Genomic DNA, 57,671 nt, shown 5'->3' with positions numbered 1-57,671 from the left:
CCGTCAGCCACAGCATGTAGGTGAGAATGCCCGGGAATACGCGGGTCGGCACGCCTTCGCGGTCCAGCATGCCGGCGCGCTGGGCCAGCCATGTCGTCAGCAGGACGGAAATGATGCCGAAAGCGAGCAGTGTGGGATAGGTGAAATAGCCCGATAACAGAAGCCACAAGCCGAACATCGACAAGGCAAGCGCCAGGTGACGACCGGCAATTTTTGTCAGGAAACGCAGCATGGCTGTGATTGTCTGCCCGTTCTGTTATCTGTGGCGCCGTCCCGCAACGGCTGTTGAAGGTACCGGCAGGCATAGCCTTAACCGCACCGGAAGTCTTGGGGGAAATTGGCAAATTTCGCGACGAAATCAATCCCTTCTTGCAAGAAAACGCACAAAAGCCGCAGGGCTTGGCGTTTCCGGCCATGACAGGGAGATTTTCAACAGGAGGGATTTTGAAGGAAGGTCGGCCACCACCAAAATACGCAAGGCAGCGGCCGACGAGAAACACCATGCCACAACAGGCTTAAAACGGGTTTAAGCCGATAGGCACAATTTTCAGTAACTCGATTAAAGTTCGCCGAAATAGGTCTTGTGGACGTCGCTCTGGCCGTTCTGGGCCAGCTGCTCCTCGCCGATCACGAACATGTCGGTCTTCCAGTCCCAGTAGCGCAGGATGGTGCGCGAGAAGTCGCGGGCGATGGAATCGAAAATGCCGACGAGATCGTCGACCTGATCCTCGTTGAGGATGGCGCTGGAGCCTTCATCGGCGAAACGGCTGTCGGAGATCACCTCCCGGAAGGCGCTGCGCGACAGCCCGATGGACTTGCAGATGATCGCAAAGGATACGCCGGTCACATCGAACAGCACCATTTCAGCGGTGTCGGTGGAAACACCGGCCAGCAGGCCGACGGCGTGGGCAAATTCATGGGTCGGCTGGCAGCGGGCCGCGGTCAGTGTCTTCTGGACGATATCCATCGTCACCATCTCGCCATTGCGGCCGCGCGGGCGGTGGCGGCGGTCGATCAGCTTGAGGCTGGATTTGACCACGGTATCCGGATTGTCGCTGGTGAAGGTGACGACGAACAGTTCGTGCATCGCCTCCTGGATGACGGAGCGATCGGTCATGAAGCGCTTGAGCAGGTGCTTGCGCTGGCTGGTGTTCATCCACCAGTACATGACGAACGCCTGGTCTGGGCGCAGCTCCAGCCGCTTGAGCAGGGGCTCGCGCAAATGCTCGTCCGTGCGCGACTTGTGGATGATCGTCGTCATCGCCTGGTCGGATAACAGGACCTCGTCCTTGTCCAGCAGGCGGCGCATGATGTCGCCTTCGCCATGGCGGATCAGGGCATCGGCCACGGCCGGCGTCAGGTCGTCGCGACGCATGATGATCTGGCGGTGCTCGCGGCTGCAGGCGGCCGCCTCCATCAGCATCGTTTCCGGCACATGGGTGCGCGTCTCCAGCATCGGGCGGGCGATCTCGATATCGCTGGTCATGAGATAGCGCTGCAGGTGGCGCGGGATATCGGTGATGCCGGCGAGACGATGGGCAACTTCTACCCGGGCCGGGGTGTCGACATTGAGTAAGGTACGGATCAGGATATCGGCAGCGAAGGAGCGCTCATTGCCGCTGATCTTGCCGAGCGGCAGGACAACGATGTCGGTCAGCTTGCGCACGAGTGCCATGCGGGTCGTCATCTGGCCACTCAGGGTCAGCTGCTCGCCCGGCCCTGCAACCGGCCCGGAAGCGGCATGGTGCTGCTCCATCACTCTTGCTTGTTCAGCCATTCATCGTCCTCTGTTGGCCTTTTCGGGGGCAGTCTAGGCGCAATCCCGTTAATTCTTGCTTTCCAATTCCCCTCAGGACATGCGAGTGTCGGCAGGAAATCGTTAATCGCCGGACCGCGTTCCGGCACTATGTGAGTGGGATGAGCATGAAAACCGGAACTTTGGCCCTAGTCGGCCTCCTGACAGGCCTGACCCTTGCGGCAACCGGGTGTACCAGCATGGAAACGACCCAGCAGGCAATCGACGGGCCGATGTACCCGGCAGGCTATGCCGATGGCTGTGCCAGCGCCCGAGAGGCCGACCGTGCCTTCTCCACCAAGGTGATCCAGGACGAGACCCTGTTCAAGAATGACCGCAGCTATCGCACCGGCTGGCGGCAGGGCTTTTCCTCCTGCAAGACAGAGCAGATCGATTCCCCCGACCGGGCCGGCAACGGTTTCGAGCCGTTCTAAGAAGGCCTCTTTTCTGTCGAAAGCGCCGGTGGCCAAGGCCCTGAGCGCTGATTAAAAAGCAAAGACAAAGCGCCTCAAGGTCATTGCACGACGTCGCAACATGACTGTGACGATATGGGAGATGCGTGTCAGTCGTCCTTGCGCTTTTTCATGCCCTTATGGGCGACAATGATCCATTGCAGACACATTTCAGTAGCGCGCAACAAAAAAGCCCGGCGTCCTGCGCCGGGCTTTTTTCATTCAGTCAGATAGTCGTGGACTATTCGATGTCCTCGACGGCAACGACGGTGGTGCCGTCGGCAAGGACGATCTGGCCATTACGCCATTCCGCAGCGAGGATCGTCCGGCAGCGTTCAGCGTCAGATTCGGAGAAGCCGGAGGAATTGCCAAGACGCTCGAAGATCTCGAGGTTGGTCGTGCAGCGACGACGTTCGTTCTTGTATGCCTCTTCGCGTTGCAGGCGCTCGACGCGGTCCTGGTTCTGCTCGACGCGGCGCACTTCACGGACATAGGAAATCCAGCCATTCGCCGCCTGACGGCTGTTGCTGTAATTCTGGGCCCGGTTCCAGGCATCGATGGCGCGGTCGCGTTGTGCTTCCGAGTTGGTATCGATGTTGTAATACGCGTTGCCGATCAGCAGCCATGCATCGCCGATGTCGCGTGCTTCAAGACCGCCGCGATTGATGGCTTCGGTCAGGGCTTCCGCCGATTCCTGCCATTGCTCGTCGGCAAAGAGGATCTGGCCAAGACGGTAATAGAGCTCACCGGTCGGGGCGATCTGGGCTGCTTCACGCAGCGGCACCAGCGCCTTCTTCTGCTCGCGGGCAAGGTTATAGGCCTGGGCGAGGAGCTGAAGATTATCGAGATCACGCTCCAGATTGCCTGCCGCCATTTCCTGTTCCAGCAGCTGGGCACCGCGATACGGGTTGTCCAGGATGGTGAAGTACTGCACGAGGTTCAGGACCTTGGCAGATTCGGTAATGATCCCGGCGCGATAGGCCAGCTCGAGAACAGCGGCAGCATCAGCGTCGCGTTCTGCCTGGGAATAGGCACCGGCAAGCTGTGACCAGTACTGTTCTTCTTCCGGCCAGATGTTGATCATCTCGACCAGCAGGTCGCCCCGCTTGCTTTCCAGTTTCAGCTCCGAATAAACGTAGTTCATCGTCGCATAATAGGATTGCTGCGGATTGTTTTCCTGGCGGTGCAGGCGCAGGGCTGTTTCCATCGGGCCGAGGGCCTGCTGGAAATTATCCTGTGCGATGTAGGCACCGGCGAGAAGGCGATAGGTGTTGGCGTTGACGGGCTCGCCGACGCTTTCCTGATACTGGATATATTCGGTCAGCAGGCGGATCGCTTCGGGATAACGCTCTTCCTGGAAGTAGATCTGCGCCATGTTGAACCGGATCTGGCGGACACGGTCGGTCGGCAGGCCACCGGAGGCTGCAGCGCGCTCCAGGTCCTCGAGGATCGATGTGTAGTTCGGGTTCGGCAGGTTGGCCTTGAAGCTGGCGCGCAGCTCATAGGTCGTGCCGAGCTCATAGGGCGTCATGCCGCCGCTGCGGTTGGCCAGAAGCCGGTCCAGAACCGTGATGGCTTCGGCAAATTTCTCTTCTTCAGAGGCGAGTATGTAGGCTTTCTGCACTTCAGTCGCGACGGCTGTCGACAGCGACTGGTTCGTGTTCTCTTCCTCGTCATCCTGCGCCCAGGCAGACGGTACGCTGACCGCCGTCACGACGGTGCCGGCTGCAAGGATAAAAGCGCCTGCAGACAGCGCCATGAAGGACTTGTGGAACAATTTGCTCATTATACTGCTCTTGGGTGCCTGTACTGTTGGGTACGGCCAGCGCCGGTGTGGTGCTGGCCGCGCGATAGCTTATTCCTGGATCTGGAACCTGAAGGTCGTGCGGACGCCAAAGCGGGGCTCTGCCTGACCGTTGACGATCTTCGGCTGGTATTTCCAGCGCTCGACGGCGCGCAGGACGTTGCGGTCGAAACAGCTGTTCGTACTGCGCAGGACCCGGGCGTTCACCGTCTGGCCTGCCGGATCGACATCGAATTCGACAACGACGGTCTCGATATCACCCGAACGGCCCTGGCAGCGATCCGGATATTGCGGCTCGATACGCACCAGCGGCTGGGCGTCGCGGTCGGGGTTGAAGCCTGTGCCGATATCGACATTGGCGTCGAAGGAAGGCGCGCTGGCGGCAACACCGGCCACTTCAGGACGGAAGTTGGCGTCGTTGATCGCCGGCGGCGGGGGCGGCGGCTGGTCGAGCTGCGGACGCTCGAACTGCTTTTGGGTCGCCTGGTCAGGCGTGTCCTCGATCTGGCGGCCGATTTCGATACGAACCGTTTCGGCATCCTCATCGAGAGCGAGATCGCCACTGCTGATCAGGAAATACATGATCAGGAACAATGCTGCGGTAACGATTACCGCCAGCGGTGTGCCGACGAAAAATCTGACGATTGATCCCATCTTATTCCTCCGTAGCGATCTGAATCTGCTCTTCACCCGCCTGCTTCATCTGCTCGATGACATCGAGCATGGTCTCGGAGCTGGCATCGGCATCGACCCGCAGAACGGCACGACCCTTTGGTGTTTCACGACGCAACTCCTGAACCTTCGCCTTGACCTCATCGATGGAGTAGACCTCGTTGTCGATCCAGACCTCGTCATCGGCACTGATGCCGACGAGAAGAGCGATCAGGCGAACCTTTTCGGAAATCTGGGCTTCCGGACGATCGGTCTCGACCCCCGGCTCCTTGATGAAGGTCGACGTCACGATGAAGAAGATCAGCATGATAAAGACGATGTCGAGCAAAGGCGTGACGTTTACGTCTTCGTCGTCGCCACCCCCTGCAGATCTGATTGGCCGTCTTGCCATAATATTAGTTCCGTATCGCTGTTAACTGAACTGGCAGGAACGGGGCGCGAGCGCCCTATTCGCTGGATTTCGTAATCGTGACGCTGGTCGTACCGACGGAACGGCCGGCCTGCATCGCTTCGTCATAGACCGTCACGGCAACCCCGACCTTGGACTGGGGAGCGGCACTGACGATGACGACGCCATTCGGGTTGGACGCGAAGAATTCCGAGACCACCGGCTGGGTCGAACCCGGATCGATGATGCGGGCATCATCGACCGCGACAAACCCGTCAGCCTGCACGTAAAGAAGAAGGCTGGGCGGCGGTACCGTGTTCTCATCCGGCGGTGTGTCTTCCGGCGTCTGAGGGTTGAAGCCATCTTCATACACGAACGTTGCCGTCACAATGAAGAAGATCAGCATGATGAAGACGATATCGAGCAACGGTGTGACGTTGACTTCGGTCTCGTCGTTCTGGGATCCAAATCGTCTACGCATGGTTTGGTCCTATCAGTCTCTGACCTTGTCGAACGCATCTGCCGTATCGGAAACGGACTTGGCAGCGGCGCGCTCAAGGATGTTTGTCATCAGGATGCCTGACAGGGAAGCAACGAGACCAGCCATCGTCGGGATGGTTGCCTTGGAGATACCCCCGGCCATCAGGCGGGCGTTGGACGATCCGGTCACGGCCATGACTTCGAACACTTCGACCATGCCGGTGACGGTGCCAAGCAGACCTAGCAGCGGTGCGATCGCAACCAGGCCCTTGATAACCGTCAGGTTCGAATTCGCGGCCAGCTTGACTTCGGAAAGCAGCTTTTCGCGGACGGCCAGAGCATACCAGGAGGTATGCTCGGACCGGGCTTGCCAGGCGCGGACCGCCCGGGACTTAACGCCGCCCTGGGCCGTGGTGAAATAGATCACCCGTTCCAGGATCAGAGCCCACATGATGAACGTCGCGACCATGATGACAACAAGGACGTTGCCGCCGGCGATCAGGAAGTTATTCAGGGACTCAATCGCGTTGAGTGGATTCAAGGCTTCGGGCATTTAACGAACTCCTATGTTACAGGCGTTGCCCTTAAGACCGAGACTCCGCGTGCTCGGCGATCATCCCGGCAGACTGCTCTTCCAGAACCTGCGAGACGCTGCGTGCAGCACCACTGGCAAAGGCGTGGATGAGAAGCAGCGGGATAGCCGCGACCAGGCCGAGAACGGTGGTGACGAGTGCTTCGGAGATACCGGATGCCATCAGCTGCGGGTCACCCGTACCGTACAGGGTGATCGCCTGGAAGGTCCGGATCATACCGATAACCGTACCGAGCAGGCCGAGCAGCGGTGCTACAGCGGCAAGAACCTTGATCAGGTTGAGGCCACCTTCGAGCTTCGGCACTTCTTTCAGGACCGCGTCGTCCAGTTTCAGCGCAACCGTTTCAACATCGGCATTACGGTTGGAGTCGTAAGCCATCATGATACGGCCAAGCGGGTTGGACTTGGACGGTGTTTTCTTGCGCATCTGGCTGCGAACGGCGCCATTGACGGCCCAGAGCGTTGCCAGCTTGTACAGGCCAAGCAGCAGGCCAATGGCCAGGATGGCGAGGATCACGTAACCGACGGTCCGGCCCTGCTGAATCGTTTCCATGATGGACGGCTGGGTAACGACCAACTCGAGCAGCGTGCCGAGCGACGGGTCGATGACACCGCGAACGAAGCCTTCGCCGCTATAGCCTTCTACCGTACGGGCAGCGGACTGGGCATCGGCAACGGCCGGCTGGCGGGCCAGCAGCTCAAGCTCACCGTTTTCATAGGTCATGTAGTTACCGTTGTTGAAGACCGAGAACGGTCCGATGCGGGTAACTTCACGCTCTTCTGCTGTACCATCGGCACGGACGACTTCAGCGCCGTAGGTGGCGACTTCGGACTGGGCAACCATTTCCTGCAGGAGCGTGAAATAGAGGTTTTCCAGCTCGGTCACGGTCGGCAGCGTTTCGCTTTCGGCCGTTTCGCGCAGGGATTCGGAACGACCCGGATATTGCGAGGAGATGATCGAGTCATCCAGACGCGACGCAAGGTCGGAAGCAGCCGAACGGGCGGCACCGAACAGTTCGGCGAATTCGCCCTGACGGCTGTCGAGTTCTGCCTGCAGCTCCTCGATGCGGGTACGGTTTGCCGCGAAGGCAGCGTCCAGCTGGTTCGAGCGAGCCGTTTCAGCGTTCACCTGGCTGCGGATTTCAGACAGTTTCTGCTGTTGCGTGTTGCGCTCTGCGAGGAAGCGTTGCTCACGCTCCTGGTTGGTCTGCTGCACAGCCTGACGCTCGGCGCGGGCTGCGTTGAGGACATCCTGAAGCGAGGTCTGAGCCATTGCGCCCGTCCCGAAAGCGGACAGCGCGGCGGCACCGGCGACTAGAGAAATGCCAAGATTACGAATGAGTTTCATGTCGAGAATTCCTTCCAATTCGCCTTACTTACTGAGCCTGGACCGGGGCCGGAACCGGCACACCGAGCAGGGCTGGCGCTGTTTGTTCCTTGGCCATGCGAATGCCAAGCTTAACGTCGGACATATATTTGTTGTCGAGATCGACGTAGGCGTTCGCGTCGCGATCATAGATCCGCAGAACCGAATCATCGGCCGTCTTGTAGATCAGCGCGATACGGCCAATCCGCAGGAACTCGACAGACAGTTCGCCGCCTTCGGCTGCGACCGTACCGTCATAGGCCTCGATCGTGCGGCCATATTCGTTCTCGATCTGGAAAGCCTCGACGATGAGACGGTAGCGCTGGGCTTCCGAAACATTCGAGTCGGTCATGACATTGCGCAGACGCGCGATCCGGTCGGCGCGCTCGCGCTCGAGGAACGGCATGTCGGCTGCGATGAACTCTTCCAGCGTGGCGAGCATCTCTTCCATCAGCGGCAGCATGGCGCGCTGGATGTTCTCGATGTTGTCGACGTCGAGCTGAAGGTTCTCGATCTGGGTGGACTGCCGCTCCACCTCGACAGCACGGGACTGGTTGAAGCGCGACAGAAGCTCATACTGCTTCAGGTTCGCGCGATAATCGACGAGGAGACGGCTGGTCTCTTCATCAAGGCTGTCGATCCGCTGCTGGGAGGCCTTTGCCTCGGCGACGGTCTGCTTGCTGACGTCAATGGCAGCACTGAACTGGGCCGCAGCCGGCGCAGTTGCTGACGCCACCATAGCGATGGCCGTTCCCAAAAAAGCGACTTGTTTAATCATCCTGTTCACCTACCGCATTGCTTCGGTCAAAGGCGACCGGGATGGCCGCCAGAATTGTTAACACATGAACACCCCGTAAGGTGCCATAGAAAGACGCCCGCGGCGCCCATAAAAAAGGGTGGAAAAGTTTGTCCCCAATCACACCCCGTACCAAGATTGGGAAAAAACGCTGCAAAAGGCAACGCCTTTATTTCTCAATCCCTGAAAACGGGTGTGCGGGTCGTTTCCCACGCCTCTTGGCCAGTGTCTGGCTCTGTTATTTTGTTACACTTTAGCGGTACCAGACAGCCCTTGTAAACTATTTATTTACAGGACGGCATCGCCAGAGTGTGAGCGATTTAGCATTTACCGGATAACAAATCCAGCGGTCGCGCAGGAAATTCCCGCCGCACCCCCGCCCTTTGGCAGAGAACTGCGCACCGATGGAATGTTAAATTTATCGTCCGCACACAGCATATCGTCATCACGGCCTGTATACTGTGATGCAGCTTGTTCCGGCATGGGTTCAAGGCAGACAGCCAGTCTCCCCTAGCGCCGTATCGAGCGAAGCATCCGGAGCAGCGAGAGGAACATCCACACGAAGGTGGTCAGCACGGCAAGGACCGCATGCCACTCGGCGATCGTCCCCTTGCCGCTTCCGTCGAGCGCCTCGATTCGCTGGAAATCGACCAGCAGGTTGAGCGCCGCCAGCCCGGCGGTCAGCCCGAACCAGAGCGCGGCCCCCGCCCCTGACCCGTGGATAAACTCTATCCTGTATCCGAAGATCAGGCTGGCGAACGAGACGAGATAGATCAGGGCGACAGCAGATATTGCCGTAGCCAGCACCATCTTGAACCGCTCGCTGAGCCGGATCAGGCGGGTCAGGTAGAGAATCAGCATCGTGGTGAAGACGAGCCCGGCGACACAGACGGTCTGAAAGGCGATACCCGGATAGCGCGCCTCCGCGGCGAGCGCGAGACCACCCATGAACAGCCCTCCCGTCACCGCGAAAACGGGCGCCATTACCATGCATAATGTTGGCCTGAAGCGGCCGACCAGCGCGCTGATCAGGGCGATTACCCCTGCGCCGAAGCCGAAATCGCGGGCCATCTGCCCTTCCTCGACGCTGATTGCACCGGCAGGATCGACGATGAAGTACATCGCGGTCACAGCACCGGCCATGACGATGAAATGGAGGATGAGAAGGCGAATCGCCGACGTGGTTCCGGCTGTGCGCTGTCCGGGCTCGGCACGAGGCAGGCGCGCTATCGCGCCGCGGCTGTTCAGCGGGCTGCCAAAAGGAATAGCGATCATCGTGTCACATGCTCCTCGCTTCGGTCCAATTGGCAGGATGGAGAGCGGCGGCCCGGCCTTAACGATCGGGCCGCCATCGTTCTATTTTACCATTTGGAGATACAGGGGATCTTGTTCAGGTCGCACCGCTGGGCATAGTTGCGGGCGATCTCCGTGACTTCCTGCATCAGCCCTTCATCCAGGGTGATCGGCTCCAGCCCCATGCCGATGAACCGGTCATTGGCGACATGCAGGTCGTTTTCGTCTGCTTCCTTGCGCGGGTTCTGGACGAAGGCAACTTCGGCCCCGGTCTTGTCGGCGATCATCTGGGCGAGATCGCGGACGCGGTGGGTTTCCGTCATCTGGTTGAGGATGTTGACGCGCTCGCCTTTCTGCGGCGGGTTCGTCAAGGCCAGCTCGATACAGCGGCAGGTATCCTGGATATGGATGAAGGCGCGGGTCTGGCCGCCCGTGCCATGCACGGTCAGCGGATAATCGACGGCCGCCTGCATTAGGAAGCGGTTCAGCACCGTGCCATAGTCGCCATCATAGTCGAAGCGGTTGATCAGGCGCTCGTCCAGACGGGTCTCTTCGGTCTGGGTGCCCCAGACGATGCCCTGATGCAGGTCGGTGATCTTGACCTTGTCGTTCTTGTTATAGAAGTGGAAGAACAGCTGATCCTGGGTCTTCGTCATGTGATAGATCGAACCCGGATTGGCCGGATAGAGGATTTCCTGGTCCGTCAGGCCTTCCTCGGTTTCAACTTTGACTGTCAGATACCCTTCAGGGATCTTCATGCCGGCCGTGCCATAGCCATAGACGCCCATGGTGCCGAGGTGGATCAGGTGGATGTCCTGCTTAGACTCCACGATCGCGGCGAGCACGTCATTGGTGGCGTTAAGGTTATTGGAAACCGTGTAGCGCTTGTGCCAGGACGATTTCATCGAATAAGGCGCGGCGCGCTGTTCGGCAAAGTGGATGATCGCGTCCGGCTTTTCCTCTTTGATGAGGGTCAGCAGGCGATGATAGTTCTCGCCGATGGTGAAGTTCTCGAACCGGATCTTGTTGCCGGTCAGCTCTTCCCATGTGTCGAGACGTTCGCCCAGCGGACGGATCGGGGTGAGCGAATCGACTTCCAGTTCTACGTCGATCTTACGGCGGGAGAGGTTGTCGACGATGATTACATCATGACCCCGCTTGGACAAATGCAAGCTGGTCGGCCAACCGCAGAAGCCGTCTCCCCCAAGAACAATGACTTTAGCCATCAGGATTTCCTTACCTATACAGTGAACGCCCCGGATCGGGGCGCTAACGCGTCTGTGAACTTAGTGTGATGGTTGTTTAGGAGATTTGCGACCGAAAAAACAAGCGTGCTGTTTATTTCATCTCACATCGCCATAAAAGCGGCGCAATTACCCCACCCCCAGCCTTTAACGATGATCCAGCCTCCCCGGATTTTCAGCCGCTGGCAATCGCCTTGTGACGCCGGTCAAAACTGTTGTCACGCGCGCCATCTTCTGCCAAAGGAAAAACTCTTTGTCGCAGAAAATGTTACCCCCAGTGTCACAGCTCCATTATATCCTCAATGTATCCTGCCCGGACCAGATTGGCGTCGTTTCTGCCGTAACGGGCCACCTGACCGAAAACGCCTGTTTCGTAGAGGAGTCCTCCGATTACGGCGATCCCCAGACCCGGCAGTTTTTCATGCGCATCAGGTTCCGTCCGACAAGGCCAGGTTTCGATCCCAAAGCGTTCATGGATGGCTTTGCTGCGATTAAAGATCGACTGGATCTGAAGCTCGATCTTTACGAGCGCGCTACGCGCCGAAAGGTCGTGCTCATGGTGTCCAAACTCGATCACTGCCTCAACGATCTCCTGTTTCGCTATCGCACCGGCGACATCCGCATGGATATCCCCGCGATCATCTCCAACCATCCGGATCTGCAGCAACTCGCTGACTGGCACGATATTCCGTACCACTACATACCGGTGACGGCAGATACGAAAGCCGAGGCGGAAAAACGGATCGAAGAAGTGCTGGAGGAAACGCAGGCAGATACGATCGTTCTTGCCCGATACATGCAGATACTGTCAGCCAGCATGGCGGAAAAATATCACGGACGGATCATCAATATCCATCACTCGTTCCTGCCCGGCTTCAAGGGGGCCCGCCCCTATCACCGCGCCCATGAACGGGGCGTGAAGCTGATCGGCGCCACTGCACACTATGTCACGGCGGATCTCGACGAAGGCCCGATCATCGAGCAACAGGTCGAGCGGGTGGAGCATTTCAATTCCGTATCCGACATGATTGCCGCGGGGCGCGACGTCGAATGCCTCACCCTCGCCCGCGCCCTGCGCTATCATCTGGAGCACAGGGTTTTCCTGAATGGCAACAAGACCGTCGTGTTCCGCCGCTAGAACAGTTCTTTTGCGTAATCGGCCAGACCGGCAGCAAACTCTTCGCGGTCTTTTGCAAAGGCCATGTTTGCTTTCAGCCAGCCCAGCTTGTCGCCGCAATCATGGCTCTCGCCCTTGAAGCGATAGGCAAAGAATTGCTGCTGCTTCATCAACTCGGCCATGGCGTCCGTCAGCTGGATTTCATTCCCGGCACCGCGTTCGGTCTTGGCCAGCAGGCCGAAGATTTCAGGCTGCAGGATATAGCGGCCTGTGATCGACAGGTTTGAAGGCGCAGTTTCAACCGGCGGCTTTTCGACCATGCCGGTCATCTCCATCAGGTCGCCTGAGGCACCTTCCTTCGGTGCGATGATTCCGTATTTGTTGACCTGGTCTTCGGGCACTTCCTCCACGGCGATCATGTTGCCGCCAACCTTGGCGTACTCGTCGACCATCTGTTTGAGCGCGCCCGGCTTGCCGCGGATGATCACATCCGGCAGGGAAATGGCGAAAGGCTCGTTTCCGACGATATCGCGCGCGCACCAGATGGCGTGCCCGAGACCGGCCGGAACCTGCTGGCGGGTGAAGGAGACCGCCCCCGGCGCCAGGATCGGCTTGACCACAGTCTCGAGGATTGCGTCTTTCTTTTTCGCCTTCAGCGCGTCTTCCAGCTCGTAGGCGTGGTCGAAATAATCCTCGATCGCGCCCTTGCCACGCCCGGTGATCATGACGATGTGCTCGATCCCCGCCTCCAGTGCTTCGTCCACGACATATTCCAGCAATGGCTTGTCGACGACCGGCAACAGCTCCTTTGGCGTGGCCTTGGTGGCCGGCAGGACGCGCGACCCGAAACCGGCTACTGGAATGACGACTTTCTTGACTGTTGCTGACATTTATTTTCCCCGGAAAGCTTGAGGTTCAGAATTAAAGGCTTTGACTTGCCCCGGCAAGGCTGAATGCCTGACGCGACAGGTCACCTGATTGCAGACACCCATTCGACCTAGGCCGTTTCATTGCCATATCCATGCGGATTGGCCGATTGCCAGCGCCAGTGATCAGCGCACATGTCTTTCAGGCTGCGCTGTGTCTGCCAGCCCAGCAGGTCCCGTGCGAGGCTCGCATCGGCGAAAATCTCGGCAATATCGCCGCTGCGCCGGGGCACGATTTCATAGGGCAGGTCCCTGCCGACGGCGTGCGACCACGCCTTGAGCACCTCAAGCACTGAATGCCCCTGCCCCGAGCCCAGATTAATGTTGCGCACGAAGCCCGCATCGCTTTTCAGCGCGTGGGAAAGTGCCGCCTCATGGCCCTCGGCAAGATCCATGACGTGGATATAGTCGCGGATGCCGGTGCCATCGCGCGTGTCGTAGTCATCGCCGAAGACATTCAGCTTGTCGCGGCGCCCCACTGCGACCTGTGCAATGAAGGGAAAGAGATTGTTCGGTATGCCCAGCGGGTCCTCGCCGATCAGGCCAGACGGGTGGGCGCCGACCGGATTGAAGTAACGAAGGTTGATCACCTTCCACCTGTTGTCAGCATGATGCTGGTCGGCAAGGATCTGCTCATTGAACAGCTTGGTCATGCCATAGGGGTTGGTCGGCCCGGTCAGGCCGCTCTCGTCGACCGGGCTCTTGTTGCGGTCGCCATAGACCGTGGCAGAGGAAGAGAAAACGACCGTCCGCGCATCGCAGGCATTCAGGATCTCGACAAGATTGAGCGTCGAATTGAGATTTTTCTCGTAGTAGAAGCCTGGCTTCTCGACCGACTCGCCCACGGCCTTCAGGCCGGCGAGGTGAACGGTACCGGCAAGGGATTTGCCCTTCAGCTCATCGATGATCCTGTCAATGTTCGCCTTGTCTGCAAGGTCAGCCTCGATCAGCGACACCTCCCTATTCGTCAGCTTACGGACTCTCGACACGGCCTCTGGCGAGGAATTATAGAAATTGTCGATGATGGTGATGTCATATCCGGCCTGCAGCAGGATCAGCGCGACATGGCTGCCGATATAGCCGGCCCCGCCGGTCAGAAGGATGTGGTTGCTCATCAATGTGTCTCCTGCTTGTCGGCAGTTGTGAAAAGATTGCGCGTCGACTGTGGCAGGCGCGACAGAAAGGCCGACGGGGAATGGTTTTCCCTCCACCACGCGGACGCTGACTTGCCGAGGCTTTCCAGTTCCTGCCTGTCCATCTGCCTGACCTGGCGCAGGAAGGCCGCCGCCTCATCGATCGATGGCTCCGCCCATGCCCCGTAACGGCTGTCGTAGTGCCCCTCGCTGAAGGGCTGTTTCGTGGACGTATGGGCTATGAGAAACGCGCCCGGGCAATCGGCAAAATCCGTTACCGACGACCACCCGGTCATGATTGCCGGAACACCAAGGCACAACGCCTGGACCGGCAAGAGACCATACCCCTCCGCCCGATGAAGATTGATGATACAGTCTGCCGATCCGATCAGCGCAAGCATCTCATCGGTCGAGAGATATCCTTCCTGTACAATGATGCGCGGGTCGCCACCGGTCAGTTCCGCTTTTAGCGACGGCTCGATATGGCCGGTGGCTTTCAGCACCAGCCGTGCGTCATCGTCATCGAGAAAGGCCTGTTTGAAGGCCTCCACCGCTCCTTGCGGGTTCTTGCGGAAAATGTTCGACCGCGGATCAAATGCGCTGAGTGCCAGAAAACTATCGGCGGCAAGACCCAGGCGGCCACGCCAGTCCACCTCTTCGATATCCTTTTCCGTGTAAAGACCGGCAGGGTAACCGACGCTGTAGACCGGTATACTCACCTGTCCCTGCACCGCCTGACGCACAAACTCGCTGGGCACCCAGATCTCGTCCAGCCAGCGCGTAGCGGCGACCCAGCTTTCAGGCATCCGGGACTGCTCCCATGCCCAATAACCGATCAGGCGTCGCCCGCGCAGCCTGTCGGGTCCGATCGCCGCAAGACAGGCAACCAGTTCCGGCGGATTGACGTGGATGATGACCGGTCCCTTGCCGTCATCGTCATGGGGCATCGAAAAATCCAGCAGGGAGCGATCAGGTTGCAGCTGGGGGGCAATATCGATCAGCGACGGTGCCATGCCGGCCTGTGCCAGCCCCCGCGCGACCAGCCTGGCACCGACGCCCAGTCCGAATGGCGAGGACAGAAACCCGGCAACGGCCGTCCGTCCGCTTGCAAAACTTTCAGGTCGTGCCGCCAGCGCCCGCAGGCGCCAGGAAAAATACTGACCTTTGAGAAACCGGGCGAGAGGCCTCGGAAAGCCGGATGACATGATGCCTCTTCTCGTGTTTGCGATGCCTCGTTGGTAACGCATATATGGCTATTGCCATTTCAGCACAACGGCCCGGCACTGGTGCCGGTGGCCGGTCAGCCCCACTATAGGGCCAACCGCCCTAACGAGAGTTTGCGGGACGGAACAATTCTTCCTACACTTCAAAAAAATATTTGAGGCACCATGCTTACCCGTTCTGCAGTCGTATCCCCCATTACAACACCGCGCGACGATCAACCGAAAAATGTCGAGATCGCCGTCCTGGTTCCCTGCTTCAACGAAGCAGCCACCATCGCAAACGTGGTCCGCGATTTTCGTGCTGCACTGCCCGAGGCAACGATCTATGTCTTCGACAATAATTCAACGGATGACACGGTAGAGGAAGCGCGTCGCGCCGGGGCTGTCGTGCGCACCGAAAACCGTCAGGGCAAGGGCCATGTGGTGCGCCGGATGTTCACGAATATCGAGGCGGACATTTATATCCTAGTCGATGGCGATGACACATATGAGGCCGATGCCGCGCCTCGGATGGTCAATGCGATGATAGATGAGGGCCTCGACATGGTAACCGGCGTTCGTCGCCACAAAAACAGCGCCGCCTATCGCGCCGGCCATCAGTTCGGCAACAAGCTTCTAACGGGCCTTGTCGAATATACCTTCAATGCCCGCTTTCAGGACATGCTTTCCGGCTACCGCGCTTTCTCGCGTCGCTTCGTGAAAAGCTTCCCGATGATGGCCCGCGGCTTCGAGGTCGAGACCGAATTCACCATTCATGCATTGGAGCTCAACATGCCGATCGGGGAGATCGACACCCATTATGGCGAGCGCCCGCCGGGGTCGGTTTCGAAGCTGAACACCATCGGTGACGGCATCCGCATTCTCAGCACCATCGCCCTGATCATGAAGCAGGAACGGCCAATGATGGTCTTCGGCCTGGTCGCCCTCGCCCTGTTCCTCCTGTGCGTCGTCTTGCTGGCACCAGTCGCGACCACCTATTTCATGACCGGGTTGGTACCGCGTATGCCGACGGTGGTTATTGCCTCGGCCCTGTTGATTATCGCGATGCTCAGCACCGCATGCGGCCTGATCCTGGATACCGTCACCCGTGGCAGGCAGGAAGCCAAGCGCATCGCCTATCTGGCCATTCCCGGCGTTCTGCATATCAACCCTCCAGCACACCGCACACCGGCGGCTGACGAAACCCATGTCAGGACTACAGGGAAATGACGCACCGGTTCATCCGCTTTGCCCTTGTCGGCACGGCGGGCTTCCTCGTCGATGCGAGCGTCCTGTCTGCGGTAACATGGCTCGGCGCCGGGCCGTACGTTGGCAGGCTGATCTCCTTTGCCGTCGCAGTAACCGTGACCTGGTATCTCAACCGCGTTTTTACTTTCGGCGATCATGACCCGCTCTGGCTGCGCCAGTGGGCGCGGTTCGTGTCGGTCAATGCTGTTGGCGGGCTGATCAATTACGGCGTCTATGCCCTGCTGGTGGCGTTCATACCCTTCTTCGCCACGCATCTTGTCGCCGCCGTCGCCATGGGCTCTATAGCCGGACTTGCGTGGAACTTCATCGGGTCGAGCAAGGTGGTTTTTCGGGGGCAGCCGCGATAATCCGCAAGCGCTATGACGTCAGGGCAAAAGACCTGATCTCCAGCCGCTGATCACTTGCCTTGTCGAGAGTGATTTGCGTGATACCGGCACGCGGATCAACGCAGTCATTCCCGGATATCTCTACGATGATATGCTTGCGCGTTTGGTCAAATCTGGCAGGCAGAACGCCATCGCCACAGCTTGCGGTGACTGCAATTTCCTCTGCAGCAGGAGCATTCAGTGTTAGCTGCAGCGTTTCAGTGGATGCCGGATCGGCGAGCGCCCCTGTCGGGGCGCTGACAACCAGCACACGCCGGTTCCACCGCGGGGACAATAACCCGCCCTCACGCCCGTCCGGCCTGTCCGTTTCCGCCAGGAATGTAAGCATGTTTTCACCGGAGATACTGACGGATGACCCGCCATTGCCGCCGGCAATGCCAAGCCCATAGAGAAGCGCATTATCGCGTATAAAGGCAGCCGGATCAGCCACGACCAGCCAGAACTGCCGGCGCCGGTCAAATATCGTCGGCACAGCCATGTAAATGTCCTCGCCCAATTCCGTGATCGGGGAGACGATCCCCGCGGCGAGGTCGCCCGACGCCACACGGGAAGCAATCTGGCTGCCGTCTGCCGGTACGATATCGACACCCTTCAGGTCACGGAGGAAGTAATATTGATAGGTATGTTTCCGCGTCCAGATGCCGACTTTCTGGCCGGAAAAATTATCGGCAAAGAGATCGATATTTTCGACCTGCTTGCCGCCATAGAGGTAGTAGAGCGCGCCCTTGAATGGCTTGGCGTATTTGGCATCGCCGTGCATACGCGCAGCCTCGCCACCACTCCATGTCGTATAGACTAGTGGCGCCAGGGAAAGGATACAGAGCGCAAGCAAGAGCCGGCGGGAGACCAGCATTGCAAGGCCGAGCAAGGCACCCGCCGCAATCAACGGGAAGCCGGCCTGGAAATACCGGATCTCGCCGGTCACGTTCCACGGCACGATCCCTGAGACGACAAGCAGATAGGCCCAACCCGCCCCGATCGCCAGGACAGCAGGAAGTGCTCTCCTGCGATACTTCTTGAGGACCAGAAGGATGATGGCAAGTACGGGACTGACAAGCATCAACAGGAAACCGATGATGCCATAGCCACTGCCATTCCAGTCTGCATTGCGCGTCGCCCGGTCGAAATAGCCCAGCACGCCGCGCTTCATCGTGTCGTCGGCACCGACCGCATCCAGGCCCTTTTCGATCAGTACCCGCTCGCCATCTCGCAAGGGTTTCAGCGGACCAACCGCAAAGCCATGCAGGTCGGGCGATTGCAACATGGTCACGGCAATATTCTGTAGCGGGTCACGACGGTCATTGCGGAATATCTCGCCATGCTCTGCCTGGGCAGTCGGCGAATATACCGGATGGCCGAATTCGATGATGTTGCGCACATAGCCATAGGTACCAAGAGACACTGCCCCGACCGCCGCCAGTGCAGCAAACATGGCGACACGCTTGATGGCCATACGCCGTACGATAATGAAAGCCAGCAGCGCACAGGCGACGCCAAAGATCAACGGAATTGCCGTCACCTTGCCCCCCACCGCCAGGCCCGCCGCAATGCTGGCCATCAGCGCCTCATTGCGCCATCCGCCACGGGATCTCGCAATGGCCCGCAAGCCAAAGACAAGGCTGGAAAATCCAAGTCCGCCCGTCAGCAGGTCGTTGGAGCCGTTGGTCGCAGCCAGTACAAGCTGCGGGGCGCAGATGACCGTACCTGCTGCCAGCAACCCGCCCAGCACCGGCATCCGGCACTGTCGCCCCAGCTCAAGCGTGCACAGGACGATCATTGCCAGCCCCGCTGCCTGATGCAGATGGGTAAGCGCGTGATTGTCGCCAAAGGCAATAACCCAGTATTGCAGCAAATTGCCGTTCAGTGGCGATTCCACCTGGCGGGCATCGGCTGTGGGGAAGTGATCGAGAGAGCCAAGCCGGTCCCAGAAATAGGCCCGCGCGAGATGATAGGCCTCGGCATCGCCGAACAGTGGCCCGACGAACACCGCCCAGACAATGTTCACCACACTGATCAGGATGACTGCTGCGATAACGCTTGTGCTGACAGGACGTTGCACAAACCACTGGCGCATCAGGGTCGGAAGCTCGCGGATACCGAAAGCCCGTGACGGGACTTTGCGTCGATAAACCAGAAACACCAGACCAGCGGCGATGACCATATTGAACAGCAACAAGAGCCAGTCGTGCAGGATATCGAAAGTGCCCAGGACAAGGCTGGTCAGTACGCACTGTGCCATGACCAGCAGCAGGGCCTGTAGCCAGCGCATGCGCCGACCAGCGACAGGAAACAGCCGCACAAGCGCCACTGCGCTGATGGCGACCGGTATCAGGGACAGACAAAGAAAGACCAGACCTGCCAGGCTATCCATCATTTCCCTCCTTCACCATCGGCAGTACCTGACTTGACCGGCCGCGAACCGGCTGGCCAGTGTCAGCGGCCAGTATCAGCGGCCAGTATCAGCGGCAAGTGTGGAATTCGACGGAAACGATCGCAGAGTTCGGCTCGCGTGCCAGCAAAGTGACAACACGTGTCTCGCCTGCCGGTACGACAGGCTCCCCAAAGGAAGACTGCTCGACTTCGCTCGCGTTGACGCGCAAGGCGAACTCGGTCGCTTCCTGATCGCCTTCGGCCATCAAGAAGATTGAATTGGCCGCACCGTCAGGTGAGAAATTTTCGACACTGACACACATGTCCTGCTCACCAGCTTCGACAATGTAGAGAGCGTGGAAATTCTTCCAGCGGCCTTCGGCCTGCTCATGAATTGTGCCAGTGGCAACATTGTCCGTCGTTGGCACGATGATGCGCGGTTGCGTGACGATCGTGCCCTGAACCTGTGTCAGTTCACCATCCGGGCCGGTCAGTCCGGAGACCATGACCCGGTCCCCTTCCTGCACGCTGCTGCAGGCAACCTCAGCCCCTGACAGGCGGTAGTCATTGCGCGCAACCGGATCCGCATATGTACAGATATCCAGCGCCTCGAGATCGATCTCGGCGGTATCATCATTGGCGGAATTGCCGCAAGCAGCAAGCAAGGCGCAGGCACCGGCGGCAAGGAAAAGACGGAACATCATTATACCTCTTGTACTTTTTTCAGCTCAGTATCGCGACGCGCCGCCTTTCTGAAAAGGCTACTCGTCTAGCGACCGATGGAGTGATACTGCCAGCCTTTTTCGGCCATGTCATCCGGACGGTAGATGTTACGCAGGTCGACGATGACCGGCGCGCTGAGCGCTTCCTTGACGCGGGCAAGATCGAGGGCGCGGAACTCGTCCCATTCGGTGACGATGACCAGAACATCGGCGCCTTCCAGCGTCTCATACGGACCATCGCAATAGGTGATGGTATCGCCGAAATGCTTGCGCGCCTCGTTCATGGATTCAGGGTCATGCGCCTGAACGCTCGCCCCTTCGCCGATCAGCGCGGGAATGATGTCGAGCGACGGTGAGTCGCGCATGTCGTCCGTGTTCGGCTTGAAAGCGAGACCAAGAACGGCAACCGTCTTGCCCTCGAGATCGCCACCCACTGCAGCCTTGACCCTGCCGGCCATGGATTTCTTGCGGGTGTCATTTGCCTCGACGACGGATTCGACGATCCTGACCGGCGCGCCGTGCTGTTGTGCCGTGCGCACCAGGGCCAGCGTATCCTTGGGGAAGCAGGAGCCGCCATAACCGGGACCTGCATTGAGGAATTTCGAGCCGATACGCTTGTCGAGCCCGATGCCCCGGGCGACGGCCTGTACGTCGGCACCGACCTTCTCGCACAGATCAGCCATCTCGTTGATGAAGGTGATCTTCGTCGCGAGAAACGCGTTGGCGGCGTATTTGATCAGCTCTGACGTCACGCGCTGGGTGAACAGGATCGGTGTCTCGTTCAGGAACAGCGGACGGTAAAGCTCGGTCAGGACTTCCTTCGCGCGATCATCCTCGACACCGCAGACCACACGGTCAGGACGCTTGAAGTCGTCGATGGCTGCGCCCTCGCGCAGGAATTCCGGGTTCGATGCGACCGAGAAATGCTCGCCCGGCGTGAAGCCATCGCGCACCTTCTGGATGATCGCCTCGACCTCGGCACCGGTACCGACTGGCACAGTGGATTTCGTGACGACGACTGTATACTTGTCGATCAGCGCGGCGATTTCTTCGGTCGCGGCATAGACATAGGAAAGATCGGCATGGCCATCGCCGCGGCGGGACGGGGTGCCGACGGCGATGAAGACCGCATCGGCGTCCTTCATGCCTTCTGCCAGATCGGTGGTGAAGGACAGGCGACCGGCTTTCACATTGTCAGCAACCAGCGCATCGAGACCGGGCTCAAAGATCGGAATCTCGCCATCGAGCAGGCGCGAAATCTTGCTTTCATCCTTGTCGACACAGACTACCCGGTGCCCGAAATCGGCAAAACATGCACCAGAGACCAGGCCGACATATCCGGTACCGATCATTGCGACTTTCATGAGAAATCCCCCGTCATCCTTCAGCTACTCCATACAACAGCAACGAGGAACGGCAAGCTCCGGAAGCATGCTGCATAGCACAAAAAACCAGGGTTATCTCATTGCACACCCTATCGGGGGTGTCATCCGTTTTCTGACCCGGCCAGGGCAAAAATCAGGGGCGACAATCGTGATCGATAGCGAGCTCAGGATGCGACTTCAGGCGTGGTCACCCACATGCTTGCGGGCCTGAAATCGTCTTTTGAAAGAAAGAGATGGCTGGGGCGGCTGGATTCGAACCAACGAATGGCGATACCAAAAACCGCTGCCTTACCACTTGGCGACGCCCCAGCGAGAAGCGTGTTCTTAGACGCATCATTTGCGGATTTCAACGCCTTTCTTCGCAAAAAATCACCGCCCGGAAAAAGGGCAGGTTTTGCCGCCAGCAATTGCCGTGAGCCAGCAAATCCGGGGGCGTCAAAGGCCGATAGCATCTTTGGTCAATTTAAGGCTTGAGACTTTTCGCACTTGCAGCGAAAATGCCCCGGTAACTTGTTCTTGTATCGGGGGATTCATGGCGACCATCTATCCAGTCATTATGGCGGGAGGCTCAGGCACACGGCTCTGGCCCCTCTCGCGCCGAAAGACGCCCAAGCAGTATCACGGCATTGTCACGGACAGCAGCATGCTGGTTAACACGCTGGCGCGCGTCTCGGGCAATGGCACCGGCATCTCGGTTGCCGACCCGATCATCATCTGTGGCGCGGAGCACCGCGACCTCGTGCTCGACCAGTGCAAGCAGGCGGACATTTCCCTGAACGCCCTGATCATCGAGCCTGTCGGGCGCAACACCGCCCCCGCCGCTGCGCTGGCCGCCATGGTCGTGCGCGAGATCGACCCGGACGGCCTGATTCTGCTGCTGCCCGCCGATCACCATGTGAGCGATCCGGAAGGCTTCTGGCGCTGGGTGGAAACCGCCCAGCCGATCGCCGCGGACGGCTTCATCACGACCTTTGGCATCAAGCCGACCCATCCGGAAACCGGTTATGGCTATATCAAGACCGGCGAGACCATCGGCGACATGGCCTATCGCATCGACCGGTTTGCCGAAAAACCGGACTTGGCGACGGCGCAGGCCTATCTGGATGATGGCAGCTATTACTGGAACGCCGGCATCTTCCTGTTTTCCGCCACTGCAATCCTGGAAGAGTTCGACACGATCGCAGCCGACATTTCGAATAGCTGCCACTCGGCGCTGAAAGGCGGCGGGCGCGACGGCAAGGTCTATACTCTGTGCCCGGACACTTTCGCCAATTGCCGGTCTGAATCCGTCGACTATGCCATCATGGAAGAGACCCGCCGCGGCGCCATCGTCGGGCCGGTCGAGATCGGCTGGAACGATATCGGCGCCTGGTCTGCCGTACGGGAAATCCTCGCCGAGGCCGGCAGCGACGCTACGGTAACCGTCGGCAATGTCATCGAGATAGACACCAGAAGCAGCTATGTCCGCTCTGACGGTCCCCTCGTCTCCGTGATCGGTCTGGAGAATGTCGTCGTCGTTGCGACTGACGATGCCGTACTCGTCGCACGGGCTGACCGGGCACAGGACGTAAAGCGGGTCGTCGAGGCGCTGAAGGCAGGCAAGAAAACGGACCTTCTCTAGAAGCACAGTGTAATGACAGGTTTTTCAAGCACCGCCGACAGGTTCGTGGCATGGGTTCGCGATGATGCCCTGCCCTTCTGGGCAGACCACGCCGTTGACGCGGCTGGCGGCTTTTATGAGAAGCTGGACCTTGAAGGCCGCCCGGTGACCGATTGCCTGCGCCGTGTCAGGGTGCAGGCCCGCCAGACCTATTCCTATGCCTATGCTGCCAGCCTCGGCTGGTATGGTGATGCACGGAGAGTGAGCGATCATGGCTGGGCTTTCGTTACGTCCAGGGGCATGCAGCGAGACGGCACGCCCCTGCCCGGTGCCAGCATTGCCCACCTCCTGAACAATGACGGCTCCCTTCATGACGGCCACCGCGACACCTATGCACAGGCATTCCTGTTGCTGGCTGCCGCGTGGCGCCTGCGCAGCTTCGGTGATGACAGTGCTGCGCAAGTGATCAGGGACAGTTTTGCGTATCTCGATACGATCCGTACACCACATGGCGGCTATCAGGAAGCAGACACACCGGCCCTGCCCCGGCGCCAGAACCCTCACATGCACCTGTTCGAAGCCTTCATGGCGTGCTTCGAGGCGACCAACGATCCTGCCTGCCTTGAGCGCGCAGGAGAGATCCATGCGCTGTTCACGGACAAATTTTACGATGATCGCCACGGCGTGCTGCTGGAATTCTTCAACGAGGATTGGTCACCCCACGCCGAAACCGGCGACCTGATCGAGCCGGGTCACCTGATGGAATGGGTCTGGCTGCTGCGCTGGTATGAGCGGCTGACGGGCACGAATGTCAGCGCCCCTGCAGATGCGATGTACCAGAATGCGATCAAGCTGGGCCTGAACGAAAAGACCGGCCTGCTTTACGACGAGCTGCGCCTTGATGGCACGGTAACCAAGCCCACAGCCCGTTCCTGGAGCACGACGGAATATATCAAGGCAAGTCTTGCCCAGGCCGAAGCGGGCCAGCATGGGATGTTTGAAGTAGCGGCCGAAAAAACAGCCTTGTTACTGGATACCTACCTTTCTCCACCGCTGGCAGGCGGTTGGTATGACCAGTACGATGCGAACGGAAATGTGGTCGGTTCCTACATGGAAACCAGCACTTTCTATCACCTTGTATGCGCGGCGGGAGAAACAGATCGCGTCAAGGCAGTACTGGCATAGTAAATGCACGTGAACTACACGCGTTTATGACCAAAAACTCATGGATACCGATCTTGATTTGGGGTCATCGCGCGTTTAAGACTTTGATTGGTAAAGACATTTCTAGAGAGAGTGAAAGTCTATGAAAAACACGATTGTTTTCGGGGCGCTCAGCCTTGCGCTTGTAGCCTGCGGCGGCGGTGACGATACGCAGACCACTTCCACGACAACTCCGGACACCACGACCCCGGCGGCAAGTACACCGGTCATGGCCCCCATGGCTGGCACTGTGCTCGCCAACTTCCCGGCCGATGCCGATATGCTGACTGGCCGAGAATGGGTAACTGTCTCACGGGCTGACAAGGGCGTCAGCCTTTCCGGCACGTCGGCAACAGCTTCCGCCGGTGCAGAGACCGGCGGCGCAAGCATCGAAGTCAGCGAAGACGTCGCGGCAGCGGTATCCGGCAAGCCGGTGACAATCACCGTGCGTGCAGCAGGCGATGCCGGCTCCACTATGCGCGTTGCCTATTCCACCAACCGGGTCGGCAATAGCGGCTGGCAGGAATTCGAACTGTCCGAAGACATGCAGGATTACAGCTTCACCTATCCGGTTCCAGCTGACGATCAGACGGCTACGGACTATATCGGCATCCTGCCGGGTGCCTATGGCGACGTCGTTGTTGCAGGTATCAGCTACGAAATCGGCGAATAAAACATTATTGCGGCTCAGGCGATGACCCACATGCCTGAGCCGCCTGTTACCTCGCGGCGGCGGATCAGACCTGCATCATCACGGGTCAATTCACACTTGATGACATCAGGCACGATACCCGCCAGCACGATCTCGTCTCCCTCGGTGTAGATCGTCGAATCCCCCATCGAATTCAGCACCACATACGCAGGCACGTCGCAATCGACATAGCCGCCAGGACCGAAGCTCATGCCTGAGCCCAGATGGGTCGCGGGATTGAACAGCGCACTTGCCGGAAAAAGCTGATCGGATGCCGTCGCCGCGGGCGAAGTGTTGCGCGTGATCGCCATCTCGTGAACCAGTGTCCCGTCCGATGCATGTATGCGCGCCGTGCCCTCATAGGGACTGGCGACTGCAATGCAGGATTCAGCCGTATTGCTGCTGGTTCCCGTGGCAAGTGGCACTGCGAAGCGCTGGCCGAGTGACGAGACGGACTGATAGGCCGTCGCATCGAAGCCCGCACCGTCAGCACCCGACAACGCACTGATCGGCCCGTCCGCCCGAAGGATGATCGCACCGGCCTGCTCATACCCCGTATTGTCCCCTGCGCCTGATATCTCGAACAGGTTGACCGGACTGCCGGGCGACACGACGAAACTGCCGCTTTCACCGCTACGCCTGTACCAGTCGACCGTCGTGCCTGCATAAAGGGCGGACACCCTTGCATTCCTGTTCCAGCCGATAAGCTCCGTATCAGGAGCATGAAGCAGGCGATAATCCCTGACATCGTCGAAGGATGAAATCGCCGCAAAAACTGGCTGGTCCGATACGAGCCGGAATTCCGCATTGGCATTTACCGTCAGCTGGGCTCGCTCGAAGGCGCCAAGCTCCACCGGACCATCGATAATGGTGCTGCCCGTGCCGTCATACAGTGTCACGATGGCAGGCACGGAACCTGCCGCGACATGAACACGCCCGACATACCCGCTGTCCGAACCTCGAAAGGCAAACAGCAGGAACAGTGTGCCGGCCAGCGCCTCGTGCCCCAGCGGCATCGGGCCGCCGGTCATCGCGCTGACGCCCGTATGGCCATGACCCGTCTCGATACGCGTACCGGCCGGATAGGCACCGTGGAACATTTCCCCCAACGATAGGGTCTTTACGTAGGAGCCGTCGATGAAAAGCATGTTCGCGTCGGCGGCGGAGGCCAGCACCAGCGTGCTGCCGCTCGCCGCATTGCTGGCAAGGCTGACGGAGCGTGTCTTTGCGATATTGCCTTCGCGGAAATGGCGCTTGGACTCGTAAAGCCGGGCAAAAGCCTCGCTTATTTCCGCGATGCTGCTGCCGCGGAAACGTGCGACGCCATCAGCCGGATCGATCCGTATCGCATCCTGCCAGGCGCTGCCATCGGCGGAAACGCGCACGCTGAAATCGCTGTCGCCGACCAGCCCCAGTTCTGCTCGCCCGCTATATCCACTCTGCAGCACAAGGCTCGCCGTATCGGTGTCCCCCTGCCGGTTCAGCGTGTGCCGGATGCTGCCGGTGCCGGGGGTGACATCGTCATGGCTGAACAGGACGGCGTCCGATTTGATTGCCAGCCTGTTGGGCAGGCTCGCGCTGGTGTTGATCCCGACAAGATCGACAGGGTTTGGAAGGGGCGCCACGCGCTGCCAGCCCTCCTCAGCCCTAACCAGTAATGCAGCTTCATCCTCCACGAAAATCCGAAAGCCCGTAGCAGCCGCAAGATATGCCCAGGCGCCATCCTGCCAGACGGCGATCATGCCCCCCTTGCCAGTCCAGTCTCCCGAGACAGCCTCAGGCAGCAGATAACCATCGCCGGCAGAGGGGCTGGCGGGCGGCTCATCAACCTGGCGCGACTTCACGCTTGCCTGCACCAGGGCATCGAGCCTGCGCAGCGCTTCATTATGGGTCACATGCTTTTGCGCCTGGCCGGACGCCATATATGGCAGGGACAGTCTTTCACTCTCGGACATTCTTACCTCGGACTTGCTGGATCGGGCGTCGATCATACGCCTCGCGCAAGCGGCGGGGATAAGTCCACGCACCGACTTCACCGGGTCATTGACCATATGAAGAAAACCGTTTGCAATGATTGTTGCCGGACGCTATATCGACGCTTCGTCGGAGTGTAGCTCAGCCTGGTAGAGCACTGTCTTCGGGAGGCAGGGGTCGTGAGTTCGAATCTCGCCACTCCGACCATCTCCTCAAAAAGGAGTTTAGGATTATGGGGATTCCTCAAAAACTGGTCGATGGATACCGCACGTTCCGTCAGGAACAGTATGCTCCGCTAGCAGAAAAATACTTGCGTTTTGCCGAGGGCCAGAACCCCGACACGCTGATCATCGCCTGCGCCGACAGCCGCGTTGACCCTTCCGTCATCTTCGCTGCCGGACCCGGTGAGCTGTTCGTATTGCGCAATGTCGCAGCCCTGGTGCCGCCCTATATGCCCGACCAGGGCCTGCACGGCGTATCCGCCGGGCTGGAATTTGCCGTTACCGCCCTGAATGTTTCCCATATCATTGTCATGGGACACGGTCTTTGCGGCGGGGTGAATGCGTGCCTGCATGCGCCGAGCGGAAATGTGACCGGCGACTTCATTCCGTCCTGGGTCGAGCTTGCAGCCCCTGCCCGCGAAGCGGTTGAGCGCGAACTGCCCAACGGGTCTGATGAAGCGCGCCAGCGCCTCGGCGAATACCGGACAATCGAAGTGTCGCTGAAGAACCTGATGACATTCCCGATCGTGCGTGATCGCGTGGAAGCCTCGAAACTGTCCCTGCACGGACTATGGTACTCGGTCTATGAGGGCAGCCTGAAGCTGCGCGATCCGGAAACCGGGAAGTTCGAACAGATCAGCGACTGAACGGAGTAAATCATGTCCGACAAGTTCATCCGTATCACCGACGATTTCTATGCCGCGCCGCAGCTTGATGCTGACGACGTGAAACGGGCCGCAGAACAGGGATTTGACCTGATCATCAACAACCGCCCCGACGGTGAGGAAGCGGGTCAGCCTGCCGCAGCCGAAATCGCCGCCGCCGCCAGCGAGGCCGGAATCGACTATCGGGAAATCCCCATCGGGCGGGCAGGTATTTCCCATGCCGACCTGAATGCCTTCGATGACGCCACGGACGGCCATCAGAAGGTCCTCGGCTTCTGCCGGACAGGCACGCGCTCGACCACGCTGCGCGCCTTCGCCCTTGCCCATCGCGGTGGCAATGCCGACGAGATCATCGCCGACGCGGCGAAGGGCGGCTATGACCTTTCCGGTCACAGGCAGACGCTGGAACAGCTATCGACCCACCGTCATTGATAATGGCCTGAAGGTGGTACCAAAAAAAAGCCGCACGATTGTGCGGCTTTTTTTGTATGGGGTAGATTGAAAAGCGAAAGCCACAACCCGATCCTAGCGACTTTCCAGCTGGTCGAGGCTGACCAATGTCTCGCCGTCAGAACCAACGATACGGAAATCAGAAACACTTCCCCGCCAGAAACGGCTCTGGAAACCTTTCCCGAGAACCACAAGACCGTCGAGGTCGATAGGCTCTGCCAACTGAAGGCTTCGCACAACAGAACCGTTACGATAAACTGTAATGCCTGTTCCGGCGGCGACGTCGATCTGGATGTCCTGACTGGTGGTAGCGCCGTCTACATAAATGCGCTCCTCGCTCATGCCAAACCGCAACGAGTAACTGTCATCGAGCTGGTAAACGGCGATATCACCGATGACTGCTGGCATTTGCGGTGTCGTAGTGGAGAAATCAGTCGTCCCGCGGGACGCGCTGGCCAGGGTCATGAAAACGGAGAAGTCGTTTGGCATGTCAGCCATTTCGTAGCGCATCAAGGATTGGCCATCAAAGCTGACACCTGCCACATCCTCGTTGACACCTGCCATGTCGTCGCCCTGAACAATCTCAGTCTCCGGCTCTGCACTGACTGGCTCAGAAGGAGCATCGTTGCCGCCATTTCCACAAGCCGCCAGAGCCAGAGATGCGGACACGATAATTCCCATATGCAGGGTCGATTTAATCATACTGTCTTTCCACTCAGATCCGAATTCATGTCTGGCAAGCAGCCTTACCCGCCTGCGAGAGGTCCCATACCAAAACAGGTCGTCAGATAGGGCATTTTCCATGGGCGATCAATGGCAATAGGCTTGCCTTTCCAAAAGGTTAGCCTGCCCGGCACTGTTTGCGCCTTGCCAGCGGCTAGCCTTCAGAAGAGGATTACCCCTCACCGATGGCTGGTAACTGGTATGCATTGACCCGGCTGCAATAGACGACCTTCTGGTGCAGGTAATCGCGCACAAACGTGATAATCTGCGCATACGCCTTGCCCTGATCGAGATCGGATGCGTCCAGACTGACCAGATGCTCGGCGCTTTCCCGCCTGAAATAGGTACAGAAAGGCGTGAACCCGGAAACCTCGACCAGACCCAGTTTTCTGTTGAGCGAAGGATCGACGACGTTTCTCTGGCGATCGGACAGGGCGATACAGATGTCCCGCTCGCGGCTGGCGAATGGCTGATGGGTCAACGCGTTCGGGTCATTTCCCTTCACCGTGAACCGGCTGATGAAGATGCCACCATCTGCTGCCTCGGCCATCGCTTCGTTGTAAGCTTCAAGCCAGCCCTGGGTGAGGAAGACTGTCTCATTGACAAGCACAATGTCTGCCTCGGCCCGACGGCGGGAAAATGCATCGCTGATATAGGCACCGGCTTGAACCGGCTTGCCCGAGCCATCTTCTTCCAGAACGACAAACTCCACCTTGTCGCTCGTCATGTCCTGCAGCTCTTCGCTTACGGCGGGATCGGCATGAACCAGCACACGCAGATCTGTTTCGTCGCGGACGCTGGCAAGCAGTTCTGTGATACGCTGCCGCAAGGCGTCGCCATCTTTGAAGTCCGGACAGATGAGCGCCATGTCGACCGGTCGCAGTTCTTTCACCGCAGCCACATCCTGTGAAGCCGCATCGCGGTCCGCCGATTGTTTCAGCAATTCGAAGCTGTCGACATAATTCTCCAGCTTCGTGATCTGATTGTCGGCGCGGTCGAAATAGTAGTTACTGAGAAGCACCGGCACATAAAGAGGCGGCGACACGCGCGCATAACGCAGGATCATTTCCCAGTCGACCAGACGGCGCATGGTCTCATTGAAGCCCCCATGCTTCTCGAACATGGACCTGCGGTGTACGTAGCAGTTCAGGTCGATGAAATTGCGGTTCTCCATCAGCGGCAGGTGGAATTCACCAGTCCTGATCGCGATCAGCTCCTCGTGCTTTTCGTCTTCGAAACCATAGACCTGGACGATACGCTGCCCGCAATAGGCAGCCGGCGCCTTGTCGACGCTGTTCAGCAGCTCACCGGCCATGACGCTGAGAAATTCCGGATACCAGATATTGTCACTGTCGAGATAGGCGATCATCTCACCTTCGGCCTGTTTCAGCCCGGCATTGCGCGCAGCCGAAACGCCGACATTTCGCGGCATGACGATGAGCTTGATACGCTCGTCACCGGTTTCATCCATTAGCGCCTGTACGGTCTTTACCGTACTGTCGCTGCTGCCGTCATCGACGACCAGCAACTCCCAGTTCTCATAAGTCTGCCCACGGACGGACTCTATCGCCGAGACGATCGTCTCCTCGCGATTGAAGGCCGGCATGATGACGCTGACTTTTGCATCCTGCGCCTGCCCTTCATGCTTGGCGATGAGCCTGTCCTGAACCATTTTCATATAACGGCCGACAGGCAACTCTTCCAGGTCGTGCTTGGCGAGCCAGAAGTGGCGTTTATAGAACAGGCTTTCCAGCGCATCCTTTGGCGGCATGAGTGTGGCACCGCCCTGAATCTCACCGTCAATGACATCACGCTCGAAGAGCATTTCAGTCTCGCCGGCAATACGCATCTGAATGCGATACTTCTGCCCGCTGGAAAATTTCTTCGGCAAGCGGATATTGAAAGCGGCGCAACCATCGCCGATACTGTTTTTCAACAGGTCCTGACGGAAGATATCTGCAATGCCGCGGCCAATGACTTCGCCGTTATGCAGCAGCTCGACCATGACCTTTTCTTCCGGGTCGTTCTTGTTCCATACCCAGCCGGCGCAACAATACTGACGCAACCCGTCAATCCGCCCTTTGTACTCGGGCGCCGGACGCGGCAGCCGCTTCACGATCCGGGCATCCGCTTCCAGGCTGCGGTTGACATAGAAATCATATGTGCGCGGCTTGCCGTCACGGAACGGCAGCGGCAATTTGTGACTGAAGAACTGTTCCGCCTGCTCGTTACCAGCTTTCTTGCACGTGACCTGCGCAATGATCTTCTCGGCACTGACAATAGAGATGACACAGGAATACGGCACTGGACGGGACAGGTGCACGACACCGGAAATCTGGGCCTCATCGTCAATACGCGCGGTACAGGCGACCAGATCGCCATCGCGCATTTCGGGCAAGGCTTCTGTAGACAGCTCAAGGTCGATGAGATCGATGCGTCCTGTCCGATCTTCACGACCGTCCGCGAGAGCCTGTTCGGCTAGCTTGGTGTAAAGGGCAAGCTTGGCAGGCGCGCGCTGTTCGATCTTGCCGAGCCAGGCAGAGATGAACCCGCTCTGAAGGCGTGATGTGGTGATATTTGGATGCTCACCACCGATGCGGCTCGCAAAAACCAGCGAGTTGCGCAGGTAGTAATAGAAATAGTATTTCGCCGGCAGGCCACCTTCTTCAGAGCGCTTGTGATGGGCCAGCAAGACGTTCGGCAGGACCATGCATGGCTCACCCTTGCGGCTTGCCTCGATCAGCCAGTGGGTTTCCTCGAAATACAGGAAATAGTCTTCCGGGATATACCCGATCTTGTCGAGGACAGGCTTGCGCAGGAACACCGATGCCCCTGTCACGAAATCGACGGTATAGGGCTCTTTAGGCAATACGCTGACCTGTTCACCGGCATACATCTGGCCCGTGGACATGCCGTCCTCGAAACTGATATATCCCCCGGCCGAGGCCACCCTTTTCTTGTCATCCCCGCGGCAAATGATGCCGCCGAACAGGGAGATATTCTTATGCTCCTCGGCAGCCTGGACATGCTGTTCCAACGCCTCGGGGGTAACCTCCATATCAGGGTTCAGGATCCAGATGAACTCATAGGGCAGTCCCCGGATCAGGCGCATGGCTGCGTTGTTGCCTGCGGCATAGCCCAGATTTGATGGCAACCGCAGAACATGAACGGAGGGGAAGCTGGCCGCCACATCGAATTCCGACAGGCTGGGCGAATAATTGTCGACGACATAGATATCGAAATCCTGCGTCGTGGAGTCATTCAGTGTGCCGATCAAACGCTGGACATCATCCACATGCTCGTAGTTCAGGATGATGACGGCGGTGCGCGCTGGCTTTTTCGGCGGGAACTTCTGACCCATCAGGATGCAGTCGCGGTCGCCATCGTCAAACGGTATCTTGACCAGCGAGAAGCAATGACTTTGCGCGATTGCTTTCGTCAGTGCTGTGCCCATCTTCTTCCAGGTCAATGGCTCGACCGTGGAGAACGCCTTTTTCTGCATTTCCTCGGCCTTGGCAGGCGTCGTAGCAGCGGCTTTCATCATTGCCTTTGTCAGGCCCTCAGGGTCTTCCGGCTTGAACGAGAAACCGCTTTTCCCCTCCTTGAGCAGGTCAGGGATCATGCCCATGACCGGCGCGATTACAGGGCGCGAGAACGACATAGCGCACAGCAGGGAGCCTGATGTCAGGATCTTCTTGTAGGGCATCACGACGAAATCGCAGGCATTATAATACCATTGCATGGTCTCGTTTGAGACATGGCCCTCGATGACCTGGACGTTCTTGTAGCCCTGATACTTTCTTTTCAGCGTACCTGCCGAATAGGGGAAGACCGGCGAGCCGACGATGAGCAGGTGCGCGTTCGGTTCCTTCTTCTGTACGGCAGCGAAGTCCCGGACAAGCCTTTCAATCCCCTTGTAAGGCCGCAGCTGACCAAGGAACAGGAACACCTTGGCATTCTCATCAAGTCCCAGCCTGCGGCGGGACGCTTCGCGGCTGACATAATTGGGGTAGTGCGACACATAATTCGGATGCGGCTGAATGACGAGCTTGTCTTCGCTCAGGTCATAATATTCAGACAGCTCTTCCAGCAGGGTCGCCGAATGCACATGTATTTTCGAGGCAAGATCGGCAACGTTCTGCCCGAGCTTGCGCTCGGTATCATAGAATTTGGCGTCATGAGAAACTGTATTATGTACCGTCCACAGAACAATACCGCCCAGATGGATAAAATAGGCAAGCTTGTCACAAAAGGCCCGGCGCATAGATTCGGCCTGGGCCGGGGTCTTTGCGCCCGCCAACAATGGATTGAGCCAGTGCAAGTGCATGACGACCCGGTTCGGTGCGTCAGGTCGCTCAAGCTCGCTTATAGCATCATCGATAGTGCCAGGCTGTGACGCAGCAGTTGGCATACTGCGGTACATCAATGTCTGATATGGATTTGTGATCGAATAATCCGGAAAGAAAAAGAGCTTGGTATCCACAACGGGAGCGTCGATTTCCTCCGCAACTTCATCGCCTTCGTCTTCGTCTGTCTGAAGGCGCCGCAGTGCCGCAGGAAGTGCGACTTCGCTGAATCCATACTCCGGTGTGCCAGCCAAGCTGCAAACCAGTGAGGAGTCGGACCCGCCAAGCAGATGGGTCAGCGAGGCCTCGAAACCGCATTTCACGGAAACACCCTCGGCTATGGGCACCGTCTTGTCGACTGGCACCATGACTGACTTTCCGTTGGCGGAAAGTCTCACCATCTCGCCATCGGCTTCGGTCAGCAGCCAGCCCTGGACATCAAGGCCTGATATGCTTGAATGGGATGTAAAGATCGCTGGCGACTGGGTCCGTCCCGCCAGCTTTTTCGGCTTCAGTTCGTGATACTTGAACGGCAGTATACTGACGACCGGCTCTTCTTTCAGCACAGTTGCCAGGGACTGGCTGATATCGGCATCGAACCAGTATGTATCGATGGCCGCAAAGGTTATGACGCTTTCCTCGGGAAGATTGACCATCAGGTCGATGCGCCACCCCTCCTGCTCCACGCCACATAGGAAAACGCCCCACACTTCCTGCCAATTGCCGGATGCGGCGTTGATATTGACTGCGCTCTCGGCAATGCCCGTGCGACGGCCGATACTGGTCTTGGTCCGGGACAGGCTTGACCGTAGCGTGCATTTTTCCGCCGGACCGTCGCCAGTGACACGGACAAGCATCCGCACAGCCAGCAGTGACTGGGTCGAGACACGATCGATATCGCAGCACAGGCGCACCCAGCCATCTGTGACAGGTGTCTTGATTTCCAGACATTCGACGTCGTCGACCTCAGTCATGCGCGCCGTCACGCCTTCGCCACCTGCCGGGACATCGGCATTCTTCCACTCAACAGAAAGAACGTCGTTCAGGCCAAGATGGCATGTTCCTGGCTCGATCTTTACAGGACCTCCTGGAAAACATTTATGCGCGTCCATCGCCGAACTGGTCTTGGCCAAGTTACTGTTTTCTGATTGTGAGACAGCTTCAACAGGATTGGGCGAAGCTATACCCCCTACCGTGTCGTCTGCCGCAGGGGCATCGACGGCGCCATAGGGCTCACCGCTATCATCCAATGGTGAGCGGGCAAAGGTATCTTCGTCTGACCCCTCGTCACTTTCGGTGGATGCTACAGCGTCACTAGAGGAAGCGCCCCGGTCCTCCAAGGTTTCCACCTCGGATTTGTCACCGGTTCTCTCAACAATCCCATCCGGCATAAGCCCTCTCTCCGTACTCAGTTCAGACTACTAAACTACCAGCGCAATAGTGCTGATACGTTTCGTTGCAGAGGGAAGCAGAGCGGCGCTGTCATGACAGACTTCAAATTACAGCCATATGTTAGCAAGCCCCTCCACTAGCGTGGCCTGGCTGCTGCAAGTCTGCCCGTAATGCTCCCCCGGCATAAAATGCTGGTACCCTGAAATAACCTGCCTGACCGGCTGCTGGCAAGAGCAGATGCTGACCTAAGTCATTCTTTCTCTAGGGATATGATAAATTTGCTCAGTTTCCGGGCAATTACCTCGAGCTGCTGACGAGAGAAGCTCATCAGCTGCGGATCGTCCGGGTTGCCGAATTTCTGTATCGCCTCATCGATCGATGGAACGACATATGCCTCTTCGGGTGGCAATAGTGCGTTTACCGGGGCAACAGCCTGCTTCATCCGCTCGATGAAAGGGGCCAGCTCTTCACGGTAAATGGCCGGATATTCCGATTTGATATCCGGCAGCTGGTTGCATAGCGGATCGCTGATCAGGCTCGAGGACCGTTTACCGAGGTGGCGGTTGAACTCAAGCTGCAGCATCAACTCACCATTGGTGACCGACCGGTTGACCGTCTTGCGCTCCGGCTTTTCCAGGAAATTCTGTTCCAGACCCAGCCAATCCTCCAGAACATTCAGGAGGCGCTTCTTGTTATTATTATAATTTGAAATCCTGGTTTCTACACCGAGCTCATTCAGCATCTTGATGAAGCGCAACACTTCGCCCGGGACGCGATAGACCTGCAGGAAGTCGGCCAGCTCCTTGGTATTGCCGGAACGCTTTACCGTCTGTTGATAGAGCGAGACAGCATGGTCGAGAGGATTGCGGGTAAAGCACAGAACCTTCAGCTCATAGCCTTCCTCGATAATCTTCTTCAGCCGTTCCGGGCTTTCGGGACGAAGCATGTAGCCGAAGGTCATTTCATTCGAAAACAGCAGTGGCAGGTCGCCCGGATTGTTTTTGTCTGCCTGCCGTATGAACTCGATCAGCGGACTCTTGTCGACGTGAATATTGCCGGACGTGATCCGGCCCGCCTTTGCCGCCGCAAAACTGTTCGTCAGGTCCGGATACAAGATATGCCCCTGGGCAAGCCTGTCTGCGGAAAGTGCCAGGGCGGATTGCAGGAAACTACTGCCAGTCTTTCCGTGCCCTACATGCAAATAGACCGTTCGGCGATTGTGGGAATTCATCGATAACCTACTTCAACTTGGAACGTAGCGGGCAAGATGGACAAACAGGCGTCCCGTTCCGGATCACGGTCAGGGTACGGTGCGAATTCGATGCCATGGCGACGGTCTCTGCGTTCCCCGCCGGCACTCTTCATGATCATTTATCTGCCTTGCTTTTCCTCGTGCGGATCTGCCTGGCCATATCTGCCAGCCTGGCCGCATCCTCGGCGCTCAGTTCTCTTTTCCTTTCAATGGCGTCCGCAACTTTTATCAACGTATCGGCGTCCTTGTCAGCAAATATCGCGTATTTGCTGAATTCAACCAGAAACGACTCCCAGAACTGCAGGAATTCACTGAATTCCAGCGTCCGGATTTCGTCACCCTCCCGCACAGACCTGCCGGGTTTCGGAAACGGGTTCTCCGTCATCCCGAGGAAATACGCGGCGAAGCGACGGTTGGATGCATCAAAGGCGTCATGGATTGCCGTGGCGGCGTCGAAATCCAGCGAGCCACGCTGGGCCAGTTCAGTGGAGAAGGCCGCATTCATGATCCGCAGGCGCATATTGTTATTGCTGATACCCTGCAGTTTGCGCGGATTTACCATGTTGTTGATCCGGCCGATCTCCAGCCCGGCCTGCCCGAGACTGGTGTTCTGCTCCCCCACCGCGGCATCGAAATCAGCCACCTTCAGCGCCGGATCGATAATGGCAAGGAAGTCGGCGCAGATATCGCCATCCACGAAATGCTCCCGGCCATAGATCTTCGGACGCAGGGCGTCCTTGCCGAACGCCTCGGCCCAGAGCGAGAAGGATGTCTCGTAATTGTAGCGATGCTCTTCCGGCGTACATTGCCTGGTGAAGTCGGCAAAGGTCTTGACGTGGCCGGACTTGATCGAGGTCGAATAAAGGCTTTTGACGACGGCGGACTGTTCGCGAAAATAACACACGATCTCGATCTGCGAGAACAGGGGCGCGAGAATTTCCCTGACCTTTTCGACGCTTTCCGGACGCTCAAGACGCGAATGCAGGTGCTCGCTGCTGATCACCATGGTGTTGGCGCCCTGCTGGAGCTTGCGCACTTCCCTTGCAAAGTCTTCCTCGAATGTGGCAAAAAGCGCCCTCTTCTGCTCGGGCGTCCTGATGTTGCGCACCCGGAAGAAGTCGTCATAGGCGTTTTCGGGCATGCAATAGGCCGGAAGCCGCCGGTTGTTCGGGCTGCCGAGAACCGAACTCAGCGCTATGCCCTTGTCGGCCAGGGCCTTTCTGTTGGCATAGAGAAAATGCTGAATGGTGGTCGTTGCGGTCTTTTCCGTACCGATATGCAAAATCAACCGCATGATGTGACCTTTCATCGAGCAGGCGACAAGCCTTTATGCCTGCTATGCCTCGTCGTCCTCGACCAGGCCGGTCAGATACTCGCCATACTTGTTCTTGGCGAATTTCTCGGCACGGACTTCCATCTGTTTGCGGTCGATCCAGCCGAGATTGTAGGCAATCTCATCCGGGCTGCCGGTCTGCAGGCCCTGACGCGTCTCCAGCGTGCGCACGAAATTGCCGGCATCGAGAAGGCTTTCATGGGTGCCGGTATCAAGCCAGGCATAGCCACGCCCCATCCGCTTCACCGTCAGATTGCCTTCGGTCAGATAGGTCTCCAGCAGCGTGGTGATTTCCAGTTCCCCCCGGGGCGACGGCTTGACGTTGCGGGCCCGCTCCGGCGCGGTCTGGTCGAGGAAATAGAGCCCGGTAACGGCATAGTTCGACGGCGGCACTTCAGGCTTTTCGATGATCGTGCGGGCCTTGCCCTCCTCATCGAAATCGACAACGCCATACCGCTCCGGATCGGAGACATGGTAGCCGAAAACGGTCCCGCCGCTTTTCTGGCTGTCGGCTTCCTCCAGCAGCTCAGGCAGGCCATGGCCGAAGAAGATGTTGTCCCCCAGAACCATCGCAGAGGGAGCGCCATCGAGGAAATCCTCTGCCAGCAGATAGGCTTGCGCCAGCCCGTCCGGGCTCGGCTGGGTGATATAGGTCAGGCTGATGCCCCACTGGCTGCCGTCGCCGAGGGTCCGCTTGAACTGGTCCTGGTCGACCGGCGTGGTGATGATCGCGATCTCGCGGATACCCGACAGCATGAGGACCGACAGGGGGTAATAGATCATCGGCTTGTCGTAGATGGGCAGCAGCTGTTTTGAAACGCCGATCGTGATGGGATAGAGCCGCGTGCCCGATCCCCCGGCCAGGATAATGCCCTTACGCTGTGTCATTCTTGATATTCCCCTCTTTATTCAGTTCAACGCATACTTCCTGTACCGGCATCCTGCAATACCGCGTTCGGATGATGGTCAGGATGGCGTTACCTCAAGCTCTTTCAGGACGCGTGCCAGTCCGGCTTTCCAGTCAGGCGTCGCGATACCGAAGGCTTTTTCCAGCGCCGAACCGTCGAGCCGCGAATTCAGCGGCCGGCGCGCCGGTGTCGGATAATCCGATGTAGGAATGCCCGATACGGCAACCTGCCGGCCTGCCTGCGCGAAGATCTCCTCGGCGAAGCCCTTCCAGCTCGTATCCGGTTGCCCGGCAAAGTGATAAAGCCCGGCCTTGTCGGGTGCGGCAGCGAGCTGGGTGCCGATTTCCAGCAGGGCCGCGGCGATATCGCCTGCCGGGGTTGGCCCGCCGATCTGGTCATCGACTATATTCAGCGCATCGCGGCTCTCCGACAGGCGCAGCATCGTCTTGACGAAATTGTTGCCGTGGGAAGAGAACACCCAGGATGTACGCAGGATCGCACTGGCACCGCCAGCCGCCAACACAAGCTCCTCGCCTTCCCGCTTGGTCTGGCCGTAGACACCGAGTGGTCCGGTTTCATCGCCCACTTGCCAGCGATCCGATCCGCTGCCGTCAAACACATAGTCGGTCGAGACATGGACGAATGGGATCTGACCCTGCGCGCAGGCATTCGCGATGGCCCCGGGCGTCGTGCCATTGACCAGCCGGGCGGTGTCCACGTCATCTTCTGCCTTGTCCACCGCCGTATAGGCAGCGGCATTGATGACCAGATCGGGCGAAATGTCGGTGATGAGAGCGGCGCATTTTTCCGGGTCCGTCAGGTCCGCATCAGCGCGCCCCAGATATCGCGCATCAGGCGCGCGGCGCTGCAATTCCATGGCGACCTGGCCAGTCTTGCCGAATACCAGAATGTTCATGCAGCTATCCTCTTTCTGCCCTACTCGGCTGGTTTACAGATCGATCTTGTAACCGAACCGGTCGAAATCCTGTCTGTAGAGCTTGTAAATCTTCTCGCGCACAGCCTTTGCCGGCCGCACGGCCTTTGACGTGAGCCCATCCTTTTCCAGCCTGTCGGACAGGACGTTGCGCGGCTCTATTTCACCCGGCAGCTGATAGTCTTCCCCGGCCAGCTTCTGCAGCCAGTCGACGAGGGGCCCGAGCCCCTGCTCCAGCTTGAAGGTGCGCGCGCCCCTGGGCACGATCTCCGTCATCGGCCGGACGTGATTGTCATAGATATATGGATCGGCCTGACGGGCCTCCGCCAGCGTATCGATCCACGCGGCAAAACTGGTCGCCTCCGGTATCGTCTTTTCAACGTCCCGCTGGAAGCGATAAACAGAAACCAGCCGCTTGACCGGATGGCGGACGGTGGCAAAGCGCGCATCGATGAATTTCGGCGGGAACAAGCGCCCCATGCTCATCGCATCCACATGCTGGGGCGAGGACTTCGTCCATTTCGTTGCAGGCGGATGGGATAGAAACTTCGTGTCGCAGAAGGCAATGGGGCCAAAATTCTGTCTCAGATAATGCTCGACGGCACTGCCGGCGCATTTTGGCACATGGGCATAATAGACGAGCTTCGATCCGATCCTGACGAGAGGCATTTCAGGCCTTGCCGAGCCGCTGGCCGACGCCGTCACGGTTTTGCAGCGCCTTCCACCAGTCTTCATTGTCGAGATACCACTGAACGGTCTTTTCAAGCCCCTGCTCGACGGTCACGGAAGGCCGCCAGCCCAGTTCGGTGCGTATTCTGGTGGGGTCGATGGCATAGCGCGCATCGTGCCCCGGCCTGTCGGTGACATAGGTTATCAGCTCGGCATAGGGTTTATCGGCGGGGCGCTTCTCATCGAGAATGCTGCAGATCATCTGCACCAGATCGATGTTGCGCAGTTCGTTCTCGCCGCCGATATTATAACTTTCGCCGACCTTGCCATTCGTCAGAACGGTCAGCAGCGCGTCGGCATGATCCTCGACATAGAGCCAGTCGCGCACATTCTCGCCCTTGCCATAGATCGGGATCGGCTTGCCCGCGAGGGCGTTGAGGATGACCACCGGGATCAGCTTTTCGGGGAAATGATAGGGACCGTAATTATTCGAACAATTGGTCAGGACGACAGGCAGGCCATAGGTTTCATGCCACGCCCGGACCAGATGATCGGACGCCGCCTTGGACGCAGAATAGGGACTGCGCGGGTCATAGGCCGTCGTTTCCGTGAACTGGCCCTCTTCGCCCAGGCTGCCGAAGACCTCGTCGGTGGAGATATGGTGGAAGCGGAAGCCCTCGGGCCTGTCCTTTGCGATCCAGTAGGCGCGCGCCGCCTCCAGCAGGTGGAACGTGCCCATGACATTGGTTTCTATGAAGGTGCCGGGGCCATCGATCGACCGGTCGACATGGCTTTCTGCAGCCAGGTGCATGACAGCGTCCGGGGCATGCTTTTCAAAGACCTTGTCGAGCGCCGCGCGGTCGCGAATGTCGACCTGCTCGAAACTGTAACTGTCGCTGTCGCTGACGGACGCTACATTCTCAAGGCAGGCAGCATAGGTCAGCACGTCGACATTGACGACCTCATGCCCCCTGGCGACAGCATGCCGGATAACGCTGGAGCCAATAAAGCCGGCCCCTCCGGTGACGATCAGTTTCATGGACTTACCCCCTGTAGGAAAACGGGCTGACAAAGCCCTTCAATGTCGCGGCCACGGCATCCTTTTGCGACAGCACGGGATCGGCACCGGCATCAGGCCACTCAATGGCAATGTCGGCGTCGTTCCACAGCAGATCGCCTTCGGTCTCCGGCGCGTAATAGTCTGAGCATTTGTAGACGATCTCGGTATCCGGCTGCAGGGTCATGAAACCATGGGCAAAGCCCGCCGGAACCAGCAACTGGCGGCCATTTTCGAAACTCAGCTCGGCCCCGAACCACTGGCCATAGGTTGGCGAGCCGGTCCTGATATCCACGGCCACATCGAAAAGCGCGCCGCGGCCGCAGCGCACCAGCTTGTCCTGGGCACGCGGCGGCGCCTGAAAATGCAGCCCGCGCACCGTCCCGACAGCCTGGGACAGGGAATGATTATCCTGAACGAATTCGACATCGATGCCGGCCTCGGCAAGGGCCTTGCGGCTGTAGCTTTCGCTGAAGAACCCGCGATGGTCGCCATGACGCTTCGGCGTGATGACCTTGACCCCTTCAAGCGGCGTATCCTCTATCAACACAACAATCCTCCAGCCTGAACTGCGGGACCGATGGCGACCGTGTCGGCCGCCTCCCCACGCATACAATTATCCGGCCCCGGGTGCACAGATTGCACCGGTATGCATGACTTGCACAGGATTGCCATTAATGCTCTCCCTCCGAACCCGAATGATCTGATTAAACCAGCAAGGGACAGATTATCAAGGCGAAACTTTTTGCGCCGCAAAAAAGGGCTTCGCAATTGTATTGATTGAAGAATCTCTTGAACCATAAGTAACCATATGCAACTTACTGCGTCGGTGCGGCCGCGCGGGTCGCGCCGTCCTTCCAGATAAAAATTGGCCGGGCATCCGGCACGGCATGTGACCAGAATGATCAGTACTGACACCCTACGCGGCTTCGTAAAATCTTCTTTGCACGGCTTGGTAGGCGAAACGCGTACAAAAGAAGTTGTGCTGGTGAGCTTGCTGGTCAGCGGTCGTCATCCCAGAGCGTCTCATCTGGCCCGAAGTATTGTGGGCAATCTGGAAACCTACACCCTGTCGCTCCTGATCGAACGCTTTGCATCCAACCCGCCTGCCACCATCGACGCCTTGGTCACCCCGGCCATAAGGGCTCAGGGTCCTGAACCGTCTCAGGAACAAAAGGCGCTGGCAGGCAAGATCTTCTTCACCCCCGAGAGCGACCTTTCCGCCCTCCTGAGCGCGTCGAGTTGGGAAAGCCTGATCCTGCAATGCCTCCTACGGCCTGACAGCATGGCCATGAAGGCCTTGGCCAATCTCAGCTCGGCGGATGCCGACGCCGCCAAGGCACTGGAAAACATTTCCAGGCTGGGTGAACAAGACAAGGATCTCCTGAAACCTGCGCTTGCGCCGTTCTTCACGCAAACGCCGGACAAAAAGACGCTTGATGACCTGTACCTTCTGTTTCTCGGTCGCCCCCTTAACAAGAATGACGATGCCCAAGTGCTGGCCAGCATGGGCACGCCAGCCATTGTAAAGAAGCTGCTCACGTCCCGCGAGTGCGTGGAAATGCTAGCTGCTTACGGCTTGTCTGGCGACCTACACCACGAGAATCGGACCGGCTCGTCCCCATCCGAGGCGCTTTCAAGTTTTCATGGCCAGTTCATCCTGCCATTTGAGAAAGATAATTCTGGTACGGATCAAAGCACGCCATCGACATGGCATGATGCCCTGTACAGCGTGTTCCAGTCCGATGATTTTGCCCGTTTCATTCTGGCCAGGCTTGATCAGGCAGACGAAAGTCAACCAGTCACGGATAGTACGGACTGGCAGCCGACCACACGCCTTGCCAATCGGCCACTTCGATCTGTCATAGACCTGCTTTTCCAGCAAGGTGGCGAGACCGGTCAAAAGCGCGAGCAGTTGAAAGTTCTCATTGTCGAGTTGAACAAGTCGCACGAAGATGACCCTGTCCTGGCCAAGTTGAGGGACAAGATAGAGCAGGCCCAGCCTGGTTTTCTCTCTTTTGCCACACTCAAGCTCGATAACGAGAAAGCCGCTGCAGTCTGGACGATTTTCACCGGCCAGACTTTTACCGGTACACTCGCCGATTTCGAACAACCAGATAACGGCGCCGGCGAGACGGTTAGCGATTATGAACGTCTTATAAAGGCGATCAGTGATTCAGATGGCCTCTGGTACACACTGCAAACGGCAACGCTGGAAGATCACCCACTAGCTATGCCTGACGGCATTGACCTTGCTGCCACGGCCAGGACCTTGGCAAGCTTGTATTCGTTGCCAGATGACATGACCGCGCAGCTTCAGACCGCGACGGACCGCAAAGACGTACTCAGCATACTGTTTTCCAACCGCATATGGACTGCCACCTTTTGGGATTGCCTGCCGGGCACCGCCGCAACGCGGGACCTTGCCAAAGCTGTCTTCCGACGCGCCCCTTCCGAGCTGGAACGGATAAGAGATATTTATTCTCGACTTGGCGGAATGACGAACGGCATCACCATCGAAATCCCTGACACTGCGGATGCTGGTAAATTCGACATATTCAGGGATCTCATCGAGGCTCAGCATTCCTTCCTGAACCTTCCTGTCTTCAGTGAACAGATCACCCAAGAATCGGTCAACCGCCTTCTCCGGATCTTCCTTGGGCGGACGATCAATGCGAATGATGACATTAAACAGAGAATCCAGGCAGGCGGCGCCGCCCTGGTGCGCAAGCTTGTCGGCTCTGCAGAGTTCCGCAAGATTGTTCTGCGTGCCGCCGGCGGCGGGCACTTGCCTCATATTACCAAGCCCGGCCCTTCGATCACCGATTGTGCGATAGAGTTTGCCCATTTGTTCAAAATCATGGGCGAGAAGCGTGATGCACTTGTCCAATGCGAGACCTGGCAGGCTTTTTTTGAGGACATGTTCCGCCTGGAGCAGACCGGCTCGCTTATACTCGGTAGTGGAGAGACGTGCGGGCAACTTGTGTGCGACGAAGATTTGGCGACACTTTGCCAGCGAGTTTTTGGTGATGTCCCGCTACCGGTTACAACTCTTGCGCTGTTTCAGCCGAATGGCAGTGTTCGAGCCTGTGTCCGGCACGAGCCGGGCACCAATGTCGCGCAGAATTCCCGGCTCTCCGTAAACGGATCGATTCTCGGCATTGAGCCTCAATTGCAGCCGACCTCGTCTGAAACGATAACAGTCGTGGAATTCTCCAATTGGCGCCAGGACTCCCGCTCGGCCCGACTAACCGCGCCGCATTTCCTCATCGATCAGGACAACAGTGAATCTGCCACGCTCGTTCGCTGGCTTGAAACCGGCAACGAAGATGCGGATCTGCCGAAAATTCTCTGGCTGCTGGAAAATGGTGAAGCCAACCGTGCCATGACGATGATGCTACGCCTGGCGTTTGCAGAGAAACCGTCCCCGGTACTGGCCCTCGTCTATTTTGACCATCTACGCGATGCTGGCGATTTGGAAGAAGCGTGCAGTTACCTGCAATCGGTGGTCCAGCGCGACAGCACGCAAACGATCGACGTGATTGCCACATGCCTGGCTGCAGGCAACCTGCCTGATATGCTACAGGCAAACTTGCTTGGCACACTCAACAACGCCAGCCTGGATTATCCCTACATTGGCACTGTCTTGTACCGTCTCGGACTGGACGGGAGCGACGTGCACGAAGAAAACAGCGATACAACGCGCGGGCAGCTATGCCGATCTGCCGTGAACTCCATCCTGGATGGTGCGGCGGGGTATTCGCTCGACACCTTAGTGCCGGATGAGGTCAGCCTTGATGATCACTATACTGATGTTCTGAACGCCCTCATAATCCTTCAGGCCCCAGACGAGGCTGTTGCGGGATGGCTGGTCCAGGCCGACCAACGCGATGGCAACGCGCTGGACAATGTGATTGACAAACTGAAGAAGGCCGGACGCACGATTGCCCTGCTTGGACCGGCTGCTTGCCTGGAGCCTTCCCTTGCGGCACGCCTGAGGTTGGCTCGAGCCGTCGCCAAGAAGTTCGAAGAGCAAAAACAACACGCCAACGCCATAACCTATGCCATGGCAGCAGCAGAAGCGCGCAATTGGGCTGATATCGGATCTCTGGTCCAGGCGGCACAGCTGACACGAAAGTTCGGAGACAGACGAGTAGCGCTCGATCTGTTTGAGAAAGTGCTGAAGCTTGATGGTAAAAATCTTCGCCTGCTGGAGACGAAACTGCGCATCGAAAGCGATGTGATCGCCCGCAATCCGCTGCATCGCAAGGACGGTTTCGACCGCGACCTGAAGCGACTGCTGGAGGCCCGGACGAAAGCGCTCATGAATCGACCGGGAAATGTTTCCGTGCATGAAGATCTTGCACGGACACTGCTGCTGGCAGGCCGCAGGCAGGAAGCGAGGGAAATATTCGCCAATGTCGTCAGCTCCGGCAAGGGCAGCATCGACAGCCAGGTCCAGCTGATCAACATCACCTATCAGATGCGTGATTACGAGGAATGCTGCCGACTGGCCGAGGCCATTCCCGAAGACCAGATCAGCGAATGGGCCGTCGTCAACCATGTGCGGGCACTGCGCGCCATGGAACGAATCGAAGAGGCAGGGGCGCTTCTGGAGAAGCACTATAAACCCGAACGCGCATCCATCGCCCGCGAGCGCGTCAGAAACCTGTTCTTTGCAGGCGACTATGATGCCGCGCGCCGTATGGGTGAGGAAACAAGCGCCCAGCAGCCTGACGATACCGAGTTGCACCTGCTATGCGCCGCCGCCCATCTTGAAGCGGGCACGCTCGACATGGTTCGCCCCCACATTGAGAAAGCACATGAGGTAGCACCGCCGGGCAGCTTTATGGAGGAGCTCTGCCTGTTCGATTACGCCATCGCCCACAAGCTGAAGCAGGATGAGGTCGCCGAGAAGCTGGATCCGCTTTTCGGGGCCATGGGGTGTGTGCCGGTACGCTTTGCCGAAGGCAGCGAAAACACCTTCGATGACTTCATAGTCCCTGACGAGGAAACGATCGCTCAGGCAGCGGAGAAGTCCGGCAATCCCGATGATCCCTACCCGCCGCTGCACAAGGGGCCGCTCGTCTCCGTCATCATGACGAGCTATAACTCCGAACAGTATCTCGACACGGCGATCCGGTCGATCATGGAGCAGAACTACAGGAATATCGAGCTGATCGTTGTCGATGATTGCTCGACTGACAGCACACCGCAAATGCTGCAGGACTGGGAAGACCGTGACCCACGCGTAAGGGCAATCCTGAAGTCGGAAAACAGCGGCACCTATGTCAGCAAGAACATGGGCCTGTTGCTGGCGCGCGGCACCTATATCGCCTTGCAGGATTCCGACGACTGGTCCCACCCCGACCGGATCGGCAAGAGCGTCAGCGCTCTGGAGAAGCGACCTGACGTGATGGGCCTGACGACCGACTGGATACGCATGACGACGAATGGCGAAATCCAGATCAAGGCGGGCGGCCAGATTTCGCACGTATGCTGTATCTCCCTGGTGTTCCGCCGCGAACTGGTTCTGAAGGCCATTGGATTCTTCGATTCCGTCAGGATCGAGGCGGACATGGAATATATCCGGCGGATTTCGCTGACCTTCGGGGAATCGTCGATCCTGCGTTTGCGCTGGCCTCTCCTGTTTGGCCGCGCCCGCAGCGACTCGCTGACCGGCAACGAGGAATTCGGCATTTCGCGGACCGGCTTCAGTGCACCGCGACTGGAATATCAGCTGCATCAGGCAAACTGGCACCGCGAGATCGAAACCGGCAATACCACCGCCTACATGCCCTTCCCGCTGTCGGAACGAAAATTCAAGGCACCGGGCATTATCCTGCCGGTCAAGGAAGAGACTGAATAATTCCCATGCAGATCATCAACCAGACCATCTATCAGGAAAACCCGTATCACAGCCTGCTCTATCGTGCCCTCGGCGGGCGTTACTCGGCCAGGCGCGGCACAGTTGACGACGCAATCCTGTCCCTGCAGCGCAAGCAGGGTAACCTCCTTCACATACACTGGGAAGAACACCCCTTGCGCAAATGCAGCACCGGCGCAGAAGCGGCGGTGGTGGCGGACTATCTGATCGCACGTCTCTCCTACTTCAGGAAACTCGGTGGCCGGATCATCTGGACCGTGCACAATATCGAACCCCATGAAGGCGAATTTCGCGACCAGTTCCTGCGGTATCGCAAGGCTCTCGCCGGCCTGGCCGATCATGTCCATGTCCATAACCTGGCCGCCATCGAAGTACTCGCCAGCCAGACCGATATCGACAGGTCACGGATCGTGTACATCCCGCACCCATCCTATATCGGTGCCTATGAGGATACTGAACAGACAGTGCAGCCCCATGCCCAGCCAGACGAGAAGAAGGCCCTCTTCTTTGGCATGTTGCGACGTTACAAGGGTCTGGACCTGCTGTTCCGCGCCGTACCGGAGCCGCAGAAACTGGAACCAGGCCTGCAGATCGCCATTCACGGCAAGACCGTACCGGGCGACCCTTTCGCCGAGGAGCTGCAGACCTACAGCGCCATCGAGGGCTACGACATTCATGCAGAACGTGTTGAGGACCCGGACGTGCCCGGCCTGATGCGCTCAGCCCGCTGCATCGTCATACCCTACGAGAAGTTTCTGACATCAGGCGTCGCGCTGCTTGGCCTGACCTATGGTGTGCCTGTGGTCGCCCCCAATATCAGCCAGATGCGGGAGCTGTTCCCGCCGACCTGCCAGCGCCTGTTGTTCGAGCCGGGCGACGCCACCAGCCTCGCGGAAAAAATCCGGGAAGCCGTTACCCTGACTTCGGATGAATTTGACGAGATCAACGAGCTGAACCGCAAGCGCGCATGGTATTTGCGCCCCGAGCGGATCAGCACCATTCTTGGTACATTCTACGACAAGATGAAGGGCTGACCTTTACGCGGATACAGCCAATAAATGGCGGGCACGCTTCCCGCCATATCCGGATACTGGATCGCGCTATTTCAGCTCTGTATTGATCAGGTCGATCAATTCGCCGACATTGGCAGCTTCCATGATCTTGTCGACGGGCAGCTCGACCTTCACCTCGGACTCGATCTGCATAATCAGAACGCCATGGGAAAAGGAGTCCCAGCCAGGCACATCCGCGGCGACGGTTTGCTCACTGATCTTTTCCTTGTCGTAGCTGAATTCTTCGGCAATCGTCGTTTTGACGATGTTGGCGATTTCGTCTCTGGTCATGCGATATTTTCCCCTTGAAGAAACTTGTCGAGTATAAGCCTGTTGAGATGGCGGTTCTGCTTGCCGCTAGTTGATTTGTGAAGGGCGCCCTTTTCGACGACGAACAATCGCCGCAGCCCCACGCCCAGCTGCTCGCTGATCCGTGCGCGCGCGTCTCTCTCCGCCGTCTCGGCATCGCCATCATCGGTCAGTTCCGCCAGTGCATAAAGCTCGTTCGTGCCCATGCGCTCGCTATAGACACCAAATGCGCCACAGCGCCCCGGCTTGATGCCTGCCGTGTCATTGAGAATAACCTCTATCTCCTGGGCAAAGAAGTTCCGGCCATAGAGAATAAGCATGTCATCCTTGCGCCCGAGGACATAGAGTTCGCCGTCTTTCATGAAACCCATGTCACGGGAGAAATAGACGCCATCGACAATGGCATTCTCGTTCAGCTCCGGGCGCTTGTAATATCCCTCGAATGTCGAAGGCCCCTTTATGGCGATTTCGCCAATCCGCCCTTCCGGCAGCGTATTCTCGCGCCGGTCATCGACGATGGTTACGGTATAACCAGACAAGGGCACACCACAGGAGAAGACCCGTGCTGTCGGCTTGCCCGGGGTTGCCGGCACGACCTCTCTACGATCGAGCCCTTCCTGATCGAGATCCAGAGACCTCGCAGCCGTCTTCAGCGGCGTCTGGGAGACGGCAAAGACAGTTTCTGCCATGGCATAGCATACCTTGAGACTCTCCTCAGTGACGCCATTGTCGGCAAAGGCCTTGACGAACTGGGCATGTGTTTCCGGCCGGCAGACCTCAGAACAGTTGACCCAGTATTTCATGCTCGACAGGTCATGCTTCCAGTCACGGGCACGCTGGGCCAGATGCGAGAACGCGAAGTTGGGCAGCCAGCAATAATTGGCCTTTTCCCGCTCGATCATGTCGAACAGCTTTACCGGGCGCATCACCCACTCGAAATTGTCCATGGCGTGGACGGTCAGGCCGCGAATGAGCGGCAACATGAAGTTCGTGATCAGTCCCATGTCGTGATAGAGCGGCAGCCAGGTCGCAATCACGCTGTTGTCATCCATGTCCAGCGCGTCCTGGTAGATCGCCACCTGGGCCAGCACTTTCTCGTGGCTGAGCATGACGCCCTTTTTATTCGCGGTTGTCCCTGAACTGTGCTGGATGAAGGCGACATCAGAACCGCTGACCGCCTCGGGCTCCGTCAGCGCCACTCCATCTAGGGCAGGATCATCAGGATCCACAGCATGGGTAATGTCGCCATAGTCCGGAAGATTTTCGCGATACTGGTCGCGGATCTCTGCCGAAGCCACGATCATGCTAGGGGCAATCAAACTATAGAGTGCGCGGTGATTATCGTAAAACTTTTGCTTGTCCTGCTTGGCGTTTTCTGCTGGCATGAGCGACGGTATTGCACCAATCATCATAGAACCAGCAAAGGCTATGTGGAGTAGCGTGTCCATGGGATGCACAATCAGGACGATGTCACCCCGGCCAACTCCCTTGCTTTTCAAAAAACCGGCAAATTTCAGGGACTTACTGTAAAAATCACCAAAATTCAGGCATTGTGAACCTTGCGGCTTGTTTATGTTGATAAATAGCTTGCCCGGGTTATTTTCGGCATGATGGGCAAGCGCCTCGACAATAGTGGACATGGCATGAATCTCTGGACTAAGTACGACAGGTTGTTGTTAGTGAATTAAGCTCTTCGGGACAATCTTAAATTGGCTCGCTGATCCCCGCCCTCCGCTCTCCCCCGACGGATTCAGACAGAAAAGTTATGAGTAAGAAACCTACACTGATTATCTTCGGCAATTGCCAGGCTAGAATCATTTTCGAGCAGTTCGTTGACACGCCGTCATTGACTGACAAGTATGATATTCATTTCAAGTACAGCTTCAACCACCCTACGCGGAACACTGAACTGACCGATGATCAGATCGAGCGTTGCGAGATTGTCTGGGCTCAATACACCCAGAACATAACGGATGAGTTTCTGTCGGCCTTCCCTGACACAAGCCGCAAGCTCGTTTTCCCGAGCGCGGACACCTCAATGATGTGGCCTACCTATGCGCTTGATCCTCGCAACAAGAAGGAACCGCCTGACTTTCCGTATGGCCGGTACCCCTACGGTGACCGCATTGTCGTTAAGCTCATGAATAAGGGCTGCACCAGGGAAGAAATTCTCGACTCCTACCAGGAAGAACTGGAAAAAGTTGTCGGGTCATTTGACCGTATGCAGAAAATGGAGCTTCAGCGCTATGTCGCGCGAGAGCGTCATTGCGATGTCCATATCGGCAAATGGATTGTAAATTATGTTCCAAAGGTTCGTTTGTTCTGGTCTCCAAATCATCCGACTCGGCACGTCTTTCGCCAGATGGCTAAACGTCTACTTATGGATACGTTCAAGGACGAAAGCGTTTATGCGCCTTACTATGACGAGTTTCTGAAAAAACTGGGAAACAACGAATATCTGTCAGGTGACCAGGTACCGATACAGCCGATCGTTGCAGATAAGCTGGGCCTGGAGTGGTGGGACAAGGACGATACCTATCTTTTCAGGAAGACTGAAAAGATTACCGCGGACGAGTATCTCAGGCGATATATCAACTGGGAATAGCCTTTCCTTCCCCGTAGGATGCCTTTATTGCGGTCCGAATGCGCGGTTACGGATTGAAATATGAGTGAAGCAAGCGATTGGGCAGTAAGAAACGCGCTGCAAAACAGGGAAAGTTTCCAGGGTGAATATGCTGGCGTTCAATGCATCGCCAATACGCTCTGGATATTCTTTGCCCATGTGGATGTCCCCGCGGGAAAGGCAGCGCAGAGTAACGTCGCGCGCCATCTGGGTGGGAACAAGGTATTCCTGAACTGTCCTGGCAATAGCTGGTATCAGGAAGGGGTTCCGGGTATCGCCAGTGACCTGACCGGTGTCCTCAGCTGGCTGTCCGATCTCGTCTCCGAAACTAGCGCCAGCGAAATCAAGCTGGTGGGTCACTCGATGGGAGCATATGCTTGCTTGGCCGCCCGGGGCTGGCTCGGCGAGGGCACGTTCATCGCTACCAGCCCGGAACTTGAGCTGGACCATCCACACAGCCGCAGCGTGCGCAATAATGTGCGGACGGATCGCAACTTTAAATCATTGTACGACCTGCTGGAACAACGGGACTATACCGGTCAGGGTGTTACGGTCTTCGGCGCCTACGATGCCGTCGATTCCCTGTTTCTGGCGGATGAGCGCACCTATGATGGCAGGTTCGGCGAAATTCTCGTCTGCCCCTATCACCATGGCGTGACCGAGTTCTTCACCGCCCGCCGGCAATATCATCACCTCCTGACCAAGCCATTCGAAGCCATGGACAGCATGGTCAGCAGCGGCCTTGCCTTGCCTGTCACCGCCGCTGACAGACAATGCTACAGGGATTTCTACTCACTGGCGCTTGCCTGCTCCCGCCAGGACAGACAGAGCCTCGGCACGCTCCTGTCCAGCCATGATGACTGGGACAACGCTGGCTGGCACCTGGAGTCGGCGCATGGCTTCCGGATCATGGGGCGCAAGGATCATGCCCTCAATGCCGCCAGGATGGCAGCTGCCATCTGTCCGAAAGCACACGAATATCTCATCGGCTATGCGCGTTACGCCAAACTGGCCGGCGCGATGAGCGAGCACGAACAGGCACTCGACCTCATGCAGGAAAACCTTCCCCAGCATACCCTTATCCGTAACTACCTCGCCGAACACGACCGTGTTGCGGCAGAGTAGACGGTGTTATATTTCCACGGAACACGATAAGGATGCTGACTTGGGTGCCATTGTCTGGCAGGACCAGTATCGTCACAGCAGGAGACCATGATAGATGACCAGCACCGCGCCGCGTGACCTGAACGGTTTCACCGACCTTGCCGCCGGCATGCGAGCATGGCGCACATGGGCACTGCTGGCTATCGAAGATTACCGGGTACGGTATCACCGCACCCTAATTGGCCCTCTCTGGGTTGCGATTTCCTTCGCCGCTTTTGTCGGGGTCAAGATTTTCATATTCTCCTTCGCGATGAGCCGAGACCTGCAATATTACTCGGTTTATCTCTGTGCCGGTTTTCTTGTGTGGATGTTCATCGTGCAGGTCTTCAGCGAGGGCTGCACGACTTTCCTCGCTGCGAAGTCCTGGATACTGGGGATTCCGGCACCCTATTCCCTGTTCCTCTATCAGGGCATGCTGCGCAATATCGTCTCCTACCTGGTCACGCTGATCGTAGCTCTCATCATCGTCTACACCGTCCGCCCGGTTCCATTGCCCTATGTCGCCGTCTCGTTCCTGTCCTTTCTGCTTCTCATTTTCCTGATGTTCTGGGTACAGCTTTTTCTGGCCGTTTTGTCGGTCCGGATCAGGGATGTGGTTCAACTGGTCAATGTATTCATGCGGATTATGTTCTTCCTGACACCCATCCTGTGGATACCGAGTGCCGTCAGTGCCGGGGCACGAGCTTTTGCCCAATACAATCCGTTCACCCATTTGCTGGCCATCATCAGGGAACCATTGCTTGGCAGCATGCCAACTGCGGTGAACTGGTACGTGTATCTTGGACTGCTTGCCATTTCGATCATCAGCTCTCTCGGGCTATACAGTCTGGAATACAGAAGACTTGCAGCGAGATTATAAGCAATGGCGAAAATTGAACTCGATAACGTAAGCCTTGCCCTGTCGAACAGCCTGTTTGGCAAGGACGAGTATATCCTGCGGGAACTCAGCTTCACCCTCAATCAGGGAGACCGCCTCGCCCTGATCGGACGCAATGGCGCCGGCAAGTCGACACTGCTGAGACTGCTCTCAGGCGTCTATCTGCCCACAACAGGTGACATCAAAGTCGACGGCAAGGTCAGCGCCCTCTTCAATCTCAGTGTTGGTCATCGGCGTGAATCAAGCGGCCGGACGAACATGATCATTCGTACACTCATGCAGGGTGAGAAGTACGAAGAGGTGAAGGCGAAACTGCCCGAGATGGAGGCCTATGCGGATATTGGCCGCTATATAGAGCGCCCCATGGAAACCTATTCGCAGGGTATGGCGATGAGGGTAACCTTCTCCGCAGCCACAGCCTTCAGGCCCGACATACTCCTCATGGATGAGTGGCTTGGCGTAGGCGATGCTGAGTTCCGGGCAAAAAGTGCAGAACGCATGACCGAGATGTCCAGCAGCTCCGGCATACTGGTTCTCGCCACCCATAACGAGCGCCTGTCCATGGAAAACTGCAATCTCGGGCTATGGATTGACCGTGGGCGAATGAAAGCCCTGGGTAATGTTGAAGAAGTATGGGCCCAGTATAAAGCTTCGATGAAAGTATCCAGCGAAGTGCCACAACCCGACCAAATGCTGGATGACAGTAATGGCTGAGGTAAAACGGCAGCTCAATATCGCCGTTATCAGTGTCGACGCCATGCCAAAAGTAGGCGGCGTCTCTGCGATGGCACACCACCTGGCTAATGCCTATGCGGCGGCAGGTCATAACGTCGTATTCCTGGGGCCGCGTGGCACATTTGTACCATCTGATTTCAAAAGGCTCTATCATCTTCAGGATGACTATTTTTCTGTCCTAAAGCCGAAGGATCGTGAGGAATTTGAGGCAGAAGACCAGCGTATCGGGCGGGAATTGAAAGAGCTGTACACGCATTATAACATAGACCGTGTGTTGCTGGCGCATCCGTTTCATTACGGCGTCATGGCGATCGACATCGCCCATGAAATGAATATCCCTGTATCTGCGCTTTTTCACGGCTTCGAAATCCGCAGCCAGATGGTCGATGGCATACCCTCAGACCTGAGAGAAATTGTCGATAACCGGATGGTTCATCGCCTTGATCATCGCGCCTTTTATGTCGTGAGCGAGGCAGATGAACTGATCGCCAACTCCACCCATACTGCAGCGGTACTGGACCGTTTTGGAACGGGAAAGCAGGTCCATGTTTCCGGCTGCGGTCTGGATACGGACCATATCAGCCACCTTCCCGAAGATTTTGAAGGCAGCCGAAACCCCGCCCACATGCGCGAAAAACTTGGCTATCCCGATCGCCCCACCATTACCTATGTCGGTCGCCTGGTCGACAACAAGAAAGTCAACAGACTGATAGATATTTGCCATGCCGACCCAAACCTGCAGGCTATAATTCTGGGCGACGGCCCCTGCCGTACCGCCCTGCAGGCGCAGGTTACGGAGCTAGGCCTTGAGGATCGTGTCTTCCTCAAAGGCTATGTCAGCGAGGCCGAGAAGTGGCAAACCTTGGTGGCGAGCGACTTTCTAGCGCTGTTGTCCGAACCCAACGATACGTTCGGCCAGGTAGAAGGCTTCGGAATTGTCCTGCTTGAAGCAGCGGCGGCAGGGTGTATTCCCGTTTCCTCCGGCACCGGCGGTATGGGCGATGTTGTGCGCGATGCCGAGACAGGTATCCTGGTCGACCCTTCCCTCCCGCCAGCGCAAGCGGCGGCACGCCTTTCAGGCATTCTCGGCACACAGGACGCGACCAGCATCCTTCAGGGCGCGAGGTCTCAACTAAAATCGCGCTTCAACTGGGAAACTATCGCGCAGGTCATGCTGGAGCGCTGGATGGGCTTTACCCCAGCCAGCGACGAGACAGGCACAGATCAGCCGTCATCGTGATTTCCAGACCTTGATCAATTCTTTCGCCCGCGCGGAAGCCTGAAAGTTCTGGCCTATGTGGTCAAAAGCGGCATAACCCATTCGCCGCATTTTTCCCGGATCGTCAGCAAGGGTACCAAGCGCTTCGATGAAATCGCTCATTTGCTTATGCGGCACGAGCAAGCCCGTTTTTTCGTGGCGTATAGTCTCAATCAGGCCACCGACCTTGAACGCCACAACGGGTCGGCATGCCATGCCGGCTTCCAGTGGAACCCGCCCGAAAGGCTCCGGCCACATGGTTGGCAATGCCACCACCTGGCACCGCCTCATCCAGCGATACAGGTCTTGCCGAGATAGGTAGCCCAGCACCTCAACACGATCAGCAAGCCCTTTTTCTGCTGCTATCTCGTTAATCCGCGCCTCGATCCGCTCGCCACGCCCGGCAAAATAAATCTTTGCATCAGGCACCCGCGCAACAAGCTCGTCGATTTTCTTGACGAGGTCAGCCTGCCCCTTGTTCTCGTTCAGCATACCGACGACCAGAATGTTGAACCCGGGTAATTCCGCAACACCGCGATAACTCGCGATAATACTGTCCATATCGTCGGCAGGATTTGGCAAGTAGACGATGCGTGCACTATTGAAAATCCCGGCAATCTGATCATGCAGGAATTTACTGGTAACCACCACGGTATCCATTTGATGCAATGCGTGTTGCCGGTGTCTGCGTGTACGCTCGAAAAGTGATTTTATGAAGCCGCTATGCTTTTTTCTGTGCTCATAGCACTCGAAGTTGCACACGCCGCACAATTTCCCGTTGATCATCATGGATTGATTGTGGTTCATGCAGGCAAAGCGATTGTCCCGCACAAGGCCAATCATCCGCGCATTGGCTTTTTGCCGCAAACTCGCAACAGCAAGGATCGAGCGGTAATTATCTGCATGGATAGTAGCAGGCTGCATCCGTTTGACTACATCGGCAAGATAACGACGCCGCAGTGAATGGTCGACCTGGTCGAAGTCCGCAGGCACCCCCCCCTGTACACCCACCATGTAGTTCAGATGAATCATCCGCAAACGCAACGGGATGCGCCAAACCTCCCCCTGAAACAGATAGCCCAATAACCATAGCGCCTTTCTTGCAGCACGCATTGGCCTGCGGGCGGACTGATTGTCGGCAAACCGCTTCATCGATTGGGCGTGGTATGGCCACAATGTTGGCGCGGGGAATTCAATGACGCTGACACCATCCAGCTCATAGGTCGACGGGGCATCGATCGTATCGTTGAAAGTCACCACGAGGCATTTTTCGCGGTACTCAGACCGCGATAATGTAATGTGCAGACTAAGTTCCGCGCCACCATGCGAATTGGGCGGGTACCGGTCGGTCACAACCATGATACCATTACGATGGCTGTCGATCACTGCGTCGATGTCTTGAGATGTCATTTATTGATATTCTTTATTAAGTCAGCTCGGGCAGCTCGCCGCATGGTCAGGGTGTCGTGACCCTAGCCAACTGAAATGCTTGTGTAAATGAGAATGGCGCACGCATGACGGTACTGCCCGGACTGCTGCTCCCTTGCCTTAGATGACGGTTTCTGTAGTGATAAAGTTTGGTGTATCTGTACCAATCTGCGCCAGGCGAAAGCGAATGACGAAAGACATCAAACAAGACACGGCCAGGTATGTGAGACTGGATGCTGGCGATCCTGCGCCCTGGTTTTATCAACGCACCTTTGCCAATGACCGGTTCGCCTTTCACACGGCTGGTGGCCGATATATCGTTCTGTCCTTTTTTTCAAGCGCCGCTGACGAACATTCCAGGTCCGCGATCAAGGCGGTCATGGATCGCAAGGATCTGTTCGACGAGACGAAAGCGATATTTTTCGGCGTTTCGACAGACCCGGATGACGAGGGCCAGAAGCGTATAGCCGAGTTTTATCCCGGCTATCGGTTTGTGCTGGATTATGATGGCAGTGTCTCGCGGTCCTATGGCGTCCTGCCTGCGCAGGAAACCACCGGCACCAACATCACGAACCTGCCTGCGCGGCGACGCTGGTTCGTACTCGACCCGACCCTGAGGATTATGAACGTGATCCCGTTTCGACAGGACCGGAGCGATATATCCGATCTTGTAACCTATCTGGATGGGTTGCCGCCTGCTGCAGAATTTGCCGGGACACCATTGCAGGCGCCTGTCATTGTCCTGCCGAATGTTTTCGACAGGGCATTTTGCAATGAGTTGATAGGTCTATACGAAAAGAACGGTGGCACCGAGTCCGGCTTCATGCGCGAACGAGACGGCAAGACGGTGACAATGCATGATCACAGCCACAAGCGCCGGCGCGACTATCTCATTCAGGAGAACGAGATAATCCGTCACTCACAAAGCCTTTTCCGGCGGCGGGTCGTTCCCGAGATTGCGAAAATCCACCAGTTCAATGTCCAGCGAATGGAACGCTACATAGTGTCGTGTTACTCCGCCGAGGAGCAAGGTCATTTCCGTCCGCACAGGGACAATACGACCAAGGGAACGGCTCATCGCCGTTTCGCCGTTTCGGTCAACCTGAATGATGACTTCGAGGGCGGCGAAGTTGTTTTTCCTGAATACGGTCAGCGCGGATTCAAGATGCCCGCCGGCGGGGCGGTCGTGTTCTCATGTTCATTACTGCACTGCGTTCGTCCCGTAACCCGGGGCAAACGCTATGCCTTCCTGCCATTTCTTTACGATGATGCTGCCGCAAAGATCCGTGAGCAGAATAATTCATTCCTAGGTGAGGGTGTCGGGAAATATCAGGGCCGCTGAGGCTGCCAGACAGGCAAGCCTCAGCCTGTTTACCCCCTATCCGAAGTTAAAATCGCTCACATCGATGTCCGATGTATCGACGCCGATCAGGGTGATCGAGTTGTAGGTATCGCCGGTGATGGACACGACTGTGTCCGAACCATCCTGTACGACACTCAGCTTGGCAAAGGCATCGGCTGCGGTCTC

The 57,671-nt window shown here is 57.6% G+C and carries 48 protein-coding genes and 2 tRNA genes (1 of these 50 running past the window's edge); 19 read left to right on the top strand and 31 right to left on the bottom strand.

Going from position 1 to position 57,671, the window contains the following annotated elements; genetic code table 11:
- Positions 1-232 carry the beginning of a Na+/H+ antiporter subunit E gene (locus tag FF098_RS16750; RefSeq protein ID WP_155142734.1) on the bottom strand. 368 nt of this gene lie to the left of the window's left edge, so 232 of the gene's 600 nt are visible here — the first part of the coding sequence; the start codon lies at positions 230-232; the stop codon falls past the left edge of the window.
- Here FF098_RS16750 and FF098_RS16745 point away from each other — a divergent pair.
- The gene (locus FF098_RS16745; protein ID WP_155142733.1) at positions 231-530 is read left to right on the top strand and encodes a hypothetical protein; all 300 of its coding nucleotides are present in this window, start codon (positions 231-233) and stop codon (positions 528-530) included. The two genes, FF098_RS16750 and FF098_RS16745, sit on opposite strands and share 2 nt — an antisense overlap.
- Positions 531-559: 29 nt before the next feature.
- Here the strand turns inward: FF098_RS16745 and FF098_RS16740 are convergent, their stop codons facing one another.
- On the bottom strand, positions 560-1,777 hold the full coding sequence (locus FF098_RS16740) for a DUF2336 domain-containing protein (protein WP_155142731.1): 1,218 nt from the start codon (positions 1,775-1,777) through the stop codon (positions 560-562).
- A 146-nt stretch (positions 1,778-1,923) separates the two neighbouring features.
- On the opposite strand from FF098_RS16740, the gene FF098_RS16735 reads away from it, so the two are divergent.
- Positions 1,924-2,229, top strand: coding sequence for a hypothetical protein (locus FF098_RS16735; RefSeq protein WP_155142729.1), 306 nt, complete (start codon positions 1,924-1,926; stop codon positions 2,227-2,229).
- A 259-nt stretch (positions 2,230-2,488) separates the two neighbouring features.
- On the opposite strand, the gene FF098_RS16730 is transcribed toward FF098_RS16735, so the two are convergent.
- From FF098_RS16730 to FF098_RS16690, 9 genes are all read right to left on the bottom strand, one after another.
- Positions 2,489-4,033: a tetratricopeptide repeat protein gene (locus FF098_RS16730; RefSeq protein WP_155142727.1), complete on the bottom strand. Its 1,545-nt coding sequence runs from the start codon at positions 4,031-4,033 to the stop codon at positions 2,489-2,491.
- A 69-nt stretch (positions 4,034-4,102) separates the two neighbouring features.
- The gene (locus FF098_RS16725) at positions 4,103-4,705 is read right to left on the bottom strand and encodes an energy transducer TonB (protein ID WP_155142725.1); all 603 of its coding nucleotides are present in this window, start codon (positions 4,703-4,705) and stop codon (positions 4,103-4,105) included.
- Position 4,706: 1 nt separating this feature from the next.
- Positions 4,707-5,114, bottom strand: coding sequence for an ExbD/TolR family protein (locus FF098_RS16720; protein WP_155142723.1), 408 nt, complete (start codon positions 5,112-5,114; stop codon positions 4,707-4,709).
- A gap of 55 nt (positions 5,115-5,169) precedes the next feature.
- Entirely contained in the window at positions 5,170-5,592 is a 423-nt protein-coding gene (locus tag FF098_RS16715; protein WP_155142721.1) for an ExbD/TolR family protein, read from the bottom strand.
- 12 nt (positions 5,593-5,604) lie between these two features.
- Positions 5,605-6,144 (bottom strand): MotA/TolQ/ExbB proton channel family protein, encoded by a 540-nt coding sequence (locus FF098_RS16710; protein ID WP_155142720.1) that lies wholly within the window; start codon positions 6,142-6,144, stop codon positions 5,605-5,607.
- 31 nt (positions 6,145-6,175) lie between these two features.
- On the bottom strand, positions 6,176-7,531 hold the full coding sequence (locus tag FF098_RS16705; protein ID WP_155142718.1) for a MotA/TolQ/ExbB proton channel family protein: 1,356 nt from the start codon (positions 7,529-7,531) through the stop codon (positions 6,176-6,178).
- 28 nt (positions 7,532-7,559) lie between these two features.
- The gene (locus tag FF098_RS16700; RefSeq protein WP_155142716.1) at positions 7,560-8,327 is read right to left on the bottom strand and encodes a DUF3450 domain-containing protein; all 768 of its coding nucleotides are present in this window, start codon (positions 8,325-8,327) and stop codon (positions 7,560-7,562) included.
- A 528-nt stretch (positions 8,328-8,855) separates the two neighbouring features.
- On the bottom strand, positions 8,856-9,620 hold the full coding sequence (locus FF098_RS16695; RefSeq protein WP_155142714.1) for a Bax inhibitor-1/YccA family membrane protein: 765 nt from the start codon (positions 9,618-9,620) through the stop codon (positions 8,856-8,858).
- An 86-nt stretch (positions 9,621-9,706) separates the two neighbouring features.
- The gene (locus tag FF098_RS16690) at positions 9,707-10,864 is read right to left on the bottom strand and encodes an NAD-dependent epimerase/dehydratase family protein (RefSeq protein WP_155142712.1); all 1,158 of its coding nucleotides are present in this window, start codon (positions 10,862-10,864) and stop codon (positions 9,707-9,709) included.
- A gap of 295 nt (positions 10,865-11,159) precedes the next feature.
- On the opposite strand from FF098_RS16690, the gene purU reads away from it, so the two are divergent.
- A complete protein-coding gene (gene purU, locus FF098_RS16685) occupies positions 11,160-12,020 on the top strand; it encodes a formyltetrahydrofolate deformylase (protein WP_229714605.1) in 861 nt (286 codons plus the stop codon).
- On the opposite strand, the gene galU is transcribed toward purU, so the two are convergent.
- The 3 genes from galU to FF098_RS16670 all read right to left on the bottom strand — a co-directional run bounded on the left by galU (position 12,017) and on the right by FF098_RS16670 (position 15,263).
- A complete protein-coding gene (gene galU, locus FF098_RS16680) occupies positions 12,017-12,889 on the bottom strand; it encodes a UTP--glucose-1-phosphate uridylyltransferase GalU (RefSeq protein ID WP_155142710.1) in 873 nt (290 codons plus the stop codon). The genes purU and galU overlap by 4 nt on opposite strands.
- 107 nt (positions 12,890-12,996) lie before the next feature.
- Complete coding sequence (gene galE / locus FF098_RS16675) at positions 12,997-14,040, bottom strand: UDP-glucose 4-epimerase GalE (RefSeq protein WP_155142708.1); 1,044 nt, start codon at positions 14,038-14,040, stop codon at positions 12,997-12,999.
- The gene (locus tag FF098_RS16670) at positions 14,040-15,263 is read right to left on the bottom strand and encodes a glycosyltransferase family protein (protein ID WP_155142706.1); all 1,224 of its coding nucleotides are present in this window, start codon (positions 15,261-15,263) and stop codon (positions 14,040-14,042) included. Before FF098_RS16670 ends, galE begins: the two co-directional genes overlap by 1 nt.
- 183 nt (positions 15,264-15,446) lie before the next feature.
- On the opposite strand from FF098_RS16670, the gene FF098_RS16665 reads away from it, so the two are divergent.
- Both FF098_RS16665 and FF098_RS16660 read left to right on the top strand, forming a co-directional pair.
- Positions 15,447-16,490, top strand: a complete 1,044-nt coding sequence (locus FF098_RS16665) for a glycosyltransferase (RefSeq protein ID WP_155142704.1) — start codon at positions 15,447-15,449, stop codon at positions 16,488-16,490.
- Positions 16,487-16,876 (top strand): GtrA family protein, encoded by a 390-nt coding sequence (locus tag FF098_RS16660; RefSeq protein WP_155142702.1) that lies wholly within the window; start codon positions 16,487-16,489, stop codon positions 16,874-16,876. The genes FF098_RS16665 and FF098_RS16660 overlap by 4 nt, the downstream gene beginning before the upstream one ends.
- A 10-nt stretch (positions 16,877-16,886) precedes the next feature.
- Here FF098_RS16660 and FF098_RS16655 read toward each other — a convergent pair whose 3' ends face one another.
- From FF098_RS16655 to FF098_RS16640, 4 genes are all read right to left on the bottom strand, one after another.
- Positions 16,887-19,289, bottom strand: a complete 2,403-nt coding sequence (locus FF098_RS16655; RefSeq protein WP_155142700.1) for an ArnT family glycosyltransferase — start codon at positions 19,287-19,289, stop codon at positions 16,887-16,889.
- A gap of 85 nt (positions 19,290-19,374) precedes the next feature.
- A complete protein-coding gene (locus FF098_RS16650; protein WP_155142698.1) occupies positions 19,375-19,989 on the bottom strand; it encodes a hypothetical protein in 615 nt (204 codons plus the stop codon).
- Between the two features lie 65 nt (positions 19,990-20,054).
- Positions 20,055-21,371, bottom strand: a complete 1,317-nt coding sequence (locus tag FF098_RS16645) for a UDP-glucose dehydrogenase family protein (protein ID WP_155142696.1) — start codon at positions 21,369-21,371, stop codon at positions 20,055-20,057.
- Between the two features lie 255 nt (positions 21,372-21,626).
- Positions 21,627-21,701: transfer RNA gene (locus tag FF098_RS16640), tRNA-Gln, on the bottom strand.
- 223 nt (positions 21,702-21,924) lie between these two features.
- Between FF098_RS16640 and FF098_RS16635 the strand changes: the two genes are divergently transcribed.
- The 3 genes from FF098_RS16635 to FF098_RS16625 all read left to right on the top strand — a co-directional run bounded on the left by FF098_RS16635 (position 21,925) and on the right by FF098_RS16625 (position 24,868).
- Positions 21,925-23,013, top strand: coding sequence for a mannose-1-phosphate guanylyltransferase/mannose-6-phosphate isomerase (locus FF098_RS16635; RefSeq protein ID WP_155142694.1), 1,089 nt, complete (start codon positions 21,925-21,927; stop codon positions 23,011-23,013).
- Positions 23,014-23,025: 12 nt separating this feature from the next.
- Entirely contained in the window at positions 23,026-24,177 is a 1,152-nt protein-coding gene (locus FF098_RS16630) for an AGE family epimerase/isomerase (protein ID WP_155142692.1), read from the top strand.
- 121 nt (positions 24,178-24,298) lie between these two features.
- Entirely contained in the window at positions 24,299-24,868 is a 570-nt protein-coding gene (locus FF098_RS16625; RefSeq protein WP_155142690.1) for a hypothetical protein, read from the top strand.
- A gap of 14 nt (positions 24,869-24,882) precedes the next feature.
- On the opposite strand, the gene FF098_RS16620 is transcribed toward FF098_RS16625, so the two are convergent.
- Complete coding sequence (locus tag FF098_RS16620; RefSeq protein WP_166426607.1) at positions 24,883-26,841, bottom strand: DUF2793 domain-containing protein; 1,959 nt, start codon at positions 26,839-26,841, stop codon at positions 24,883-24,885.
- Positions 26,842-26,990: 149 nt separating this feature from the next.
- Here FF098_RS16620 and FF098_RS16615 point away from each other — a divergent pair.
- The 3 genes from FF098_RS16615 to FF098_RS16605 all read left to right on the top strand — a co-directional run bounded on the left by FF098_RS16615 (position 26,991) and on the right by FF098_RS16605 (position 28,178).
- Positions 26,991-27,067 (top strand) — tRNA-Pro (locus FF098_RS16615).
- A gap of 25 nt (positions 27,068-27,092) precedes the next feature.
- Entirely contained in the window at positions 27,093-27,728 is a 636-nt protein-coding gene (locus FF098_RS16610) for a carbonic anhydrase (protein WP_155142686.1), read from the top strand.
- A 12-nt stretch (positions 27,729-27,740) separates the two neighbouring features.
- Entirely contained in the window at positions 27,741-28,178 is a 438-nt protein-coding gene (locus FF098_RS16605) for a protein tyrosine phosphatase family protein (RefSeq protein WP_155142684.1), read from the top strand.
- Between the two features lie 93 nt (positions 28,179-28,271).
- On the opposite strand, the gene FF098_RS16600 is transcribed toward FF098_RS16605, so the two are convergent.
- From FF098_RS16600 to rfbC, 9 genes are all read right to left on the bottom strand, one after another.
- The gene (locus tag FF098_RS16600) at positions 28,272-28,898 is read right to left on the bottom strand and encodes a LamG domain-containing protein (protein ID WP_155142682.1); all 627 of its coding nucleotides are present in this window, start codon (positions 28,896-28,898) and stop codon (positions 28,272-28,274) included.
- Positions 28,899-29,091: 193 nt separating this feature from the next.
- Entirely contained in the window at positions 29,092-34,398 is a 5,307-nt protein-coding gene (locus FF098_RS16595) for a glycosyltransferase (RefSeq protein WP_205967551.1), read from the bottom strand.
- Positions 34,399-34,907: 509 nt separating this feature from the next.
- Entirely contained in the window at positions 34,908-35,888 is a 981-nt protein-coding gene (locus tag FF098_RS16590) for a sulfotransferase family protein (protein ID WP_155142678.1), read from the bottom strand.
- Positions 35,889-36,024: 136 nt separating this feature from the next.
- Positions 36,025-37,203 carry a hypothetical protein gene (locus FF098_RS16585; protein WP_155142676.1) on the bottom strand — a complete coding sequence of 393 codons (1,179 nt, stop codon included), beginning with the start codon at positions 37,201-37,203 and terminating at the stop codon, positions 36,025-36,027.
- A 42-nt stretch (positions 37,204-37,245) separates the two neighbouring features.
- Positions 37,246-38,130, bottom strand: a complete 885-nt coding sequence (rfbA, locus tag FF098_RS16580; RefSeq protein ID WP_155142674.1) for a glucose-1-phosphate thymidylyltransferase RfbA — start codon at positions 38,128-38,130, stop codon at positions 37,246-37,248.
- A gap of 78 nt (positions 38,131-38,208) precedes the next feature.
- Entirely contained in the window at positions 38,209-39,066 is an 858-nt protein-coding gene (rfbD, locus tag FF098_RS16575; RefSeq protein WP_155142671.1) for a dTDP-4-dehydrorhamnose reductase, read from the bottom strand.
- Positions 39,067-39,099: 33 nt separating this feature from the next.
- On the bottom strand, positions 39,100-39,753 hold the full coding sequence (locus tag FF098_RS16570) for a sulfotransferase family 2 domain-containing protein (protein ID WP_166426605.1): 654 nt from the start codon (positions 39,751-39,753) through the stop codon (positions 39,100-39,102).
- Position 39,754: 1 nt separating this feature from the next.
- Positions 39,755-40,792 carry a dTDP-glucose 4,6-dehydratase gene (gene rfbB / locus FF098_RS16565; RefSeq protein WP_155142667.1) on the bottom strand — a complete coding sequence of 346 codons (1,038 nt, stop codon included), beginning with the start codon at positions 40,790-40,792 and terminating at the stop codon, positions 39,755-39,757.
- Between the two features lie 4 nt (positions 40,793-40,796).
- Entirely contained in the window at positions 40,797-41,360 is a 564-nt protein-coding gene (rfbC, locus tag FF098_RS16560) for a dTDP-4-dehydrorhamnose 3,5-epimerase (RefSeq protein ID WP_188544160.1), read from the bottom strand.
- Between the two features lie 351 nt (positions 41,361-41,711).
- Here rfbC and FF098_RS16555 point away from each other — a divergent pair, with 351 nt between their 5' ends.
- A complete protein-coding gene (locus FF098_RS16555) occupies positions 41,712-46,679 on the top strand; it encodes a glycosyltransferase (RefSeq protein ID WP_155142665.1) in 4,968 nt (1,655 codons plus the stop codon).
- A 5-nt stretch (positions 46,680-46,684) separates the two neighbouring features.
- Positions 46,685-47,731, top strand: coding sequence for a glycosyltransferase family 4 protein (locus tag FF098_RS16550; protein WP_155142663.1), 1,047 nt, complete (start codon positions 46,685-46,687; stop codon positions 47,729-47,731).
- Between the two features lie 66 nt (positions 47,732-47,797).
- On the opposite strand, the gene FF098_RS16545 is transcribed toward FF098_RS16550, so the two are convergent.
- Together FF098_RS16545 and FF098_RS16540 are read right to left on the bottom strand one after the other, a co-directional pair.
- A complete protein-coding gene (locus FF098_RS16545; protein ID WP_155142662.1) occupies positions 47,798-48,040 on the bottom strand; it encodes an acyl carrier protein in 243 nt (80 codons plus the stop codon).
- On the bottom strand, positions 48,037-49,698 hold the full coding sequence (locus tag FF098_RS16540; RefSeq protein WP_155142660.1) for an AMP-binding protein: 1,662 nt from the start codon (positions 49,696-49,698) through the stop codon (positions 48,037-48,039). Before FF098_RS16540 ends, FF098_RS16545 begins: the two co-directional genes overlap by 4 nt.
- Positions 49,699-49,823: 125 nt before the next feature.
- Between FF098_RS16540 and FF098_RS16535 the strand changes: the two genes are divergently transcribed.
- From FF098_RS16535 to FF098_RS16515, 5 genes are all read left to right on the top strand, one after another.
- The gene (locus FF098_RS16535; protein ID WP_155142658.1) at positions 49,824-50,663 is read left to right on the top strand and encodes a WcbI family polysaccharide biosynthesis putative acetyltransferase; all 840 of its coding nucleotides are present in this window, start codon (positions 49,824-49,826) and stop codon (positions 50,661-50,663) included.
- Positions 50,664-50,723: 60 nt separating this feature from the next.
- On the top strand, positions 50,724-51,806 hold the full coding sequence (locus tag FF098_RS16530; RefSeq protein ID WP_155142656.1) for a hypothetical protein: 1,083 nt from the start codon (positions 50,724-50,726) through the stop codon (positions 51,804-51,806).
- A gap of 94 nt (positions 51,807-51,900) precedes the next feature.
- Positions 51,901-52,704, top strand: a complete 804-nt coding sequence (locus tag FF098_RS16525; protein WP_155142654.1) for an ABC transporter permease — start codon at positions 51,901-51,903, stop codon at positions 52,702-52,704.
- A 3-nt stretch (positions 52,705-52,707) separates the two neighbouring features.
- Positions 52,708-53,436, top strand: coding sequence for an ABC transporter ATP-binding protein (locus FF098_RS16520; RefSeq protein WP_155142652.1), 729 nt, complete (start codon positions 52,708-52,710; stop codon positions 53,434-53,436).
- The gene (locus tag FF098_RS16515; RefSeq protein WP_166426604.1) at positions 53,429-54,697 is read left to right on the top strand and encodes a glycosyltransferase family 4 protein; all 1,269 of its coding nucleotides are present in this window, start codon (positions 53,429-53,431) and stop codon (positions 54,695-54,697) included. The genes FF098_RS16520 and FF098_RS16515 overlap by 8 nt, the downstream gene beginning before the upstream one ends.
- On the opposite strand, the gene FF098_RS16510 is transcribed toward FF098_RS16515, so the two are convergent.
- Positions 54,689-56,125, bottom strand: a complete 1,437-nt coding sequence (locus FF098_RS16510; RefSeq protein ID WP_155142649.1) for a glycosyltransferase family 4 protein — start codon at positions 56,123-56,125, stop codon at positions 54,689-54,691. The two genes, FF098_RS16515 and FF098_RS16510, sit on opposite strands and share 9 nt — an antisense overlap.
- A 205-nt stretch (positions 56,126-56,330) precedes the next feature.
- Here FF098_RS16510 and FF098_RS16505 point away from each other — a divergent pair, with 205 nt between their 5' ends.
- Entirely contained in the window at positions 56,331-57,485 is a 1,155-nt protein-coding gene (locus FF098_RS16505; protein WP_155142647.1) for a 2OG-Fe(II) oxygenase, read from the top strand.
- Positions 57,486-57,671 lie beyond the last annotated feature (186 nt).

It is taken from the genome of Aquisalinus luteolus (genome assembly GCF_009712425.2).
GTDB classification, from domain to species: domain Bacteria; phylum Pseudomonadota; class Alphaproteobacteria; order Caulobacterales; family Parvularculaceae; genus Aquisalinus; species Aquisalinus luteolus.
This window is presented reverse-complemented; position numbering and strand designations above follow the sequence as displayed.

Excerpts from the sequence above, each read along its gene's own strand:
- FF098_RS16655 (WP_155142700.1), bottom strand. The coding sequence starts at position 19,289 with ATGATGGATAGCCTGGCAGGTCTGGTCTTTCTTTGTCTGTCCCTGATA.
- FF098_RS16545 (WP_155142662.1), bottom strand. The coding sequence starts at position 48,040 with ATGACCAGAGACGAAATCGCCAACATCGTCAAAACGACGATTGCCGAA.
- FF098_RS16555 (WP_155142665.1), top strand. The coding sequence starts at position 41,712 with ATGATCAGTACTGACACCCTACGCGGCTTCGTAAAATCTTCTTTGCAC.
- FF098_RS16620 (WP_166426607.1), bottom strand. The coding sequence starts at position 26,841 with ATGTCCGAGAGTGAAAGACTGTCCCTGCCATATATGGCGTCCGGCCAG.
- FF098_RS16630 (WP_155142692.1), top strand. The coding sequence starts at position 23,026 with ATGACAGGTTTTTCAAGCACCGCCGACAGGTTCGTGGCATGGGTTCGC.
- FF098_RS16730 (WP_155142727.1), bottom strand. The coding sequence starts at position 4,033 with ATGAGCAAATTGTTCCACAAGTCCTTCATGGCGCTGTCTGCAGGCGCT.
- FF098_RS16535 (WP_155142658.1), top strand. The coding sequence starts at position 49,824 with ATGAGTAAGAAACCTACACTGATTATCTTCGGCAATTGCCAGGCTAGA.
- FF098_RS16740 (WP_155142731.1), bottom strand. The coding sequence starts at position 1,777 with ATGGCTGAACAAGCAAGAGTGATGGAGCAGCACCATGCCGCTTCCGGG.
- FF098_RS16735 (WP_155142729.1), top strand. The coding sequence starts at position 1,924 with ATGAAAACCGGAACTTTGGCCCTAGTCGGCCTCCTGACAGGCCTGACC.
- FF098_RS16715 (WP_155142721.1), bottom strand. The coding sequence starts at position 5,592 with ATGCGTAGACGATTTGGATCCCAGAACGACGAGACCGAAGTCAACGTC.
- FF098_RS16670 (WP_155142706.1), bottom strand. The coding sequence starts at position 15,263 with ATGTCATCCGGCTTTCCGAGGCCTCTCGCCCGGTTTCTCAAAGGTCAG.
- FF098_RS16625 (WP_155142690.1), top strand. The coding sequence starts at position 24,299 with ATGAAAAACACGATTGTTTTCGGGGCGCTCAGCCTTGCGCTTGTAGCC.
- FF098_RS16695 (WP_155142714.1), bottom strand. The coding sequence starts at position 9,620 with ATGATCGCTATTCCTTTTGGCAGCCCGCTGAACAGCCGCGGCGCGATA.
- FF098_RS16725 (WP_155142725.1), bottom strand. The coding sequence starts at position 4,705 with ATGGGATCAATCGTCAGATTTTTCGTCGGCACACCGCTGGCGGTAATC.
- FF098_RS16745 (WP_155142733.1), top strand. The coding sequence starts at position 231 with ATGGCTGTGATTGTCTGCCCGTTCTGTTATCTGTGGCGCCGTCCCGCA.
- FF098_RS16515 (WP_166426604.1), top strand. The coding sequence starts at position 53,429 with ATGGCTGAGGTAAAACGGCAGCTCAATATCGCCGTTATCAGTGTCGAC.
- FF098_RS16710 (WP_155142720.1), bottom strand. The coding sequence starts at position 6,144 with ATGCCCGAAGCCTTGAATCCACTCAACGCGATTGAGTCCCTGAATAAC.
- FF098_RS16650 (WP_155142698.1), bottom strand. The coding sequence starts at position 19,989 with ATGATGTTCCGTCTTTTCCTTGCCGCCGGTGCCTGCGCCTTGCTTGCT.
- FF098_RS16635 (WP_155142694.1), top strand. The coding sequence starts at position 21,925 with ATGGCGACCATCTATCCAGTCATTATGGCGGGAGGCTCAGGCACACGG.
- FF098_RS16705 (WP_155142718.1), bottom strand. The coding sequence starts at position 7,531 with ATGAAACTCATTCGTAATCTTGGCATTTCTCTAGTCGCCGGTGCCGCC.
- FF098_RS16590 (WP_155142678.1), bottom strand. The coding sequence starts at position 35,888 with ATGAATTCCCACAATCGCCGAACGGTCTATTTGCATGTAGGGCACGGA.
- FF098_RS16540 (WP_155142660.1), bottom strand. The coding sequence starts at position 49,698 with ATGTCCACTATTGTCGAGGCGCTTGCCCATCATGCCGAAAATAACCCG.
- rfbB (WP_155142667.1), bottom strand. The coding sequence starts at position 40,792 with ATGAAACTGATCGTCACCGGAGGGGCCGGCTTTATTGGCTCCAGCGTT.
- galU (WP_155142710.1), bottom strand. The coding sequence starts at position 12,889 with ATGTCAGCAACAGTCAAGAAAGTCGTCATTCCAGTAGCCGGTTTCGGG.
- FF098_RS16525 (WP_155142654.1), top strand. The coding sequence starts at position 51,901 with ATGACCAGCACCGCGCCGCGTGACCTGAACGGTTTCACCGACCTTGCC.
- FF098_RS16720 (WP_155142723.1), bottom strand. The coding sequence starts at position 5,114 with ATGGCAAGACGGCCAATCAGATCTGCAGGGGGTGGCGACGACGAAGAC.
- FF098_RS16550 (WP_155142663.1), top strand. The coding sequence starts at position 46,685 with ATGCAGATCATCAACCAGACCATCTATCAGGAAAACCCGTATCACAGC.
- FF098_RS16570 (WP_166426605.1), bottom strand. The coding sequence starts at position 39,753 with ATGCCTCTCGTCAGGATCGGATCGAAGCTCGTCTATTATGCCCATGTG.
- FF098_RS16505 (WP_155142647.1), top strand. The coding sequence starts at position 56,331 with ATGACGAAAGACATCAAACAAGACACGGCCAGGTATGTGAGACTGGAT.
- FF098_RS16645 (WP_155142696.1), bottom strand. The coding sequence starts at position 21,371 with ATGAAAGTCGCAATGATCGGTACCGGATATGTCGGCCTGGTCTCTGGT.
- FF098_RS16665 (WP_155142704.1), top strand. The coding sequence starts at position 15,447 with ATGCTTACCCGTTCTGCAGTCGTATCCCCCATTACAACACCGCGCGAC.
- FF098_RS16610 (WP_155142686.1), top strand. The coding sequence starts at position 27,093 with ATGGGGATTCCTCAAAAACTGGTCGATGGATACCGCACGTTCCGTCAG.
- FF098_RS16520 (WP_155142652.1), top strand. The coding sequence starts at position 52,708 with ATGGCGAAAATTGAACTCGATAACGTAAGCCTTGCCCTGTCGAACAGC.
- FF098_RS16600 (WP_155142682.1), bottom strand. The coding sequence starts at position 28,898 with ATGATTAAATCGACCCTGCATATGGGAATTATCGTGTCCGCATCTCTG.
- FF098_RS16605 (WP_155142684.1), top strand. The coding sequence starts at position 27,741 with ATGTCCGACAAGTTCATCCGTATCACCGACGATTTCTATGCCGCGCCG.
- rfbD (WP_155142671.1), bottom strand. The coding sequence starts at position 39,066 with ATGAACATTCTGGTATTCGGCAAGACTGGCCAGGTCGCCATGGAATTG.
- rfbA (WP_155142674.1), bottom strand. The coding sequence starts at position 38,130 with ATGACACAGCGTAAGGGCATTATCCTGGCCGGGGGATCGGGCACGCGG.
- FF098_RS16690 (WP_155142712.1), bottom strand. The coding sequence starts at position 10,864 with ATGGCTAAAGTCATTGTTCTTGGGGGAGACGGCTTCTGCGGTTGGCCG.
- FF098_RS16530 (WP_155142656.1), top strand. The coding sequence starts at position 50,724 with ATGAGTGAAGCAAGCGATTGGGCAGTAAGAAACGCGCTGCAAAACAGG.
- FF098_RS16700 (WP_155142716.1), bottom strand. The coding sequence starts at position 8,327 with ATGATTAAACAAGTCGCTTTTTTGGGAACGGCCATCGCTATGGTGGCG.
- FF098_RS16660 (WP_155142702.1), top strand. The coding sequence starts at position 16,487 with ATGACGCACCGGTTCATCCGCTTTGCCCTTGTCGGCACGGCGGGCTTC.
- FF098_RS16585 (WP_155142676.1), bottom strand. The coding sequence starts at position 37,203 with ATGCGGTTGATTTTGCATATCGGTACGGAAAAGACCGCAACGACCACC.
- FF098_RS16510 (WP_155142649.1), bottom strand. The coding sequence starts at position 56,125 with ATGACATCTCAAGACATCGACGCAGTGATCGACAGCCATCGTAATGGT.
- galE (WP_155142708.1), bottom strand. The coding sequence starts at position 14,040 with ATGAGCAACCACATCCTTCTGACCGGCGGGGCCGGCTATATCGGCAGC.